The organism is Pseudidiomarina gelatinasegens (genome assembly GCF_004025325.1).
Classification (GTDB): Bacteria; Pseudomonadota; Gammaproteobacteria; order Enterobacterales; family Alteromonadaceae; genus Pseudidiomarina; species Pseudidiomarina gelatinasegens.
The window spans coordinates 288,358-345,773 of the sequence record NZ_RSFE01000002.1 but is presented as its reverse complement, the minus strand read 5'-3'; the positions used below and the strand labels follow the sequence as shown (position 1 = coordinate 345,773).

General features: G+C 48.7%; 56 protein-coding genes and 1 tRNA gene (2 of these 57 only partly in view). 36 read left to right on the top strand and 21 right to left on the bottom strand.

What is annotated here, in order from left to right:
* The 8 genes in view from EGC76_RS03885 to EGC76_RS03850 are tightly spaced (at most 21 nt apart) and all read right to left on the bottom strand, a layout consistent with a single transcriptional unit that may run on beyond the window.
* Nucleotides 1–1,439: the 5' portion of a putative bifunctional diguanylate cyclase/phosphodiesterase gene (locus EGC76_RS03885; RefSeq protein WP_128351706.1), read on the bottom strand. Its footprint begins 775 nt before the window's first position; only the first 1,439 of its 2,214 coding nucleotides appear in the window; the start codon lies at nt 1,437–1,439; the stop codon falls past the left edge of the window.
* A gap of 9 nt (nt 1,440–1,448) precedes the next feature.
* Nucleotides 1,449–3,395 (bottom strand): acetoacetate--CoA ligase, encoded by a 1,947-nt coding sequence (locus tag EGC76_RS03880; protein ID WP_128351705.1) that lies wholly within the window; start codon nt 3,393–3,395, stop codon nt 1,449–1,451.
* Nucleotides 3,392–4,303: a hydroxymethylglutaryl-CoA lyase gene (locus EGC76_RS03875; RefSeq protein ID WP_128351704.1), complete on the bottom strand. Its 912-nt coding sequence runs from the start codon at nt 4,301–4,303 to the stop codon at nt 3,392–3,394. Before EGC76_RS03875 ends, EGC76_RS03880 begins: the two co-directional genes overlap by 4 nt.
* Nucleotides 4,304–4,312: 9 nt before the next feature.
* On the bottom strand, nt 4,313–6,271 hold the full coding sequence (locus EGC76_RS03870) for an acetyl/propionyl/methylcrotonyl-CoA carboxylase subunit alpha (protein ID WP_128351703.1): 1,959 nt from the start codon (nt 6,269–6,271) through the stop codon (nt 4,313–4,315).
* A 9-nt stretch (nt 6,272–6,280) separates the two neighbouring features.
* Nucleotides 6,281–7,069 (bottom strand): enoyl-CoA hydratase-related protein, encoded by a 789-nt coding sequence (locus EGC76_RS03865; protein WP_128351702.1) that lies wholly within the window; start codon nt 7,067–7,069, stop codon nt 6,281–6,283.
* A gap of 9 nt (nt 7,070–7,078) precedes the next feature.
* Nucleotides 7,079–8,686 carry a carboxyl transferase domain-containing protein gene (locus tag EGC76_RS03860; RefSeq protein ID WP_128351701.1) on the bottom strand — a complete coding sequence of 536 codons (1,608 nt, stop codon included), beginning with the start codon at nt 8,684–8,686 and terminating at the stop codon, nt 7,079–7,081.
* Between the two features lie 21 nt (nt 8,687–8,707).
* Nucleotides 8,708–9,877: an isovaleryl-CoA dehydrogenase gene (locus EGC76_RS03855; protein ID WP_128351700.1), complete on the bottom strand. Its 1,170-nt coding sequence runs from the start codon at nt 9,875–9,877 to the stop codon at nt 8,708–8,710.
* Between the two features lie 2 nt (nt 9,878–9,879).
* Nucleotides 9,880–10,305: a MerR family transcriptional regulator gene (locus tag EGC76_RS03850; protein WP_128351699.1), complete on the bottom strand. Its 426-nt coding sequence runs from the start codon at nt 10,303–10,305 to the stop codon at nt 9,880–9,882.
* Between the two features lie 104 nt (nt 10,306–10,409).
* On the opposite strand from EGC76_RS03850, the gene EGC76_RS03845 reads away from it, so the two are divergent.
* Nucleotides 10,410–11,591: an acetyl-CoA C-acyltransferase gene (locus EGC76_RS03845; protein ID WP_128351698.1), complete on the top strand. Its 1,182-nt coding sequence runs from the start codon at nt 10,410–10,412 to the stop codon at nt 11,589–11,591.
* Here EGC76_RS03845 and EGC76_RS03840 read toward each other — a convergent pair.
* Nucleotides 11,588–12,436 (bottom strand): EamA family transporter, encoded by an 849-nt coding sequence (locus EGC76_RS03840; RefSeq protein WP_128351697.1) that lies wholly within the window; start codon nt 12,434–12,436, stop codon nt 11,588–11,590. The two genes, EGC76_RS03845 and EGC76_RS03840, sit on opposite strands and share 4 nt — an antisense overlap.
* Nucleotides 12,437–12,444: 8 nt before the next feature.
* Nucleotides 12,445–13,371 carry a helix-turn-helix transcriptional regulator gene (locus EGC76_RS03835; protein WP_128351696.1) on the bottom strand — a complete coding sequence of 309 codons (927 nt, stop codon included), beginning with the start codon at nt 13,369–13,371 and terminating at the stop codon, nt 12,445–12,447.
* A gap of 128 nt (nt 13,372–13,499) precedes the next feature.
* Here EGC76_RS03835 and EGC76_RS03830 point away from each other — a divergent pair, with 128 nt between their 5' ends.
* From EGC76_RS03830 to rlmM, 8 genes are all read left to right on the top strand, one after another.
* On the top strand, nt 13,500–14,999 hold the full coding sequence (locus EGC76_RS03830; protein ID WP_128351695.1) for a CoA-acylating methylmalonate-semialdehyde dehydrogenase: 1,500 nt from the start codon (nt 13,500–13,502) through the stop codon (nt 14,997–14,999).
* A 12-nt stretch (nt 15,000–15,011) separates the two neighbouring features.
* Nucleotides 15,012–16,169 (top strand): acyl-CoA dehydrogenase family protein, encoded by a 1,158-nt coding sequence (locus tag EGC76_RS03825; RefSeq protein ID WP_128351694.1) that lies wholly within the window; start codon nt 15,012–15,014, stop codon nt 16,167–16,169.
* 33 nt (nt 16,170–16,202) lie between these two features.
* Nucleotides 16,203–17,327, top strand: a complete 1,125-nt coding sequence (locus EGC76_RS03820) for an enoyl-CoA hydratase/isomerase family protein (RefSeq protein ID WP_128351693.1) — start codon at nt 16,203–16,205, stop codon at nt 17,325–17,327.
* A gap of 130 nt (nt 17,328–17,457) precedes the next feature.
* On the top strand, nt 17,458–18,351 hold the full coding sequence (gene mmsB / locus EGC76_RS03815) for a 3-hydroxyisobutyrate dehydrogenase (protein ID WP_128351692.1): 894 nt from the start codon (nt 17,458–17,460) through the stop codon (nt 18,349–18,351).
* Between the two features lie 10 nt (nt 18,352–18,361).
* Nucleotides 18,362–19,126 (top strand): SDR family oxidoreductase, encoded by a 765-nt coding sequence (locus EGC76_RS03810; protein WP_128351691.1) that lies wholly within the window; start codon nt 18,362–18,364, stop codon nt 19,124–19,126.
* 6 nt (nt 19,127–19,132) lie between these two features.
* Nucleotides 19,133–20,035, top strand: coding sequence for a transcriptional regulator GcvA (locus tag EGC76_RS03805; RefSeq protein ID WP_164876789.1), 903 nt, complete (start codon nt 19,133–19,135; stop codon nt 20,033–20,035).
* Nucleotides 20,028–20,666, top strand: coding sequence for an alpha/beta family hydrolase (locus EGC76_RS03800; protein ID WP_128351689.1), 639 nt, complete (start codon nt 20,028–20,030; stop codon nt 20,664–20,666). The genes EGC76_RS03805 and EGC76_RS03800 overlap by 8 nt, the downstream gene beginning before the upstream one ends.
* Nucleotides 20,663–21,754, top strand: a complete 1,092-nt coding sequence (rlmM, locus tag EGC76_RS03795; protein WP_128351688.1) for a 23S rRNA (cytidine(2498)-2'-O)-methyltransferase RlmM — start codon at nt 20,663–20,665, stop codon at nt 21,752–21,754. Before EGC76_RS03800 ends, rlmM begins: the two co-directional genes overlap by 4 nt.
* 40 nt (nt 21,755–21,794) lie before the next feature.
* Here the strand turns inward: rlmM and EGC76_RS03790 are convergent, their stop codons facing one another.
* From EGC76_RS03790 to queF, 4 genes are all read right to left on the bottom strand, one after another.
* Nucleotides 21,795–22,799: an isocitrate dehydrogenase gene (locus EGC76_RS03790; protein ID WP_128351687.1), complete on the bottom strand. Its 1,005-nt coding sequence runs from the start codon at nt 22,797–22,799 to the stop codon at nt 21,795–21,797.
* Nucleotides 22,800–22,896: 97 nt separating this feature from the next.
* The gene (locus EGC76_RS03785) at nt 22,897–23,268 is read right to left on the bottom strand and encodes a DUF3192 domain-containing protein (RefSeq protein ID WP_128351686.1); all 372 of its coding nucleotides are present in this window, start codon (nt 23,266–23,268) and stop codon (nt 22,897–22,899) included.
* A 22-nt stretch (nt 23,269–23,290) separates the two neighbouring features.
* Nucleotides 23,291–24,646 (bottom strand): nucleotide 5'-monophosphate nucleosidase PpnN, encoded by a 1,356-nt coding sequence (ppnN, locus tag EGC76_RS03780; protein ID WP_128351685.1) that lies wholly within the window; start codon nt 24,644–24,646, stop codon nt 23,291–23,293.
* Nucleotides 24,647–24,667: 21 nt separating this feature from the next.
* Complete coding sequence (gene queF / locus EGC76_RS03775; protein WP_128351684.1) at nt 24,668–25,498, bottom strand: NADPH-dependent 7-cyano-7-deazaguanine reductase QueF; 831 nt, start codon at nt 25,496–25,498, stop codon at nt 24,668–24,670.
* 121 nt (nt 25,499–25,619) lie between these two features.
* Between queF and syd the strand changes: the two genes are divergently transcribed.
* From syd to EGC76_RS03760, 3 genes are all read left to right on the top strand, one after another.
* A complete protein-coding gene (gene syd / locus EGC76_RS03770) occupies nt 25,620–26,168 on the top strand; it encodes a SecY-interacting protein (RefSeq protein ID WP_128351683.1) in 549 nt (182 codons plus the stop codon).
* Nucleotides 26,169–26,239: 71 nt separating this feature from the next.
* Nucleotides 26,240–26,905 (top strand): GNAT family N-acetyltransferase, encoded by a 666-nt coding sequence (locus tag EGC76_RS03765; protein ID WP_128351682.1) that lies wholly within the window; start codon nt 26,240–26,242, stop codon nt 26,903–26,905.
* Entirely contained in the window at nt 26,895–27,236 is a 342-nt protein-coding gene (locus EGC76_RS03760) for an Mpo1-like protein (protein ID WP_128351681.1), read from the top strand. Before EGC76_RS03765 ends, EGC76_RS03760 begins: the two co-directional genes overlap by 11 nt.
* Here EGC76_RS03760 and EGC76_RS03755 read toward each other — a convergent pair.
* Together EGC76_RS03755 and EGC76_RS03750 are read right to left on the bottom strand one after the other, a co-directional pair.
* Nucleotides 27,202–27,513 carry a DUF3301 domain-containing protein gene (locus tag EGC76_RS03755; RefSeq protein WP_128351680.1) on the bottom strand — a complete coding sequence of 104 codons (312 nt, stop codon included), beginning with the start codon at nt 27,511–27,513 and terminating at the stop codon, nt 27,202–27,204. The genes EGC76_RS03760 and EGC76_RS03755 overlap by 35 nt on opposite strands.
* Entirely contained in the window at nt 27,513–28,529 is a 1,017-nt protein-coding gene (locus EGC76_RS03750) for a DUF3549 family protein (RefSeq protein ID WP_128351679.1), read from the bottom strand. Before EGC76_RS03750 ends, EGC76_RS03755 begins: the two co-directional genes overlap by 1 nt.
* A gap of 72 nt (nt 28,530–28,601) precedes the next feature.
* On the opposite strand from EGC76_RS03750, the gene EGC76_RS03745 reads away from it, so the two are divergent.
* Nucleotides 28,602–28,946 carry a YqcC family protein gene (locus tag EGC76_RS03745; protein ID WP_128351678.1) on the top strand — a complete coding sequence of 115 codons (345 nt, stop codon included), beginning with the start codon at nt 28,602–28,604 and terminating at the stop codon, nt 28,944–28,946.
* Entirely contained in the window at nt 28,936–29,661 is a 726-nt protein-coding gene (truC, locus tag EGC76_RS03740; RefSeq protein WP_128351677.1) for a tRNA pseudouridine(65) synthase TruC, read from the top strand. Before EGC76_RS03745 ends, truC begins: the two co-directional genes overlap by 11 nt.
* Here the strand turns inward: truC and dapD are convergent.
* The 3 genes from dapD to map are packed head-to-tail and all read right to left on the bottom strand — an operon-like array spanning nt 29,658 to nt 33,931.
* Complete coding sequence (dapD, locus tag EGC76_RS03735; protein WP_128351676.1) at nt 29,658–30,482, bottom strand: 2,3,4,5-tetrahydropyridine-2,6-dicarboxylate N-succinyltransferase; 825 nt, start codon at nt 30,480–30,482, stop codon at nt 29,658–29,660. The genes truC and dapD overlap by 4 nt on opposite strands.
* A 44-nt stretch (nt 30,483–30,526) precedes the next feature.
* Nucleotides 30,527–33,133, bottom strand: a complete 2,607-nt coding sequence (glnD, locus tag EGC76_RS03730) for a [protein-PII] uridylyltransferase (protein ID WP_128351675.1) — start codon at nt 33,131–33,133, stop codon at nt 30,527–30,529.
* 6 nt (nt 33,134–33,139) lie between these two features.
* A complete protein-coding gene (gene map, locus EGC76_RS03725; protein ID WP_128351674.1) occupies nt 33,140–33,931 on the bottom strand; it encodes a type I methionyl aminopeptidase in 792 nt (263 codons plus the stop codon).
* Between the two features lie 292 nt (nt 33,932–34,223).
* On the opposite strand from map, the gene rpsB reads away from it, so the two are divergent.
* The 17 genes from rpsB (at nt 34,224) to EGC76_RS03640 (ending at nt 51,038) form a co-directional block, all read left to right on the top strand.
* Nucleotides 34,224–34,955 carry a 30S ribosomal protein S2 gene (gene rpsB / locus EGC76_RS03720; protein ID WP_128351673.1) on the top strand — a complete coding sequence of 244 codons (732 nt, stop codon included), beginning with the start codon at nt 34,224–34,226 and terminating at the stop codon, nt 34,953–34,955.
* A gap of 25 nt (nt 34,956–34,980) precedes the next feature.
* Nucleotides 34,981–35,859: a translation elongation factor Ts gene (tsf, locus tag EGC76_RS03715; protein WP_128351672.1), complete on the top strand. Its 879-nt coding sequence runs from the start codon at nt 34,981–34,983 to the stop codon at nt 35,857–35,859.
* Between the two features lie 113 nt (nt 35,860–35,972).
* Entirely contained in the window at nt 35,973–36,719 is a 747-nt protein-coding gene (gene pyrH / locus EGC76_RS03710) for a UMP kinase (protein WP_181950945.1), read from the top strand.
* 42 nt (nt 36,720–36,761) lie between these two features.
* Nucleotides 36,762–37,319, top strand: coding sequence for a ribosome recycling factor (gene frr, locus EGC76_RS03705; RefSeq protein ID WP_128351670.1), 558 nt, complete (start codon nt 36,762–36,764; stop codon nt 37,317–37,319).
* Between the two features lie 81 nt (nt 37,320–37,400).
* A complete protein-coding gene (gene uppS / locus EGC76_RS03700; protein WP_128351669.1) occupies nt 37,401–38,183 on the top strand; it encodes a polyprenyl diphosphate synthase in 783 nt (260 codons plus the stop codon).
* The gene (locus EGC76_RS03695) at nt 38,176–39,039 is read left to right on the top strand and encodes a phosphatidate cytidylyltransferase (protein ID WP_128351668.1); all 864 of its coding nucleotides are present in this window, start codon (nt 38,176–38,178) and stop codon (nt 39,037–39,039) included. Before uppS ends, EGC76_RS03695 begins: the two co-directional genes overlap by 8 nt.
* 1 nt (nt 39,040) lies before the next feature.
* Nucleotides 39,041–40,231, top strand: coding sequence for a 1-deoxy-D-xylulose-5-phosphate reductoisomerase (gene ispC / locus EGC76_RS03690; RefSeq protein ID WP_128351667.1), 1,191 nt, complete (start codon nt 39,041–39,043; stop codon nt 40,229–40,231).
* Nucleotides 40,231–41,586: a sigma E protease regulator RseP gene (gene rseP / locus EGC76_RS03685; protein ID WP_128351666.1), complete on the top strand. Its 1,356-nt coding sequence runs from the start codon at nt 40,231–40,233 to the stop codon at nt 41,584–41,586. Before ispC ends, rseP begins: the two co-directional genes overlap by 1 nt.
* Nucleotides 41,587–41,622: 36 nt before the next feature.
* A complete protein-coding gene (gene bamA, locus EGC76_RS03680; protein ID WP_128351665.1) occupies nt 41,623–44,142 on the top strand; it encodes an outer membrane protein assembly factor BamA in 2,520 nt (839 codons plus the stop codon).
* A 20-nt stretch (nt 44,143–44,162) separates the two neighbouring features.
* On the top strand, nt 44,163–44,678 hold the full coding sequence (locus EGC76_RS03675; protein ID WP_164876787.1) for an OmpH/Skp family outer membrane protein: 516 nt from the start codon (nt 44,163–44,165) through the stop codon (nt 44,676–44,678).
* 4 nt (nt 44,679–44,682) lie between these two features.
* On the top strand, nt 44,683–45,702 hold the full coding sequence (gene lpxD, locus EGC76_RS03670) for a UDP-3-O-(3-hydroxymyristoyl)glucosamine N-acyltransferase (RefSeq protein WP_128351663.1): 1,020 nt from the start codon (nt 44,683–44,685) through the stop codon (nt 45,700–45,702).
* Between the two features lie 27 nt (nt 45,703–45,729).
* On the top strand, nt 45,730–46,182 hold the full coding sequence (gene fabZ / locus EGC76_RS03665) for a 3-hydroxyacyl-ACP dehydratase FabZ (protein ID WP_128351662.1): 453 nt from the start codon (nt 45,730–45,732) through the stop codon (nt 46,180–46,182).
* Nucleotides 46,183–46,950 (top strand): acyl-ACP--UDP-N-acetylglucosamine O-acyltransferase, encoded by a 768-nt coding sequence (gene lpxA, locus EGC76_RS03660; RefSeq protein ID WP_128351661.1) that lies wholly within the window; start codon nt 46,183–46,185, stop codon nt 46,948–46,950. It abuts the gene before it with no gap.
* A gap of 18 nt (nt 46,951–46,968) precedes the next feature.
* A complete protein-coding gene (gene lpxB / locus EGC76_RS03655; protein ID WP_128351660.1) occupies nt 46,969–48,114 on the top strand; it encodes a lipid-A-disaccharide synthase in 1,146 nt (381 codons plus the stop codon).
* 132 nt (nt 48,115–48,246) lie between these two features.
* Nucleotides 48,247–49,203 (top strand): glutathione S-transferase family protein, encoded by a 957-nt coding sequence (locus EGC76_RS03650; RefSeq protein ID WP_128351659.1) that lies wholly within the window; start codon nt 48,247–48,249, stop codon nt 49,201–49,203.
* Nucleotides 49,200–50,033 carry a pirin family protein gene (locus EGC76_RS03645; protein WP_128351658.1) on the top strand — a complete coding sequence of 278 codons (834 nt, stop codon included), beginning with the start codon at nt 49,200–49,202 and terminating at the stop codon, nt 50,031–50,033. The genes EGC76_RS03650 and EGC76_RS03645 overlap by 4 nt, the downstream gene beginning before the upstream one ends.
* A 21-nt stretch (nt 50,034–50,054) precedes the next feature.
* Nucleotides 50,055–51,038 (top strand): NAD(P)H-quinone oxidoreductase, encoded by a 984-nt coding sequence (locus EGC76_RS03640; RefSeq protein WP_246013889.1) that lies wholly within the window; start codon nt 50,055–50,057, stop codon nt 51,036–51,038.
* A 28-nt stretch (nt 51,039–51,066) separates the two neighbouring features.
* Here EGC76_RS03640 and EGC76_RS03635 read toward each other — a convergent pair.
* A tRNA-Tyr gene (locus EGC76_RS03635) sits at nt 51,067–51,151 on the bottom strand.
* 85 nt (nt 51,152–51,236) lie between these two features.
* Here EGC76_RS03635 and xerD point away from each other — a divergent pair.
* From xerD to lysS, 5 genes are all read left to right on the top strand, one after another.
* Complete coding sequence (gene xerD / locus EGC76_RS03630; RefSeq protein ID WP_128351657.1) at nt 51,237–52,160, top strand: site-specific tyrosine recombinase XerD; 924 nt, start codon at nt 51,237–51,239, stop codon at nt 52,158–52,160.
* Nucleotides 52,161–52,186: 26 nt separating this feature from the next.
* Complete coding sequence (dsbC, locus tag EGC76_RS03625) at nt 52,187–52,912, top strand: bifunctional protein-disulfide isomerase/oxidoreductase DsbC (protein ID WP_128351656.1); 726 nt, start codon at nt 52,187–52,189, stop codon at nt 52,910–52,912.
* Nucleotide 52,913: 1 nt separating this feature from the next.
* Entirely contained in the window at nt 52,914–54,626 is a 1,713-nt protein-coding gene (gene recJ / locus EGC76_RS03620; RefSeq protein WP_128351655.1) for a single-stranded-DNA-specific exonuclease RecJ, read from the top strand.
* Nucleotides 54,627–54,673: 47 nt separating this feature from the next.
* Nucleotides 54,674–55,772 (top strand): peptide chain release factor 2 gene (gene prfB, locus EGC76_RS03615; protein WP_128351654.1). Its coding sequence is split into 2 segments (ribosomal slippage): nt 54,674–54,748 and nt 54,750–55,772, totalling 1,098 coding nucleotides; the frame shifts between segments, so codons are not numbered across the junction.
* A 44-nt stretch (nt 55,773–55,816) separates the two neighbouring features.
* Nucleotides 55,817–57,325 (top strand): lysine--tRNA ligase, encoded by a 1,509-nt coding sequence (gene lysS / locus EGC76_RS03610; RefSeq protein WP_128351653.1) that lies wholly within the window; start codon nt 55,817–55,819, stop codon nt 57,323–57,325.
* 86 nt (nt 57,326–57,411) lie between these two features.
* On the opposite strand, the gene EGC76_RS03605 is transcribed toward lysS, so the two are convergent.
* A protein-coding gene (locus tag EGC76_RS03605) for a trans-sulfuration enzyme family protein (RefSeq protein ID WP_128351652.1) crosses the window boundary here: on the bottom strand, nt 57,412–57,416 show its 3' end. It continues 1,147 nt past the right edge of the window; only the last 5 of its 1,152 coding nucleotides appear in the window; its start codon lies beyond the right edge, outside the window; its stop codon occupies nt 57,412–57,414.

The following is a 57,416-nucleotide window of genomic DNA, read 5'->3' as shown; positions in this document are numbered from 1 at the left end:
AATTGCTCTAAAACGAATTGACGCTTTGATAGCTCGGATTGTTGCGTACGGGTATAAATATTGATGCCATGGTAGTCGAATTTCTTGGCTTGATTTAGGGCAGCATCGGTATGGCGCAGCAAGTTGTCAGCATCAAAGTCAGCGTCATTAGCGAACGCAATACCCATTGACGCTGAGGCGTAGACTTCGTGACTGTTGATATAAAACTCAGGTTTCACACTACGTACCAACTGCTCAGCGATCTCCATCGCTTGCTCATCAGTGGTTATCCCTTGCTTGATGACCAAGAATTCATCGCCACCAATACGCGCGATAAAGTCAAAATTGACCACACAGCGCTGCAAACGGTGGGCAAGTCGTCGCAATAGCTCGTCACCGATTTTGTGACCAAGTGCATTATTAATATCTTTGAAGTGATCAACATTCAGTTGAATGGCAACCAGCTGACCTTGTTTTGTGGCTAGCTCGGGCAGCGTTTCGTGCAGATAACGTAGCAGCGCGTTGCGGTTGGGCACTTCGGTAAGAGCGTCGTGTTCTGAAAGAAATGCCAGTTGTTTTTCAACTTCGTCACGTTTTTTCAGCTGAACGCCCAATTCATCCTTATCGTGTTGCAGTGATTTAATGGTTTGCTCATACATGGTCATGCGAAAAACCAGCAGCATTAGAAAGCCGGTCATAAACATGCCGAGCAAAGGCACCACGTAGGAGTTGACGAGATGCAATTGGGAGAATTTTTCGGCGGTTGGCCATAAATGAAATTGCCAATTGTTGTCGGCCGCGCGGATGGTAAATTCAGCCGACCACTCATGCTTGAGATCGGGTTCACCCGCAAAAGCGTAAATCAGCGCATTATTTTGGTGCACTTCAACTTGATAGCCTTCAATAATATGGTGATGAATGCTTTGCTTGAGCAGTTCTTTAACATCAATGACCAGCGCAATAAAGAAACGTTGCTCCGCATGCGTTACTGGAATAAACAGTGCGAGGTCGTGACTATGCAGGGATAAGTTTTGGGCGTCGACAAGCGCGGTGCCGCTATTCAATTCATTAAGCTTGGCCAGTTGGGTTGCGTTGCCTTCATAATTGGCAACATTCAGCAATTCATTGCCAGCCAAAAGCTCTTGATCCAGCAGGTTAAAATTTTCATCCAGCACGACAATTTGGCGCACTGACTGGTAGAACGTCGACATTGCCTGCTGCAGCATGGGTAACTGCGCCGATGGCTCGCGCTCACTGGCTTGCAGAAGCTCACTCGCCAGCTCACCGGCATAGAGCAACCGAATAAGGCTACCACGCACATTGGATTGCAGACTCTGGGCATCCGATTGCATGCGTTCATCCACGCGCCGGTGGTCGTATTGCTCCAGCAATACCGTGGCCAGGGCGGTTAAGCCCAAGCCAAATATGGCCGTAAATATGAGTGAACGCATGTTCTGCATGGATTGTCCTTAACCGTGTTGTAGCTCAGCGCGATTCTTAAATTGCGCTAAGGCTTCAGGGTTGGCTAATGCATCGGTATTTTTAACGGTTTCACCGTGCACGACTTGACGCACCGCTAACTCGACGATTTTGCCACTGATAGTACGCGGTATGTCGGTTACTTGTGCAATAACGGCAGGCACATGGCGCGGTGTGGCATTGGCGCGAATCACTTTACGAATTTGCTGCTGCAGTTCGTCGGTCAGTTCCACGCCGTCACGTAAACGCACAAATAACACTACACGTTCGTCGTCTTGCCAGCGTTGGCCGATGGCAATGCTTTCTAAAACCGCATCAATTTTTTCAACCTGACGATAAATCTCTGCGGTGCCAATGCGCACGCCACCTGGATTCAGTACTGCATCTGAACGCCCGTAAATGATAACGCCTTGATGTTCGGTGATTTCAGCATAGTCGCCGTGCGCCCAAATATTATCAAACCGTGCGAAGTAAGCATTGAAATAACGCTGGCCGTCTTCATCATTCCAAAATCCAATTGGCATGCAAGGAAAGCTTTTACAGCAAACTAACTCACCTTTTTGTTCGGTCACTGCAACACCTTGGTCGTTAAATACTTGCACATCAAGGCCGAGCCCTTTGCATTGCAGCTCACCGCGGTATACAGGCAATATCGGATTGCCCAAGGCAAAACAAGAAACAATGTCAGTGCCGCCAGAAATAGAGGACAGGCAGATGTTTTGTTTAATGTCGCGGTACACGTAATCGAAACTTTCTGGCGCCAATACTGAGCCCGTTGTGAGAATTGCGCGCAGGGCACTCAATTGATGGTGCTGAGCTGGTTTGTACTCGGCTTTTTCGAGTGCCGAAAGGTATTTGGCACTGGTGCCGAACACACTGATTTTTTCTTGTTCGGCGATATCCCACATGGCTTCAGGGCCCGGATAAAAAGGCGAGCCGTCAAACAGCAGTAGGGTGGCGCCTTGAGCGAGGCCAGACACCAACCAATTCCACATCATCCAGCCGCAGGTGGTGAAGTAGAAAACCACATCGTCACGGTCAATATCGGTATGCAAACCATGTTCTTTCACATGTTGCAGCAAGGTGCCGCCAATGCCATGTACGATGCATTTCGGAACGCCCGTGGTGCCTGAGCTAAACATGATGTAGAGCGGGGCATTGAATGGCATACGAACAAATTCGAGCGTGGTGGTACTGCGATCAAGATAGTCGTTCCATGCGCTTATACCGGCACTGAATTTTGGGTTGAAACCAGCAAAGTTAACGACAATGGTTTGTTCAACGGAAGGCAGTTGCTCACGAATTGCAGCAACTTTCTCACTGATATCCAGTTGTTTACCGTTATAAAAATAGCCATCAACGGTGATAAATACTTTTGGCTCTATTTGACCGAAACGATCAACCACGCCTTGCACGCCAAAGTCTGGCGAACAGCTTGACCATATGGCGCCTAAGCTGGTGGTGGCCAGCATACCAATGATGGTTTCGATGCAGTTGGGCATCATTGCCGCAACGCGGTCACCAGCGCTAACGCCTTGCTTTTTCAGAGCTGAAGCGAGCGCCGCGACTTCATGACGTAATTCTGCGTAGGTGAGTTGCTGACGTGCGCCGTTCTCTCCGCGAAACACGATCGCAATGTGATCGTCATTAAAGCGGAGCAGATTTTCGGCAAAATTTAGCTGCGCATCTGGAAACCATTGCGCGCCGGGTAGTTTGCTGCCATTTACCAAAGTACGCTCGCCGCGTTCGCCGATAATGTCAAAATAGTCCCAAACTGAACGCCAAAATGCTTCATTTTGGTCAACTGACCATGCGTGTAAGTCAGCGTAATTTGCGAATGATTGATTGTGTTTCTGGTTTACGGTTCGCATAAAGTCGGTCATGCGCGCCGCAGCAATTTGGCTTGAGTCAGGTTGCCACATTATAGGTGTTGTCATGGTGTGCGATCCTGTTTTGCAAGTTCTGCGATTGCAACGTTCGAGCGCGGGCCGTGATTAAGATGTTGGCACACATCAGCACCGGCTTGAACGAGTTGATTTAAGTTGATACCGGTATCTATGCCCATACCGTGCAGCATAAAGACCACGTCTTCTGTGGCTACGTTGCCGCTGGCACCTTTGGCATAAGGGCAGCCACCGAGGCCTGCCACCGCGCTATCTATGGTGGCAACACCCATAGGTAAGCAACTGGCGATATTGGCCAGAGCTTGGCCATAGGTATTGTGAAAGTGCAGCGCTAAGTGTTCCATGGGTACTTTAGCGGCCACAGCGCTGAGCATGCGTTGGGCATGAAGCGGCGTGCCGACCCCAATGGTATCGCCCAGCGACACTTCGTAGCAGCCCATCTGCCATAGTTTTTCAGCTACCCAGGCAACGTCGTCGAGGGCTACTTCGCCTTGATAGGGGCAACCCAATACACAACTAACATAGCCGCGTACTCTCATGTTACGCGCCTGTGCTGCCGCAATCACGGGTGCGAAACGCTCAAGACTTTCCGCAATACTGCAATTGATGTTTTTCTGGCTAAATGCCTCTGATGCCGCGCCAAATATGGCTACTTCGTCAGCACCAGCGGCAACTGCCGCTTCAAAGCCTTTTAAGTTAGGCGTCAAGGCGGCGTAGGTGCGCCCAGCCAAGCGTTCGATACCGGCAAAAACGTCACTGCTATCAGCCATCTGCGGCACCCATTTGGGGCTCACAAACGCGCCGGTTTCAATGTACGTTAGGCCGGCATGGCCCAATGCGTTGACCAATGCAATCTTTGCTTCAACCGGCACGGCAAGTTCGTTCTGCAGACCATCACGCGGGCCGACTTCAACAATTTTCACCTGCTTAGGCAATGCCATGGGTTGTCCTTATTCGTCTTTTAAACTAATGAGCTCGGCACCATCGCTGACTAAGTCGCCGGCTTGGTAGAATACTTGATCAATTTCCCCATCGCGTGGTGCGCGAATGGTGTATTCCATTTTCATGGCTTCCATGATTACCAAGGCTTGGTCAGCGGTGACGTTATCGCCTGCGTTAACCATAACTTGAACGACCGTGCCATTCATCGGCGCAGTGAGCGTGCCGGCAGCGGTTTCTTGCTCAAGTGTATCGGTTACGTTGTGGCGATTAAAGCGTAAACTCGCGTGTTCTGTCATTACGACAATTTCATGCGCAGCACGCATCACGTGCGCCTTGAAGCGACGGCCGTTACGGGTGAAAAATAACTGCTCACCAATACGGTCAACCTGCCATGCGGCGTCATGCTCGGCTTGGTACCAAGCGTTGTCGCGCTCTGCCAAATTGATATCCAGCAAGTCATCGCCATGTTGCAAACTCAAGCCAAATTGGCGTGGCTGATTCATGCGGAAGCTATGCTGAGTCAACCATGGGTTTGCTGATTTGCTAGCTTTCTCATCCAAGCGTTCAGCCAGTGTCGCCATAACAGCGTAGTCATTCACTAAGTGGCTGGTGTCGGTGAATAGGTCTGCGTCATATTTTTCAATAAAGCGGGTGGTTAATTCGGCTTGGCCAAATTTCTTGTGCCCCGCGATACGTCGTAAGAAATCAATATTGGTGCGTACACCAGCAACGCGATAGTCATTTAATGCTTGCATGAGACGACGTAACGCAATGGTACGGTTCTCACCCCAGACCACCAGTTTGGCAATCATAGGGTCGTAGTAAGAGCTGACCACGTCACCTTCGATAACACCACTGTCGATGCGCACATGGGCGTTGGCCTGTGGTGGGCGCAGCACATGCAGGGTGCCAGTACTTGGTAAGAACTCGTGTTCTGGGTCTTCCGCGTAAATTCGCGCTTCAAACGAGTGGCCATTCACTTCAACTTGGTCTTGCGCAAGTGGTAACGGCTCACCGCTGGCGACCAATAGCTGCCATGCGACCAAGTCCTGCCCGGTAACCATTTCAGTTACTGGATGCTCAACTTGCAAGCGGGTGTTCATTTCCATGAAGTAGAACTTATTGTCGGTATCGAGCAAGAACTCAACCGTGCCTGCACCAACGTAGTCTATCGCTTGGGCAGCGCGCACTGCGGCTTCACCCATTTCGGTACGGGTTTTGGTACTGATGGACGGCGCCGGCGCTTCTTCAATTACTTTTTGATGGCGGCGTTGCACTGAACAATCGCGCTCAGCCAAGTAAACGGCGTTGCCGTGCTCATCACAAAAAACTTGAATCTCAACGTGGCGCGGATTACCGATGAATTTCTCCACCAGCATTTTATCGTTACCAAACGAGGCTTGAGCCTCGCGCTTGGCAGAACTTAACGCCTCATCAAACTGTTTCGCGGTTTCAACCACACGCATGCCTTTACCACCGCCACCGTAGGCTGCCTTAAGCAGCACTGGGTAGCCGATTTTCTCAGCTTCACTGCGCAGTGTTTCAACATTTTGGTCACTGCCGTGATAACCCGGCACCAGCGGCACGCCAGCTTCGCTCATGATCGATTTCGCCGCGCTTTTTGATCCCATCGCCGCAATGGCACTGGTCGGTGGGCCGACAAAGATGATGTTATTGCTGGCACAGGCATCGGCAAATTCTTCGTTCTCGGATAAAAAGCCATAACCTGGGTGAATGGCATCGGCACCGGTTTCTTTTGCGGCAGCAATGATTTTGTCGATAACTAAATAACTTTCCGCACTTGGCGCCGGGCCAATGTGAATACTTTCATCAGCCAGCTGCACATGTTGTGCATTGCGATCGGCATCAGAGTAAACCGCGACAGTACGAATACCAAGGTCGCGAGCGGTTCGAATAACACGGCATGCAATTTCGCCGCGGTTAGCAATCAGCAATTTTTGCAACATTGCTTATCCTTATTTGTGTGAAGTTTTCCAGTTCGGCGCACGCTTTTCTAAAAACGCTGTAAGACCTTCTTGGCCTTCGGCCGAAACCCGAATTTCTGCAATGCGTTCAATGGCGATACGCCGCGTACTTGCATTGAGTGGTTGTTGATCAATGGCCAACGCCAGCTGTTTCGCCGCGGTTACTGCCGCGGGGCTATTGCCTACCAAGTCTTCAATAAGCGGTGTCGCGGCCTCTTGCAGGTTGTCTACCACGTTGTGTACCAGCCCAATACGCGCCGCTTCTTCAGCATCGAAGCGTTCCGCGGTAAGCATGTAACGACGCGCGTGGCGGGTGCCTATGGCGCGCATCACATACGGGCTAATAACTGCTGGAATTAAGCCAATTTTAACTTCGCTCAGGCAAAAACTGCTGGCTGGGGTGGCTAAGGCAATATCACAGCACGCAGCTAACCCAACCGCACCGCCGAAGGCCGCACCTTGCACGAGTGCAATAGTTGGTTTGGGCAGTTCATCGAGTTCTTGCATTAAGCGCGATAATTCACCGGCATCGGCAATGTTTTCGTCGTAGTTTTTCGCGGCCATCGAGCGCATCCAACCTAAATCAGCGCCGGCGGAAAAATTCTTCCCATTTGACTGCAGCACCAACACGCGCGCAGCGTCGTTGTCGCGCACGTGGGCCAAAGCATCAAGCAGTTCAGCAATCATGCTGTCGTCAAAGGCATTATGCACCTTTGGGCGATTCAGCGTTAGCCAAGCGACATGATTGGTTATCTGTAATTCAATTGCTGTATAAGTCATGCGTGCTCCTTACATGCGGAATACGCCGAACTTGGTGTCGGCAATTGGTGCATTGTTGGCGGCTGCAAGACTTAAACCTAACACCGACCGCGTTTGCGCGGGGTCAATGATGCCGTCGTCCCATAAGCGGGCAGAGGCATAGTAAGGGTGCCCTTGCTTCTCATAGGTGTCGACAATCGGTTGTTTAAGCTTCTGCTCGTCATCGGCGCTCATGGTTTCACCTTTGCGCGCCAAGTTGTCTTTGGTCACTTGCGCCATAACGCCAGCGGCTTGCTCGCCACCCATGACCGAAATGCGGGCATTTGGCCACATAAACATCAGAGTTGGGTCATAAGCTCGGCCACACATGCCATAGTTACCGGCGCCGTAGCTGCCACCAATTAATACCGTAAATTTCGGAACCTGTGCACAGCTTACTGCGGTAACCATTTTCGCACCGTGTTTAGCAATGCCTTCCGCTTCGTATTTTTTACCAACCATAAAGCCGGTGATGTTCTGTAAAAACACCAATGGAATTTTGCGTTGGGCGCACAACTCAATAAAGTGCGCACCTTTTTGGGCTGATTCAGAAAATAAGATGCCGTTGTTTGCCACAATACCAACTGGGTAGCCGTGAATGCGGGCAAAGCCGGTGACTAAGGTGTTGCCGTAATTCTGTTTGAATTCATCAAAATCAGAATCATCAACCACGCGCGCAATCACTTCGCGAACATCATAAGGCTTACGTAGATCAGTACCGACAATGCCGTACAATTCTTTGGCATCGAAGCGCGGTTCTTTAACCGGCTCTGGCTTCACGGCTTCAGCACCTTGATAGTTTAACCGCACCACTGAACGGCGCGCTAACGCCAAGGCGTGCTCATCATTCATAGCAAAGTGATCGGCAACACCAGAAATACGGGTGTGAACATCAGCGCCGCCAAGTTCTTCGGCGCTTACTTCTTCGCCGGTGGCTGCTTTTACAAGTGGCGGACCCGCTAAGAAGATTGTGCCTTGCTCTTTAACGATAATGCTTTCGTCGGCCATGGCTGGCACATAAGCACCGCCAGCGGTACACAAACCCATGACCACAGCGATTTGCGGAATGCCTTTGGCGGACATGTTGGCTTGATTAAAGAAAATACGGCCAAAGTGATCGCGGTCCGGGAATACTTCGTCCTGGCGTGGCAGGTTAGCGCCACCAGAGTCGACAAGATAAATACAGGGCAGGTGACAACGCTCGGCTATTTCCTGCGCGCGTAAATGCTTTTTCACGGTCAGCGGGTAATAGGTGCCGCCTTTTACCGTGGCGTCATTAGCGACGATCATGCATTGCACGCCTTCAACCATGCCAATACCAGCAACCACACCGGCAGCGGGCACGTAGTCTTCGTAACATTCCCACGCCGCGAACTGGCCAACTTCTAAAAACGGCGAGCCGCTGTCGAGTAATTTTTCAATGCGCTGGCGGGCAAGTAACTTGCCACGCGCAAGGTGACGTTCTTGATACTTCGGGCCGCCACCTTGTTTAATTTGTTCAGCTTTGGCGTACAAATCATCCACCACGCTCTGCATGGCTTGTTGATTGGCCAAAAATGTTTCGTCTTTGGGGTTCACTGTGCTGGTTAATACCGTCACGATTGCGACTCCTGATTCTACTTATGCGGATTCGCTGAACAGCTCGCGGCCGATCAGCATGCGACGAATTTCTGAGGTGCCTGCGCCAATTTCATATAACTTGGCGTCACGCAGCAAACGACCTGTTGCGTACTCGTTAATATACCCGTTACCGCCGAGTAATTGAATGGCGTCGAGTGCGAGTTGCGTGGCAAGTTCGGCAGCATATAAAATTGCGCCAGCAGCGTCTTTACGGGTGGTTTCACCACGGTCACAGGACTGCGCAACGGCATAAACGTATGCACGCGCTGCATTGGTACGGGTATACATGTCAGCGACTTTGCCTTGCACTAACTGGAACTCGCCAATGGCTTTACCGAATTGCTTGCGGTCATGCAGATAGGGAATCACGACGTCCAAACATGCCTGCATAATGCCACATGGGCCAGATGCTAAAACGGCACGCTCGTAATCCAAACCGCTCATTAATACTTCAACACCACGGTCTAATTCGCCCAAAATGTTCTCTACCGGCACTTTGCAGTCTTCAAAAACCAATTCACAGGTGTTTGAACCGCGCATGCCGAGCTTATCGAGTTTCTGTGCAGTGCTAAAGCCCGGGTAATCTTTTTCAATAATGAATGCGGTGATTCCGCGTGAACTTTTCTCAGGAGAAGTCTTTGCATAAACCACCAACACATCAGCGTCAGGGCCATTGGTAATCCACATTTTGTTGCCGTTCAGCACGTAGTGATCACCTTGCAGGTCAGCGCGCAGTTTCATACTTACCACATCAGAACCGGCATTGGGTTCGCTCATGGCCAATGCACCGACGTGCTCGCCGCTGCAGAGTTTAGGTAAGTATTTTTCTTTTTGTGCTTGATTGCCGTTACGGGCAATTTGGTTCACACATAGGTTTGAATGCGCACCATAGCTCAGGCCAACGGATGCTGAGGCGCGGCTGATTTCTTCCATAGCAACCACGTGCTCAAGGTAACCCAAGCCGGAACCACCGAATTCTTCAGGTACAGTCATGCCTAAAAGACCTAAGTCACCCATTTTGCGCCAAAGGTCAGCAGGGAATTCATTTTTTTCATCAATTTCAGCGGCACGCGGCGCAATTTCGTCACGCGCAAAGGCATTCACAGATTCACGTATCATTTCTGCCGTTTCGCCAAGGCCGAAATTAAAGGTGGTGTATTGACTGATCATAATTACTCCTGATTTGGTGCTACAGAACCCGTTACCTTTTGATTTGCTTCTATTTCTGAAAGCTCATCGCGACAACGATCTTCTAAGTTAGTGAGTTCTACCAATAGTACTTTGATGTCTTCAAGTTGCTGTTTGAGCGACATTCTTTTGTCGTCAATCAGCGCTAATACGGTGTGCAGTTGGCGTGCGCTACTGTTTTCCATGTCGTACAGGTCAAACAGGTTTTTCGTTTCTGCCAACGAAAACCCTAAACGTTTGCCACGCAGAATTAGTTTTAAACGCACGCGATCTTTATTTGTGTATAAGCGTGTTTGCCCTTGCCGTTGCGGCGAGAGCAGGCCTTGGTCTTCATAGAAGCGAATACTACGGGTGGTAATGTCGAATTCCCGCGCAATTTCACCGATACTGTAGATAGTTGATGCGTTCATTTTTACTTGCTTGTGGTTGTTTAGACAGTTAAGCTTAATGCAAGTTGACGTTAACGTAAAGGTAAGAGATACCGAAATCGTTATTAGTTATTCCAACAGGAGATATTATGTCTGATGCAGTAGTCATTGTTGCCGCGAAACGTACCCCTATGGGCGGCTTTCAAGGAAGTCTCGGCGAAGTAAGTGCTCCGAACTTAGGTGCAATCGCAATTAAAGCAGCCCTTGCTGAAAGTGGTTTGCAAGGTGACGATGTGCACGAAGTGATTATGGGGAATGTGTTACCAGCCGGTTTAGGCCAGGCTCCGGCGCGTCAGGCGACGCTCTATGCTGGATTGCCGCGCAGTGCGGGTGCAACCACAATTAATAAGGTATGTGGCTCAGGTTTGAAAGCGGTGATGTTTGCACATGATCTTATCCACGTGGGTTCGGCGGATGTGGTTGTCGCTGGCGGTATGGAGAGCATGTCGAATGCACCGTATTTGCTGAAAAAGGCCCGCGGCGGTTTCCGCATGGGACACGACGCAATCTATGACCACATGATGCTTGATGGTTTAGAAGATGCCTATGAAGGCAAAGCCATGGGCTGTTACGCGCAGAGTACTGCAGATGAGTATGGCATTGGTCGCGAAGCGATGGACAATTTCGCGCTGGCATCGTTGAGCCGCGCGCAACACGCCATTAAAGACGGCTTGTTTGTGAATGAAATTACACCGGTGACTTATTCTACCCGCAAGGGCGATGTGACGGTTGAGATTGATGAACAGCCGGGCAAAGCCATGCCGGACAAGATTCCAGGCTTACGCCCCGCATTTGCGAAAGACGGCACGATAACTGCAGCAAACTCAAGTTCTATTTCCGACGGTGCTGCAGCACTGGTATTGATGCGTGAAAGTGACGCTAAAGCGCGTGGTTTAAAACCGTTGGCGCGCGTTGTTGGGCATGCCACGCATTCGCAGGCTCCGGCTGAGTTCACGGTGGCGCCAATTGGTGCAATGAACAAGTTGCTCGACAAAGTGCAGTGGAGCAAAGACGACGTTGACCTTTGGGAAATTAACGAAGCCTTTGCCATGGTCACCATGTTAGCGATGCAACAGATGGATTTAGATCACGACAAAGTGAACGTGAATGGCGGCGCATGTGCGTTAGGCCACCCAATTGGCGCGAGCGGTGCACGATTATTAGTTACGTTGCTTCACGCCTTGCAAAACCGCGGTAAAAAACGCGGCGTAACCTCATTATGTATTGGTGGCGGTGAAGCTGTGGCTGTCGCGGTAGAAATGCTTTAATTTCGGCGCTTAGAGGCCAGCCAAACTGCAACCAGCAGAATGGCACCACCTAGGGCAAGTCGAAGCCAGTCGACGGCTTGCCCCCAAAACACATAATTAATGATAAGGCCGGCAGGTATCAGCATATTGTTCATGGTGGCCAGTTGCGCCACGTTGACGCGTTTAGCGCCAAGGTTCCAAGCCAGGTAACCAAAACCTGATGCACCGAGACCGAGCCATAGCAAGATACCCCACTGCAAATTGGTAGTGGGGGTTTTTGTAAAGTCGGCAAACAACATCATGGCAATGCCTGAGGTGATGGTGGCACCGACAAAAAATAGCGCAAAAGCGTGCAGTTGGTTGCGTGCATCACCAAGCTCTAAGCGCTTATAAAACACTTGCCCGGCGGCGAAGCAAATGTTCGCAGCCTGGATCAGTAAAAAGCCGGTAAGAAACGCATCACTGAGTGCATCGAACCGAATGACCGCAGCACCGACAACAGCGACTGCAGCGGCAAGCCACCAGTGTGACGGTAAATGACGGCGCTCGAAGAACAGGTCGTCAATTAAGGTCACATACAGTGGCGTGAAAATAGTGAACAAGAGCACTTCTGGCACCGTAAGGTAAAGAAATGCGTGATACAGAAATAAATACATAACACCAATTTGCAAGGCACCGATGCATGCGAGTTGCCATTGCTGCCGAAAGGCTAATCGGGCAGGACGCCACAGCGGAAGAAATAGCGCAAGCGCTAGCACCATGCGGATAAAGACTGCGATATAGCCGTCAACTTGGCCAGCGAGAAACTCACCGATTAGAGAAAAACTTGCTGCCCACAATGCGGTAACGGCCCACAAAATCCACATAGATGCTCCTAGGTTTTGGTGTTTGTTGATGATGAAAGTGCGTCGGTTTGCGAGAGTACCTTAGCGACTGAACTTTCTCGATAAAATTGTGGGGATATTCCCATAGTTTTCTTAAATAAACGCGAAAAGTAGTAGGGGTCGTCAAACCCTAACTGTTGACTAATTTGACGAATTGAATCGGTACTACTGTCGAGTAGTTGGCAGGCTAATTTGACCCGAATTTGGTTAAAATAGCGCATGGGACTGGTGCCAGTAAACTGCTTAAATTTCTTGCTGAAATGAAAGCGTGATAGTCCAGCAAAGTCAGCGAATTCGTCTAGGCTTAAGTCGCGATGAGAATTATCGTACATAAAGCGCTCGAGCGCGGGCAAATCGAACCCAGCTGGCGCTTGCATGGTCGAAGTCAAACGCGGTAGCTCAACAATAATGCGCTGCAGTAGGCTAGCAGCCACGACAGCGGCCGCAAATTGGTGCCGCTGCGTTTGTAAATTCAGTAAGTCGGTAACAACGGGAATTAATTGCCGCCAGCGGCTTAACGTTAGTACTGGCTGTTGTGCGGTTAGCTCAAGAAAGTCCATGCATGCGGCGGCAGCTGAGCCTTGAAAATGCGCCCAATAAATACTCCACGGTTGCTCGTTGGATGCAGCATAGGCATGCGACTCGCCAGCAGGGAGTAGCAATAATTGACCTGCTTCGAGTGAACCGTCGGCATGTTGGGTGCGAAACCACCCTTGGCCGCGGTGGCAAAATATTAATAGAAAATCGGTGTGTTGCAGGCGTTCAACTTGGTGGCCAAGAGCATCAACATAATGGCCATAAGCCAATGGATACAAGTGTTTGGTTAATGGATGCCGCGAAAGTTGGCGGGTTAATTGTAACGGCAATACCACCCGTGAGCTGCCCGTAGGTAGCGGCCACGATGAGGGTTGGCTCATGCTTTACTCCGATGATCGCAATTTTGTCCATTATAGGGGCAATATCGTCGATGTTAAAGCGCCATGAAAAGACCGACAATATAGAAATACGAAATGCGACAAACGAATTAAACAACGAGGTAGTGATTATGAGTAAGAAAGTTCCTTTATTTATCGACGGTGAATTTGTCCAGTCGAACACCAGTAACTGGATTGATGTAACCAATCCGGCGACACAAGAAGTAATCGCTCAGGCGCCATGCGCCACACAGGACGAAATGAAGCAGGCCGTGGAAAGCGCGAAGAAAGCGTTTTTAACGTGGAAAGAAGTGCCAGTTAGTGAACGTGCTCGCGTTATGATGCGTTACCAAGCGTTGCTTAAAGAGCACCACGATGAAATCGCTGAGATTCTAGCCAGCGAAACCGGTAAAACCTTTGATGACGCGAAAGGCGATGTATGGCGCGGAATTGAAGTGGTTGAACACGCAGCAAACATACCTTCGTTGCTGATGGGTGAAACGGTTGAGAACGTGGCACGCGGTATTGATAGCTACAGCTATACGCAACCATTGGGTGTGTGCGCGGGTATTACACCGTTTAACTTCCCGGCGATGATTCCGTTATGGATGTTCCCGCTTTCAATTGCCTGTGGTAACACCTTTATTCTTAAACCTTCTGAGCAAGACCCGCTTACACCAACGCGTTTGGTTGAGTTGTTTGAACAAGCTGGTGCGCCGAAGGGCGTATTGCAAGTCATTCACGGCGGCAAAGAACAAGTCGATTTCTTGTTGGATGAGCCAGCTGTGCGTGCGATTTCATTCGTCGGTTCAGTTGCGGTAGGTCAATACATTTACCGTCGCGGTACGGAAAACATGAAGCGCGTGCAAGCATTTGCGGGTGCGAAAAACCATTGTGTGATCATGCCTGATGCAAATAAATCACAAGTGATCAGCAACTTAGTTGGTGCGTCTGTAGGTGCTGCTGGCCAACGCTGTATGGCCATTTCGGTTGCGGTATTTGTTGGTGCTGCACGCGAGTGGATTCCAGAAGTAGCCGCTGAGCTTGCGAAAGTTAAGCCGGGCGCATGGAATGACAAAAACGCCGCTTATGGTCCGGTAATTAGCCCACAAGCAAAACAACGCGTTGAAAACTTCATCACCCAGGGCCAAAAAGAAGGCGCTGAGCTGTTGGTTGATGGCCGCAACTGTGAAGTTGAAGGCTTCCCGAACGGCAACTGGGTTGGACCAACCATGTTTGGTAAAGTAACCACCGATATGGAAATTTATAAGAACGAGATTTTCGGCCCGGTATTGTGTGCAACTGAAGTTGACACCTTGGATGACGCATTAGCAATGGTTAATGCCAACCCATACGGTAACGGTACGTCAATCTTTACCGCTAGCGGTGCCGCTGCACGTAAATACCAGCACAATGTTGAAGTGGGTCAGGTAGGTATCAATATTCCAATTCCGGTGCCACTACCATTCTTCTCATTCACTGGTTGGAAAGGTTCATTCTTTGGTGATTTGCATGCTTATGGTAAGCAGGCTGTGCGTTTCTATAGCGAAACTAAAACCATTACTGCGCGTTGGTTCGAAAGCGATATTGAAGACGCTAACGGTCCAAATATGACTATTCATTTGAAGTAATAGGACGTTGTCATGAATTTTAATTTAACTGACGACCAACAAGCTTTTGTCGATACGGCAAAAGCTTTTGCTGACAAAGAACTGGCGCCGTTCGCGGCGCAATGGGACGAAGAGTCTCATTTCCCAATTGAAGTGTTCCGTAAAGCCGGTGAAATGGGTTTTATGGGCATGTACACGCCAGAAGATGCGGGTGGTTTTGGCATGAGCCGACTCGACGCCGCGCTTATTTTTGAGCAGTTGGCGATGGGCTGTACTGCAACCACAGCCATGATGACCATTCATAACATGGTGACCTGGATGATCGGTTCATTCGCGCAGCCGGATGTGATTGAACAGTGGGTGCCTGAGCTTGTGACCGGCGAAAAGCTCGGTTCGTATTGCTTGACTGAACCGGGTGCTGGTTCTGATGCAGCGAGTTTACGTACGTCAGCTAAAAAAGAAGGCGACGAATACGTACTAAATGGTTCGAAAATGTTTATTTCTGGTGCCGGTAGTACCGATGTACTAGTGGTTATGGCGCGCACCGGCGAGCCCGGACCGAAAGGTATTTCGGCATTTGTGGTTCCGGCTGACGCAGCGGGCATCAGCTACGGTAAGAAAGAAGCGAAAATGGGCTGGAATGCGCAGCCAACTCGCTTAGTTACCTTTGAAGATGTACGGATTCCGGCACAGAATCTGCTTGGCCAGGAAGGCGAAGGCTTTAAATTTGCCATGATGGGCTTAGACGGCGGTCGTATTAATATTGCCGTGTGTTCAGTGGGCACTGCGCAGGCAGCGCTGGAAACTGCAACCAACTATATGCATGAGCGCACCCAGTTCGGTAAAGAATTAGGGCACTTCCAAGCGTTGCAATTTAAGCTGGCGGATATGGCCACTGAACTTGTTGCCGCGCGTCAAATGGTGCGTTTGGCGGCATTTAAAGTGGACAGCAATGATGCGGATAAAACCACCTATTGCGCCATGGCTAAACGTTTTGCGACCGATGTGGGTTTTCAGGTGTGTAACGAAGCACTGCAAATTCACGGTGGTTATGGATACATCAAGGAATACCCACTGGAGCGGCATGTACGCGATGTTCGTGTGCATCAAATTCTTGAGGGCACCAACGAGATCATGCGCGTGATTATTGCGCGCCGCTTGTTGGCAGATATGGACCGAGCCATCCTTTAAGGGTGGCTTTCTTGTCTATAACGGAGGTCAAACATGGACCAAGTAGTACTATTTGATGAACTCGAAGCTGCAAATGGCAAGCGCATTGGCGTTGCAACGCTGAACTCTGAAAAGTCGCTTAATGCGTTAAGCTTGCCAATGATTCAGTTAATGCAGCCGAAATTGAAGCAATGGGCTGACGATGACGCCATTGCTTGTGTATTTTTTCAAGGCGCTGGCGAAAAGGCATTCTGTGCAGGTGGCGACATTGTTGCCATGTATAAAGCGATGCAGGCTAAGCCAGGCGTATTGGTTGATGAAGTCGCTGACTTTTTTAGCCAGGAATATCGATTAGATTACGCCATTCATACCTTCCCGAAGCCAATTGTGCTGTGGGGCCATGGCATTGTCATGGGCGGCGGTATGGGCCTTATGAACGGTGCAAGCCACCGTATTGTTACTGAACGCTCGCTGTTGGCGATGCCTGAAGTGACTATTGGTTTATACCCCGACGTGGGCGCGACCCATTTCTTAAACCAAATGCCAGACGGCTGCGGATTATTTTTAGGCATCACCGGCGCACACATGAATGCGGCCGATGCCCTCTACCTGAAACTTGCCGATCATTTTATTGCGAGCACCAGTAAAGACGACGTTCTTGCGGGATTGCGTGAGGTGAAATGGGGCGACACTGCCGCGTTAAATCAACAAAAAGTAACGGACGTACTGAACGGTTTGAGTTTACGCGACAGCAGTCATCGTCCAGCGGGTCAAGTTGAGGGGCATCAGCGCCTTATCAAAAAACTAACCGCCGGTGCCGATATTGAGTCTGTTGTGGCAGCGATTGTGAATGATAAGACTGACGACAAGTGGTTAGCCAAGGCGCGTCAGACGTTAGCGGCCGGTTGCCCAATGACGGCGCACATTGTTTGGAATCAACTGCAGCATGGTACGGATTTGAGCTTGGCGGACTGTTTCCGGCTTGAGTTAACGTTGTCGGTGCAGTGCGCAATGCGCGGTGATTTCGCCGAAGGCATTCGCGCGTTGTTAATTGATAAAGACAAGCAGCCTAAATGGCAACATGCGTCAGTTGCTGAGGTTTCAGCAGAAGAGGTTGACGGCTTTTTCACCTCGCCGTGGAGTGCGGATGAGCACCCCCTTGCGCAGTTAGGTAAGTAACAACAATAACGTTATTCGTTATTCGTTATTCGTCCGCTGCGCTATTCGTGCGCTGCGCTATTCGAATAGTGCGTAGCACGGACGAACAACGAACAGCGAAGTGTACGAACAACGAATTTGAGGTTCAATCATGGCTAAAGTCGGATTTATTGGATTAGGAAACATGGGTGGCCCAATGGCGGCCAACCTCGTGAAAGGTGGGCACCAGGTACAAGTATTTGATCTTGCGGAAGCGGCGTTGTTGGCAGCCGAAGAAGCTGGTTGCACACGTGCGGCCTCGGCGACCGAGGCAGCGCAGGGCGCTGACTTTGTGATCAGTATGCTGCCGGCCGATAAGCACGTTGAAAGTGTTTATTTGGGCGACAATGGCTTAATCAATGTGCTTGGCGAAAATGCGCTAGCGATTGATTGCAGTACCATCAGTGCAGCCACGGCTCGTAACGTTGGTCTTGCTCTAAAAGCCAAGAATATTTCCTTTATTGATGCCCCAGTTTCAGGCGGCGTAGGTGGTGCTAAGGCCGGCACACTTACCTTTATCTGTGGCGGTCAAGAGGCCGATGTAGAACGCGCGCGTGACGTGTTGCAGCACATGGGTAAGAATATCTTCCGCGCCGGTGATGTTGGTGCCGGACAAGTAGCTAAAATTTGTAATAATATGCTGTTGTCCGTGTTAATGGTTGGCACGTCAGAGGCACTGCAGCTTGGTATTGCGCATGGTTTGGACGCAAAAGTCTTGTCTGAAATCATGTCGAAGAGCTCGGGGAGCAACTGGACTTTAGATGTATATAATCCATGCCCTAATGTGATGGATAATGTCCCTTCGAGTAACGGCTATCAAGGCGGCTTCTTGGTTGACCTTATGAGTAAAGATCTTGGTTTGGCACAGCAAGCAGCATTAGCTAGCGGTGCGGCGACGCCAATGGGCGCATTAACACATAATCTTTACCGTAGCTGGTCGCAGCTGGGGCATGGTCGGGAAGACTTTTCCAGTATTTTTAACTACGTAAAAGCAAACACGAAGTAACGGAAACATTATGAAAATTGCTGAAAGTACAATTGTGATCACGGGCGGCGCGCAAGGTTTGGGCCGTGCAATGGCTGAGCATTTTGCTGTGGATGGCGCACAGTTGGCGTTAATTGATATGAATGCTGATACCTTGGCGGAAGCAGAAAAAATCTGTACCGACAAAGGTACGAAAAAAGTAAAAGGCTACGTTGTGAATGTCACGGACGAAGCGGCCGTTGAGCAGGTGTTTAATGACATTGCGGCTGACTTCGGTGCGGTTGATGTGTTGATAAACAATGCCGGTATTTTACGTGACGGCTTGCTGATTAAATGCAAAGACGGTGAAATTACGCACAAAATGCCGCTGCAACAATTTCAGTCGGTATTGGATGTGAACCTAACCGGAAGTTTCTTATGTGGTCGTGAAGCCGCTGCCCATATGGCGAAAGCTGGAAAGGGTGGGGTGATTATTAACATTTCAAGTGTGGCGCGCGCCGGTAATATGGGGCAAACCAACTACGCGGCAACCAAGGCTGGTGTGGTTGCAATGACTGTCACTTGGGCGCGTGAACTTGGGCGCTTTGGCATTCGTTGTGGCGCAATTGCGCCAGGCTTTATCGAAACACCAATGACCGCACAAATGAAGCCCGAAGCAATTGAGCGTGCGTTGAACATGGTTCCGTTACGCCGTTGGGGCCAGCCGGAAGAAATTGCACACAGCGCCCGATACATCATTGAGAATGACTTCTTCAGCGGTCGTGTGGTAGAAATAGACGGTGGAGTTCGACTATAACGAGTACTGATGCGTAAATTACCCCCATTAAATGCTTTAAAGGCTTTCGAAGCGGCTGCGCGCCATTTGAGTTTTACGCGTGCGGCCGATGAACTTTATGTCACCCAAGCGGCGGTGAGCCATCAAGTGAAAGGGCTTGAAGAGTATTTGGGGGTACAGTTGTTTTTGCGGCGTAACAGATCGCTGCTACTCACCCCTGAAGGGCAAACCTATTTTCTTGAATTAAAAGAAATATTCGATCACATTGTGCAAGCGACTGAGCGGGTGAAGTTTGCCAGCCAACGCGGCTCATTGACAATATCCTTGCCCCCTAGCTTTGCTATTTTATGGTTCGTGCCACGCCTTAGCCGTTTCCGTGAAGCTTGCCCTGACATTGATGTGCGAATTCGGGCTGTGGACGAAGTTGATGGTTCGTTAACCGATGATGTTGACGTTGCCATTTACTATGGCTCGGGCAAATGGCCTGGCCTGAAAGCATATAAACTGCACAACGAATTCTTACTACCGGTTTGCTCCCCGCTGTTGCTGACAGGCACTAAACCGTTACGCGAGCCGCGCGATCTTCTTAATCATACGTTATTGCATGATGAAACGCGCAATGCCTGGAAAGACTGGTTTAAGTTGGTGGGCATTGATAAAGACAAAGGTGACAACGGGCCTATTTTTAGCCACTCAAATCTTGCGCTTAAAGCTGCAGTGCACGGCCAGGGGATTGCTTTGGCGAATAATGTGTTGGTTAAGCCGGAAATAGACGCTGGCCATTTAATTCAAATTTTTCCAGAAGCACTACCACGGCAAAAATCTTTTTATCTGGTTTGTCGTGACTCTCAGTCAGAAGTAGGTAAAATCGCGACCTTCCGAAATTGGTTGCTGCAAGTGGTTGAGGAAGAAGAGGACAGCTATGAGTGAGAGTCAGCGTGTTGCAATACAACGTGATAACGCGCAAGGCAGTGTACGTGTGGTGTTTGCGCATGGCGCTGGAGCAGGGTTGCAAAGCGACTTTATGCAATATTTTGCACTCGGACTCGCACTCAATGATATTGAAGTTGTACGTTTTAATTTTCCGTACTGGCAAAAGTTTATGGACACCGGCGTGCGACGCCCGCCAAACCGGATGCCCGAGTTAGAGCACTGCATGCGCACCGTGGTTGGCCAATTTAATGATGATAAGCCATTAATTTTAATGGGTAAGTCGATGGGATCGCGGGTAGCGTTTCGGCTTGCTGATGAATTGAATGCAAGGTGTGCGATTGCACTTGGCTTCCCGTTTCATCCGGTTGGCAAACCTGACACCTTGCGTTTAGCTGACTTAGCCAACAACTGCACGCGAAATTTAATTATTCAAGGTACACGCGATAACTTGGGCAAACCTGATGAAGTCGCGAGCTACAAGCTACCTAACAATGTTGCAGTAAAATGGATTGATGGCGGTGATCACAGTCTAGAGCCGACCAAGCGTAGTGGTTATACGCGTGAGCAGCTGTGGCAAGCTGCGGTTAATGAAATAACGAATAGCGTTTTACCAAGGGGTTATGAATGACCGGAATTGTGGCCTATTGTCGGCCTGGATTTGAAAGTGATTGTGCCGCCGAGCTGCAGGATAAAACTGCTGCTTTGGGCATTTTTGGCTATTGCCAAACCAAGGCACATCAAGGTTACGTTGTATATCGCTGTCAAAGCGAAGAGGCCGAGCACTTGGCCAAAAAGTTACTTCTTGCTGAACTGATGTTCACCCGCCAATTTATTGTGATTTTGGCGCATGTTACTGATCTTCCGCAAGAAGACAGAGTAAGTGCGGTGCAGGTTGCGTTGTTGGATGAAGATGTCATGGAAGCTTTTCCAGGCATTAAGCCCTGCGGTGATTTGCGCCTGGAAACACCGGATACTAATTTAGGTAAAGAGCTCACTAAGTTTTGCCGTAAGTTCACGGTGCCATTGCGCCAAGGGTTGCGAAAAATTGATTGGTTGACGGCAAAAGAGAGCGATCGGCGCCCAACATTGCACGCATTCTTTTTAAGTAATAAAGAAATTTATATCGGTTTTTCCTATTCATTTAATCAGTCTCCTTGGTTGATGGGGATTCCGCGTTTGCGCTCACCGAGTGATGCGCCGAGTCGCTCAACCTTGAAGCTTGACGAAGCCTTTCAAGTATTTGTTCCTGAACACGAGCGTGAAGAGCGCATTAGCTCAGGCATGAATGCTGTGGATTTAGGTGCAGCTCCGGGTGGTTGGACGTATCAACTTGTGCGCCGCGGCATGATGGTTCAGGCGGTTGATAATGGACCAATGGCTGAGAGCTTGATGCAGACAGGGCAAGTTAAGCATATTCGTGAAGATGGTTTTAAATACCGACCGAAGAAAAAGAACGTCACTTGGTTGGTGTGCGATATGGTTGAAAAACCTGCGCGTGTCGGCGAACTGATGACCAGTTGGTTGATTGACGGTGATTGCAAAGAAGCCATTTTCAACCTTAAGTTACCTATGAAGCGGCGCTACGCTGCAATGGCTGAATATTTAGAGCATATTAAGCGCGATTTGATGGAGCAGGGCCGTGGTAAGTTTGAGTTGCAAGCGAAGCAACTTTACCATGACCGCGAAGAAGTCACCGTGCATATTCGCTGGATATAAAAAAACCGACCTGAGGGTCGGTTTTTTTATTCATATGGTTTTATAAGCGGTCAATCACAGCCTGGGTAAAGTCTGTGGTGCCGCCGGTACCTCCGAGGTCACGCGTGGTGCGGTCACCTGAGGCAATAACGTCGGTTACTGCGGCAAGAATGCGCTTGGCTTGATCATGCATGCCCAGATATTCGAGCATTTGAATTGCTGCCAAAATCACTGAGGTTGGGTTGGCAAGGTTTTGCCCAGCGATGTCGGGTGCAGAGCCATGTACCGCTTCAAAAATAGCTGACTTCTCACCAATGTTGGCGCCAGGTGCCATACCCAAGCCGCCAACTAAACCGGCGCACAGGTCAGATAAAATATCACCGAACAGGTTGGTGGTTACAATCACATCGAACTGCTCTGGGTTCATCACCAGTTTCATGCATACCGCATCAACAATCATTTCATCGGACTGAATATCCGGATACTCAGCGGCGATTTCACGGGCAACTTTCAAAAATAACCCTGAGGTTGATTTAAGAATATTCGCTTTGTGTACTGCAGTGACCTTTTTACGGCCTTCGCGGCGGGCTAGTTCGTATGCAAAACGAACGATACGTTCACAGCCTGCGCGGGTAATTTTGCTCATTGCTTGTGCTTCAGAACCGTCTTCAGAAACAACTTGGCCAAGCCCTGAGTACATGCCTTCGGTGTTTTCGCGTACCGTAATAATGTCGATATTTTCGTAGCGCGCTTGGGTGCCCTTGAATGATTTTACCGGACGTACATTGGCGTAGAGGTTAAACTGTTTACGTAAGCTGACGTTGATTGATGTAAAACCTTCACCAACAGGTGTAGTTAACGGACCCTTTAATGTTGCTTTATTGCGTGCAATTGCATCTAACGTTGCCTGCGGCAACAGCTCACCAGTTTTCTCGAGTGCGGCTAAGCCTGCATCGGCAAACTCATAGTTAAAATCACAACCAGCTTGGTCAAGAATTTTCAGTGTGGCATCAATAATGTCTGGGCCAATTCCGTCGCCAGGGATTACAGTAATTGTGGTGCTCATCGCGGGTACCTTCTAACTTCTAGGTCAAATTAAGTGTCTAACATCAATTGGCGCGAACTATAGCAGATTTTGCTGGCTGCTGAGGTGTTGCGTGTCATTAAAACGATTGATATTCGCTATAAGCGTCAGCACCCCAGGCAATCAATGAACCGTCTTTAAAGAGCATTGGGGTGCATTCATCGCGCGTGGTAATGCCATCGGATTTCACATGGTGCGTGCGATAAAATAAAATCAGGACTTCGCCGTTATCTGTGGCTTTCGCTTCACTAATATCTGGTGAGCCCAGCAAACGAATCACGTCATCTTTTTGGGTGCCGAGGTCAAGGCGGCCGATTTGTTTGAGGTTGAAGGTTTCGCGTTCCTGCCAACTCATATTTTCCGGGTCCGCTTGATAAAGGTGCAGAACCAGCGCAGCTGCTGCCGCGTAAATGGCAAAGCCAATTAACACAACTTTAAGCATTTTCGACATCAGCTACGCCTCCTTGAGCTAATTAATCTGTAATGACACGATAGCATGGATGATACACCGAACCTGGCAGCTTCATGCGGCTTTGTTCGACGAATGCCCGCAACAATACGTCCAGCTTCTTCATCATGTCACGTTCACCGTAAATTTCGAATACGCCGTGTTTGCGAATAGCACGAATACCGTCGTCTTTTACGTTACCAGTAACGATGGCCGAGAAAGCGCGACGTAAATCTGCAGCGAGAGCTTGTGGCGCTTGGTCACGATGCAGATTCAAGTTGCGCACGTTGTCATGATTCGGTACGAACGGACGCTGAAACGCTTCTTCGATGTGCAAGGTCCAATTGAAACAGTAAGAGTCACCGGTATCGCGACGATATTCTTTCACCGCCTGCGCGCCTTGTGTCATCGCTTTTGCGACCTCTGCAGGCGCACCAACAATAATCTGATACAGCTTACGCGCGTCATCGCCAAGTGTTGCGGTAACGAAATCATCAATAGCATCAAAATATTCGCGGCTGCTTTCAGGGCCAGTTAAGATAATAGGCAGAACTTGGCGCTCGTTTTCTGGATGCATCAAAATACCCAGAATATAGAGTAGCTCTTCTGCAGTACCTGCACCGCCTGGGAAAATGACAATGCCGTGTGCACAACGCACGAATGCTTCGAGGCGTTTTTCGATATCAGGCAGTATCACTAACTCGTTCACGATTGGATTCGGTGGCTCAGCGGCGATGATTCCCGGTTCGGTAAAACCAAGGTAGCGGCCGTCGACAATGCGTTGTTTGGCATGACCAATGGTTGCGCCTTTCATAGGACCTTTCATGGCGCCCGGGCCGCACCCGGTGCATATATTCAAGCTACGTAAGCCGAGCTGATAGCCGACTTCTTTGGTGTACTTGTACTCAACTTCATTGATTGAGTGGCCGCCCCAGCACACAATAACATTGGGCTCGAGGTTAGGTTGCACAACTTGGGCGTTACGTAAAATGTCGAACACTACGTGAGTTAGTGTATGGGTATCGGCTGAGTCTAAAGTTTGTGCGTTGTAGCGTTCACCGGTAAACAAAATGTCACGCAGCACGGCTTCAACCAACTCTTGCATACCCGCAATCAATTCGCCGTCAACAAAGGCTTCGGCGGGTGGGTTAACCAATTCAAGTTGCACGCCACGCTCGCACTTGATGACGTTTACATCAAAATCTTTATATTTTTCAAAAATCTCTTCGCTGCTATCGGTGGTACTGCCAGCATTCAACACAGCCAGGCAACAGTTGCGAAATAGCTTATAGAGTTGTTCGTCGCTGCTTTGTTGCAGTCGGTTTATTTCAAGTTGCGAAAGCAAGCTCATGCTGCCCCGCGGGGAAATTTTAAATCGCATTTCGATTCCTTTTTTGATTTGTTATTGGCGACTCAAGCGAACAGACTGCGGCGTTTGTTCAAAGTCTGAACGAAACGGGTTGATGTCTAAACCACCACGCCGCGTATAACGCGCGTAAACAGTCAGTTGTTCGGGTTTTAGTCGCGTTTTAATGTCCATATAAAGCCGTTCTACACATTGTTCGTGAAATTCGTTGTGGTGGCGAAACGATACGATGTAACGCAGGAGCGCTGCATGATCAATTGCAGGGCCACGATAACGAATGAGTACCGAACCCCAGTCAGGTTGATTGGTAATCAAGCAATTGGACTTAAGCAGGTGACTGTGCAGCGTTTCATCAATCACTTGATTGTCACGCAGGCTCAATAGCTCCGGATTGTATTCGTAACTGTCGATGCGAATGTCTTGCGCATCAATACATAAACCCGGCAAGTCGCTAAATGGCGCCTGCTGTGCTTGTTGCACGGTATCGAGGCGCACTGACACTTGGCCACCTGCACAGGCAGATAAGTCTTCGGCAAGCTGTTGTTGCACGGCATGCCAGCTATCCCAACGGCTATCATTGAAGCTATTGAGGTATAATTTAAATGACTTTGATTCCACCAAATTCGTGCTGGTGGCGGGTACTCGAAACTCGGCGACTGCAACCTGAGGCACACCCAAGGTATTCAACCACGATAATTCATAACCATGCCAAATGTCATCGCCATGAAATGGCAACGATATGCTCTCGGCTAAGCCAATTGGCGTGCGATTGAGCTGACGCGGCACAGCTTGCAATAAGCTGGCATCATACTGGGTCGGATACTGTGTTGGTTGGCCCAAATTCAAATGGGCGAGAGGTTGCTTCATCGATTTCAATTACCTGTTACACTACTGTTTTTTATGCAGTCGGCCATTGTAGCGCTGCTGTTGACGAGTTACCAGAAAAACTGATTTCTGCAAACTAAGCTATCACGTTAGGATGAATTTCATGCACATTGATGCCGCATTAGATGAGCTAATTGCTCGTTATCAAAGCGCTTACGCGCAAGCCGAAGTGCCTTTGCTCACAGAATCTCATGACGATTGGCAAGCACCGATTTATGGTAAACCCGCTGAGGAAGACCTTGTGACTTGGCAACCTGTGCGCCAAGCTAAACCGATGCAATTTGATGATCTAGCCAATGCGTTGGAACAGCCGTTTCATCCAGATATAGCCCATTTTTACGGCCGTTGGTTCGCTGCGGATCTCAATGTAACCTTTGATCATCATCCGCTAGTATTGTTACAGAATCATTGTTTAGAAGATGGCCAGCGTTTGCAGGCCAATTTAGCGGGTCATGTATTGATGAAACGTCGGTTGCGCCAGCCAATTACTTTATTTATTGGTTTAGCCGAAGAATCCGATGATTTGTTGGTGAGTATCGACAATGCCAGCGGGCAAGTAGGGCTGGAATTTGTCGGCCAGCCACAGCACGAAATTGTGGCTGACAGCTTGGCCGAATTTGTACAAAAATTGACGCCACGCGTAGTGGATTAATTGATCTGAATCAAGTAACTTGAATTGCATCGAGACATAGAAAGTAATTGAGCAATTATCAGGGGTAAAAAATGACAACAACAATAAACCCAGCTCAACTGCGTGATGGCCAGTTGACTTACTTGGTTGCTGAAGATTTGAAAATGGCAGCTTCGCTGCTCTACCAAGCGTATTACGATGATGCATTATTAATGGCAATTTTTCAGGCTGATAAGCCGGACTACGAAAAACGCCTACGTGCAGCCATTCGTGAAGAATTGATGGCGTTTTGGGAAGCGAAACAGCCTATGCTGGGCGTGTTTGACGGCGACTCGTTAATTGGGGTGGTTTGCTTGACGCAGCCGGGCAAAAGTTTTGGCCCAGGCAAGTATTGGCATTGGCGTTTAAAAATGTTGCTGACAGCCGGTTATGTCAGCACCATGCAGTTGCTTGAAAAAGAGCGGTTGATTCAAGAGGCTGTGCATGGTGATGATTACCACATGCTGGCTTTTATTGCGGTTAGCCCACGTTATCAGCAACAAGGCTGGGGTGACTTATTGGTTCGCGCGGCGCAATCAGCAATCGACGATGAGCCCGAGTCGCGTGGTATTGCTGTGTATGTAACTCAGCCGCAACATCTAAGCTTATTCGAACAACACGGTTATGAATTGGTGCAAGAATTAAACGTTGGCGATATTAGCGGTAAGCTGATGTTTCAGTCACGTTCACAATTAGATGAGGTGAGTCGTGCAATTTAAAAGCTTTGCGGAGTTTTATCCGTATTACTTAAAAGAACACTCTGATCGCCGTTGCCGTGCCATGCATTATATTGGTAGCACGTTAGTGATTGCGGTGTTGGTTTATGCAATTGTCGCGCAACAATGGCTTTGGTTACTGGCCATTCCTCTGGTTGGCTATGGTTTCGCGTGGTTGGGGCATTTTGGTTTTGAACACAATAAGCCGGCTACGTTTAAATATCCGGCTTATTCATTGCTTGGTGACTGGGTTATGTACGGCCAGTTTTTGCTGAGCCTAATCGGTATCAAGTCAGGCCCTAAGGGCTCGGGACCCGGTGCGGCGGGGTCGTAATTTCAACCAAGCGCATATTGAGTAGCGTAGCTTGGCCGTTATAGCGGCTTTCGCCATCGCTGCTAAAGCCGAATTCATAGCGGCTCAACCAACCGAGGTGGCGTTGCAACTTGGCTGGGCGACCGCCTTGCCAAGCAATATCAAGAAACTGCAATTGTTGTTGCTTGCAGTATTGTTCAACGTATCGCCGCGCCTGTTCAGCTTGGCGACGACCTTGCCAGAAGATCAATACGACAAAACCAACCAATAACAATGCAATGGCGTCAGCTAGAACCATTATTGCGCTCCAATAAATTGCTGCCAAGCTTTGTACAGCGGTGTCGGTAAGTCGTTACGCTGCACTAAACCCAGCGCGAATATGCGGGTATCAGGAAGGCGCAGGATATCACGAACAATGCCTGCGAACAGGGCGGAATTGTTGAGTTCTGCGCATCGTAGTAAATAAGCTTCCATTAAATCGCCACAAAGCGCCGGCCAAAGTCTGGCGACGATAATTACTAATTCGTCGGCGGTGGCAACAGGTATACGCTGCGCGAGGTGCTGTTGCAGTGTGGCATCCGATGCAAGCCCAGCAAGCGCGCGCAAGCTATTCAGCCGTACCTGACTGCTATTGCTAGTCACTCCGGCTAGTAATTGCTCTTTCATGGTTTGCGGTGCCGCTGTGTGTTCGAGTGCCTCGGCTAAAGCATTTTGCAATGGTTCTGGATACTGCGCGAAATTTTCGGCAATAGCCGTTGCTGTTGCAGCATCATCATGCAGCCGTGCGGCAACATCATGAATACCCTGAATGCCAAGCTGCTGCCAGCCTTCAGCGGTTGGTTGAAGCAGTTCACTCTGTGCTGCTTGATAATAGCGCGACGGCGGGCGCTGCCAACGTGCAGTGAGTTGTGCATGCACAGCCGCGCGTTTAGCCTCAGAGGGCGTAAACAAGTAAGCTGATTGCTGCAACTGTTGCTCTTGTTCATCGCTCAGTGCCCCCGTAATTTGTTGGCCCAACATGGCGATAACGTGCGTCATAAACTCTTGTTGCGCAGCATGATTGAGCAAACCACGCTCGTCTAATGGCATTTTCAGGAACCATAAAAAGGGTTCAGGTTGCTCGGCGGTGCGCTGTGGCCAGAACACCACGGCAAACCAAGCATGATCTTGCAGCGGGTAAGGGTAGGGGCGTTGTTGTGCACATATGGCACTGAATGTATCCGCATCGATGGCTTGTACGCGGCGGCCTAAATCATATACAACGAAGTCGCTTTGGCTCTCGCTGAGTAATTCAGCTAGGTTTGTTATGGTCATGAAACTTGCATCATTTTCAATTTTGCTTAAAGATGACGGCCATTATAACTAAAATAAGTCGTGGAGGTAGTCATGGACCAACGACAACGAGCTGCTCGTTTGCTCGAGCGTATAGAAGCTGAGTTGAATTGTCTGGGGTTATGGCAGACGCATTACCCGTCCTCACAAGCTTTGGCGAGTACGGAACCGTTTGCTATGGACACCCTTGATTTTCATCAGTGGCTGCAATTTATTATGTTGCCACGCATGTGGTCGATGCTGGATGGTGAGCACCCGTTGCCGCAAAACATTGCGGTAAGCCCCATGGCAACTCATGTTTATCGGGAAGAAATGGAACATCATGAAGGCTTGATCGCGAGCTTACGTGAGTTTGATATTTTATTGAGCGGAGCTGACCCGTTAGCCGATGACGTCTAATTTCAATCACGACCTGACCATCTTATTCCAAGATGATTACTTTGTAGCGGTCGACAAACCTAGCGGGCTCTTGGTACATCGTAGCTGGATTGCGCGTGAGGCGACTGAATTTGCGCTCCAGAAAGTTCGCGATCAAATTGGTCAACGGGTATACCCAGTGCACCGTTTAGACCGGCCTACCTCAGGAATTTTGTTATTTGCAAAAGATGCTGATACGGCACGCGCAATGACGGAAATTTTCACCAGCCGACAAATTGAAAAGGTGTATCACGCCGTTGTGCGCGGATACATCGATGACGGCCTGTTGGATTATCCACTCAAAGAAGAACTGGATAAAATAGCCGACGCGCAGGCGAATCAAGACAAAGAGGCGCAAGAGGCAGTTACCGAGTACCGATGTTTACAGCGTATTGAATTGCCGTTTGCGGTTGGGAAACGACACCCGACATCGCGTTATTCATTGGTTGAACTGCACCCTGAAACAGGCCGCAAGCACCAACTGCGGCGACATATGTCGCACTTACGCCATCCGATAATCGGTGACAGTAATCACGGTGATGGGCGGCACAACCGCTTTTTCCGTGAGCATTTTGGCTTAAACCGACTGATGTTGGCGGCAACATCGCTGCGCTTTGATCACCCGCATACAAAAACGGCAGTTCATATTGAACTGCCGTTACCGGATGATTTACTCAAGCCGTTCCAAACGGATTAATCACCTGCGCGAAGTAATTCGTTGATACTTACTTTGGCACGGGTTTTAGCGTCAACCTTTTTCACAATAATGGCTGCGTAAAGGCTATGGGTACCATCTTTTGCTGGCAGGTTGCCAGGCACTACGACTGCACCTGCTGGCACGCGGCCATAATGAATTTCACCGGTTTCACGGTCATATATACGGGTGCTTTGACCAATGTAAACACCCATTGAAATCACCGCGCCTTCTTCTACGATTACCCCTTCAACAATTTCTGAACGGGCGCCGATGAAACAGTTGTCTTCAATGATGGTAGGCGCTGCTTGCAGTGGCTCAAGTACACCACCAATACCAACGCCGCCTGACAAATGCACGTTTTTACCAATCTGTGCGCATGAGCCAACGGTAGCCCAGGTATCGACCATGGTGCCTTCATCAACAAACGCGCCGATATTTACGTACGAAGGCATGAGTACTACGTTGCGACCGATAAATGCGCCTTTTCGCACCATAGCAGGCGGTACAACGCGCATGCCCTCGGCACGGAAGCGGGCATCGTCATAGCCTATAAACTTGCTATCCACTTTGTCGAAAAAGCGGGTTTCGCCGCCGTTCATCAGGTGATTATCTTGCGTGCGGAACGACAGCAGTACCGCTTTCTTCAACCATTCGTTTACCACCCATTGCCCGTTTATTTTCTCCGCGACACGCAGTTCACCTTGATCAATTTTTTGAATAACTTCGGTTAAATCACGTTGCAGCTCAGCTGGAACGCGACTTGGAGAAATCTCTGTGCGCTGCTCAAACGCAGCTTCAATACGTGTTTGTAAGGTGGTCATTTTATATCCTGTTACATCATTCAGTGGCGTGTAAATACGCCTGATTAATTATCCAAGGCAGCGATGATCTGCTGACGCAAGTTCCGCTTCTGTTCATCATTAAGCGCTTCATTACGCCGCGTGGTAACTGTGAATAAATCCTCAGCTTGTTCGCCGACGGTGGTGATTTTAGCGGTTAGTATGTTTAAATCCAATGCCTGAAGCACTTTGGCAACATGAGCAACCAGCCCGGGGCGATCAAGTGCGGTCAATTCAAAGGCCGTGCGACGCGGGTTGCGCTCGCTTACAAACTCGACTTTGGTTGGCACATTAAAGCTACGCAGTTGCCGTGGAAGCCGTCGTTGTGCCCCCGGCGCAGGCTGGCGCTGGCGCAGTACATCATGCAACTGCTGCTTGAGGGATTCGATGCGGCGCACGTCAGTAAGTGGCTCACCGTCATCTTGCAGCACCACAAAAGTATCCATGACATAGCCGTCGCGGGTTGCCAAAATTTGTGCGTCATGAATGCTCAGCGCTTGGCTATCGAGAACCGCTGCGACCGCCGCAAATAGGTTTTCGTGTTCAAGGTGGTAAACGAATAATTCGGTGGTGCCTTGGTTATTCTCATCGCCTACTAGAATTATCGGCAATTGATCATCGGACTCGGCAGCCAAAATGTACTGTGAATGCCATGCAATTTGTTCCGGTTGGTGCCGTAAGAAATAATCGGCGGTAAACCTGCTCCATAATTCATTAACCGGCTGAGCATCGAAACCAAGGCTAAGCAGCAAGCCCATGGCGTGTGCTTGATGCTGATGAATACGCTGGCGCATTTCCGTTGCTGCGGAAGGTTTGCTCTGTGCCAAAAACTGTTTGGTGGCCTGATAGAGGTTTTCCAACAAAGTGGCTTTCCAGTTATTCCATAAACTGCTGTTGGTGGCACGAATGTCAGCAACGGTCAGGCAATACAAATAATCCAAGTGACGCGGTGAGCCAACTGTTTCGGCAAACAGGCGGACAACTTCAGGATCGTGGATATCACGTTTTTGTGCGGTTACCGACATAATGAGATGGTGACGCACCAGCCAGGCAATTAATTCGCCATCGTGGTCGTCAAGATTGTGTTGCTGAGAAAAATTAAGTGCATCCACTTCGCCTAATTCGGAATGATCGCCGCCGCGGCCCTTGGCAATGTCGTGAAATATACCGGCAAGGTAGAGCAGTTCCGGTTTGTCCATGGTGGCGACAATCTCGGCACACAGTGGAAATTCCTGTTGGTATTCGGGTTCGCTGTACCGGTAGAGATTGCGAACCAAGCGAAAGGTGTGTTCATCAACCGTATAGGCATGAAACAAGTCAAATTGCATCTGACCGACTATTTGCTGCCACTGTGGCAGATAGTGTGCTAGCAATTGGTGTTTGTGCATTAAGCGAAAGGCGTCGCCGCAGCCACGCGGGTGGCTTATGAGTTGCATAAACAGTTTGCGGCACGCGGGCAGGCTATTGAGCGGCTGGCGTAAAACCCGACGCGCATTGCGTAACAGGCGAATGGTATGTGCCTGTAAGTGCTTAATTTGGTTATTTTGTGCAACCAGGAGCATGCACCGCAATAGATTCTCTGGGGCTTCAAAAACACTGTCGTGACGAGCCGCAATGAGTGAGCCAATGGCTTCGAAGTTATCGTCAAGCTGCTTTCTTGTAATATCGCTTGCATCGCCAAGAATGGTTTGTTCAAAAAACTGCAGTAGCATCTCGTTCAGCTCAGTGACACCCACCACCGCATTGAAATAGTCCTTCATCATGGCTTCTACGGCACGTTTACCGGGTTCGCCATAACCCAGTCGCGCGGCAATACCGGGTTGATAGTCAAAAAGTAGTCGATCTTCCTTTTTGTCGGCCTCTAAATGCAGCGCAAATCGAATACGGCCTAACAATTGTTGATATTCACGCAGTTCAAGTAACTCTTCGGCGCTGATATAGCCGTGCTGAACTAGCGTTTCATCATTTTGGGTGTGAAAGTGCCGCTTGGCTATCCATCCGATGGTTTGTATATCACGTAAGCCGCCAGGATTACTTTTAACATTTGGCTCTAGGTTGTAAGCGGAGCCATGGTAGCGTTGATGCCGTTCTTGCTGCTCGTTAAATTTGGCTTGATAAAAGGCGCGACTCGACCAAGGGAAGTCACGTTGTACCTGCCACAAAAATGCATCTGCAAGATTCTTGTCGCCACAAATGAGACGTTGCTCGAGCAAGCTAGTGGCCACAGTTACATCGGCAGCTGCTTGTTCAAAGCATTGCGCTGGTGTACGTACACTGTGGCCAACGTCCAGGCGTAGATCCCACAGCAGTTGAATGAAGTTGCGAATGGCCTGTTGTTCTGTGTCATTGAGATCAGTTTCATGCAAAAACAACAGGTCAATGTCGGATTGTGGGTGCAGATGGCCACGACCGTAGCCGCCGACTGCAATTAAACTGATTTGGGTTTTATGCAACTTGAACTGCTGCCACAGCTGTTGCAGCAAGGTATCAATAAATTCGCTGCGGTGAGCTAAGAGAAAGTCAATATCAGCGGTTACAAAGGCTTCGGCGGACCACGTGTGGTAGGCTTCGAGGCAATCGCGCCCCGAGCTTAAAGTGACCGGTTTCGGCCAGCAAGGAGGGGCGCTGTGCATGGTGCGTTAGCTCTCGTGATGAATAACGCGTGGCAAATCTTCGTCGCTACGCAGGGTTAAAACTTCAACGCCGTCTTCGGTGACTAACAGCGTGTGTTCCCATTGGGCGCTCAGGCTGCGGTCTTTCGTCAGTACGGTCCAACCATCACGCATTAGTTTGGTGTGGCGTTTGCCCGCATTCACCATGGGTTCGATAGTGAAACACATGCCTGGCTCTAATAAATCGCCAGTGCCTGCAGTGCCGTAATGCAGAATTTGTGGCTCTTCGTGAAACACCGCGCCAATACCGTGGCCACAATATTCACGCACAATGGCGTAACCATGCTGTTCAGCATGCTTTTGAATTACTGCGGCAAAGTCGCCAGTGCGCATGCCCGGTTTGACCATTTTAATTGCCATGTATAAACATTCTTGGGTGACACGAATTAAACGCTCAGCGAGAATGCTTGGTTTACCACCCACAACAAACATTTTCGAGGTGTCACCGTGATAGCCATCAAGCTTTACGGTCACGTCTAAGTTCATGATGTCGCCATCTTTAAGTGGCTTCTCATTTGGAATGCCATGACAAACCACATGATTTAATGAGGTGCACACCGACTTCGGAAAACCGTGATAATTGAGCGGTGCAGGAATTGCGCCATGTTCAACGATATAATCGTGACAAATTTTATCAATTTCAGCAGTGGTTACGCCGGCCTTAATATAAGGGCCGATCATTTCTAATACGTCCGCAGCGAGTTTGCCGGCTGCACGCATTTTTTCAATTTCATCAGGTGTTTTAATAGTAATGCTCATGGGGCTGATTCAGTCCGTGCTTTATACAATTTAATTGCGTGTAGTTTATCAGCAAAGGACGAGGCCGTGAAGCGCAGGAAATACGCTATAAAATTTGATTTATAGCCATTATTTATGGTATAAAGCGCCCGCAATTCGAATTGCAAACACTAAAAGTACGTTAACGACTTCGTTAACACTTAACCACACACATACATCGACACATAGGTCGGGGTGCCCAAGACAACGGTTTACGTCGCGGGTCGAACTATGGGATGTATGGAGGCATAACCCCTTAATAAGGAAAAAGATCATGGCAAACGTGTCAATGCGTGACATGCTGAAAGCTGGTGTACATTTCGGTCACCAAACCCGTTTCTGGAACCCAAAAATGAAGCCATTCATTTTTGGCGCGCGTAACAAGATTCATATCATCAACCTTGAAAAAACTGTTCCTATGTTCAACGACGCGTTGAACTTCTTGCAACACGTTGCTTCAAACAAAGGTAAAATTTTGTTTGTTGGCACCAAGCGTGCAGCATCAGATTCAGTTCAAGAAGCAGCTGTAAACTGTAAACAGTTCTACGTAAATCATCGCTGGTTAGGTGGTATGTTGACTAACTGGAAAACAGTTCGTCAATCAATCAAGCGCTTGAAAGAACTTGAAATCATGAGCCAAGACGGCACTTTCGAAAAGCTGACCAAGAAAGAAGCGTTGATGAACTCACGCGAAATGGAAAAGCTTGAGAAGAGCCTTGGTGGTATTAAAGATATGGCTGGCTTGCCAGACGTATTGTTTGTAGTTGATGCTGATCATGAGCACATTGCAATTAAAGAAGCGAATAACCTGGGCATTCCAGTTATTTCAATCGTTGATACCAACTCAAACCCTGATGGCGTTGATTATGTAATTCCTGGCAACGACGATGCGATTCGTGCAGTGCAACTGTATTTGAACGCAGCTGCTACAGCTATCAACGAAGCGCGCGGCGTTGTTGTTGAAGGTAAAGCAGACGATTTCGTTGAAGCTGACGAGACTGAATAAAGTCATCTGATTAGAGGACAAATACATGGCTATTACAGCAGCTCTGGTTAAAGAACTGCGCGAGCGCACTGGCGCTGGCATGATGGATTGCAAAAAAGCATTGGAAGAGACCGGCGGCGATATCGACGCGGCGATCGAAAACATGCGTAAAAGTGGTCAAGCGAAAGCAGCTAAGAAAGCTGGTCGCGTTGCTGCTGAAGGTGTAATCCTGACTAAAACCGAAGGTAACGTAGGTACTTTGGTTGAATTGAACTGTGAAACTGACTTCGTTGCACGTGACGACAGCTTCTTGGCTTTCGGCCAGAAAGTTATCGATGCAGCCTTCGCGAACAAAGAAACTGACGTTGAGAAGCTTAAAGCAACCAACATCGGTGACGGTAGCGTTGAAGAAGTGCGCGAAGCGTTAGTTGCTAAAATTGGCGAGAACATGAATGTTCGCCGTGTTATCACTGTTGACGGTGGTGACTTGGTTGAGTCTTATGTTCACGGCGGTCGTATCGGCGTATTGGTTGCTATTACTGGCGGTGACGCTGATTTAGCACGTGATATCGCGATGCATGTTGCGGCAAGTGCGCCACAGTTCGTTAAGCCAGAAGATGTATCAGCTGAAGTGGTTGAGAAAGAACGTGCAATTCAACTTGATATCGCAATGCAAAGTGGCAAGCCACAAGAAATTGCTGAGAAGATGGTTGAAGGCCGTATGCGTAAATTCACTGGCGAGATCAGCTTGACTGGTCAAGCGTTTGTGAAAGACCCATCAATCACTGTTGCAGATTTACTGAAGCAGAAAGGTGCTGATGTACTAACTTTCGTTCGTTTCGAAGTTGGTGAAGGTATTGAGAAGAAAGCTGAAGACTTCGCTGCTGAAGTACAAGCTCAAATGGCAGCAGCGAAAAAGGCTTAATGCCCATGACGCTGCCGACGACAAACAGTCGATAATAGAAACCGCATCCTGCTCGGCAGGATGCGGTTTTTTTTTAGGGTGAAAACCCGAAAACCTGAACATGGAGCGAACTGATGACCCCAACTAGCAAACCTGCATACCGTCGTGTACTACTTAAATTAAGTGGTGAAGCGTTAATGGGTGATGAGCCCTTTGGCATTGATGCGAAAGTTTTGGACCGCATGGCTCAGGAAATTAAAGAGCTGGTTGAGCTGGGCGTACAAGTAGGTCTGGTGATTGGCGGTGGTAATCTGTTCCGTGGTGAAGGTTTAGCGAAAGCGGGCATGAACCGCGTGGTCGGTGACCACATGGGCATGTTAGCAACTGTTATGAACGGCCTTGCTATGCGTGATGCGTTGCATCGTGCGTTTGTTAATGCGCGATTGATGTCAGCAATTGAACTGGCTGGTGTTTGTGACAGTTACAATTGGGCTGATGCGATTAGCCTACTGAAATCAGGTCGGGTCGTGATCTTCTCAGCGGGTACTGGTAATCCATTTTTTACAACCGACTCAGCAGCGTGTTTACGTGGTATTGAAATTGAAGCTGAATTGGTTCTTAAAGGCACCAAAGTGGATGGCGTATATTCAGCTGACCCGGTAACCAATCCTAATGCTAAACTGTTCCGCCGAATCAGTTATAATGAGGTGTTGGAACAGCAACTCAAAGTTATGGATTTAGCAGCGTTTACGTTAGCGCGTGACCATAACTTGCCAATTCGTGTATTTAATATGAATAAACCAGGTGTATTAAGAGCCGTGATTATGGGCGAAGAAGAAGGTACACTAATCGCTAATGAAAGCGTGGTTGAACAAGCATAAACATCGGTGTTTATGTGTTAAGAATTGAAAGGATGAATAAACGTGATTAACGAAATAAAACAAGATGCCAAGCAGCGTATGGAAAAGAGCGTTGAAGCGCTCCGCTCGCAAATCTCAAAAGTGCGCACGGGTCGTGCGCATCCAAGCATTCTTGACGGTGTTATGGTGCCATATTACGGCTCTGACACCCCATTGAAGCAACTTGCGAACATAACTGTGGAAGACTCGCGCACACTGGCATTAACGGTGTTTGATAAGTCGTCAACTGCGGCTGTTGAAAAAGCAATCATGACCTCTGATTTGGGGTTAAACCCAGCGTCAGCGGGTACCGTGATTCGCGTGCCACTGCCAGCTTTAACGGAAGAGCGTCGTCGCGATTTGGTTAAAGTAGTGCGTAACGAAGCAGAGCAGGGCCGCGTTGCGATACGAAATATTCGCCGTGATGCAAATAGCGATTTGAAAGAATTATTGAAAGAAAAAGAAATTAGCGAAGACGAAGAACATAAAGCAACGGACGATATCCAAAAGCTAACTGACACGTATATCGCAAAAATTGACGAGCTGCTGGTAGAAAAAGAAAAAGATTTGATGGAAGTTTAAGCAGTCGTAGCTATTCCACGTTGGTGGACCGCGCCGTGTCAGGTATACTCGCACGGCGTTTTTTCTTGTATGGCACTCGATATGACAACAACGGAAGTCTCTACAATTACAATGCCACGGCACGTGGCCATTATCATGGATGGTAACGGGCGTTGGGCACAAATGCGCGGCAAGCGGCGTACCGCCGGCCATAAAGCTGGTGCGGAAGCTGTTCGTGCTGCGGTGCAGTTTGCCCGTAAAAAAGGCATTGAGTCGTTAACGCTATTCGCTTTTAGTAGCGAAAATTGGAATCGGCCTGAGCAAGAAGTATCAGTACTGATGGAACTGTTCATGACCGTTTTGAAGCGCGAAGTGAAGAAATTGCATAAGTACAATGTTAGGCTAAAAATCGTTGGTGATAAGTCAGCATTTAGCGCGCGCTTGCAAAAGCAAATGCAAGAAGCGGAACAAATGACGGCCGACAATACCGCATTAACGTTAAACATAGCAGCGAATTACGGCGGCCATTGGGATATTACCAATGCTGCACGTAAATTAGCTGAGCAGGTTGCTGCTGGGCAGTTGCAGCCGAGTGAAATAACCACTGCGTTGTTAGCAAGCCAATTGGAACTTGCTGACCAACCGGTACCAGATTTACTTATAAGAACAGGTGGCGAACACCGAATTAGCAATTTTCTGTTGTGGCAATTAGCTTATGCAGAATTTTATTTTAGCAAGGTATTATGGCCGGACTTTGATGATCGTGAGTTTGCTGCTGCGATCGCAGATTTCAGTTGCCGAGAGCGCCGTTTTGGCTTGACCAGCGAGCAGCTCCAGCAGGCCATTTTAGATACCGATGTGACGACCGGGGACAAGTTTGCTTAAACAACGCATATTAACCGCACTCTTTTTAATCCCGTTAGCACTCTATGTTGTGTTTGCGCTACCTTTATTTTGGTTTGCGGTCGCAATCATAGTGCTGATGACAGCCGGCGCTTGGGAATGGGCGCCGTTAATGAATGTGACTCGAAAAAGTGCACGGATAGCGTACACCCTTTTTATCGCTGCGGCGTTAGCTCTGTTAACGTGGTTAGTTCCACTCAATCAAATTTGGCAAGACGGCCAACTTGACCCCATCATTTACGTATTAGTGATTGCGGGTTGTGTGTGGTGGGTGATTGCCACTGCATTAGTTATTAACTATCCGCGGAGTCGGCGTGTTTGGTCGCGTACACGCTCGATAGTGGGCGTGTTTGGCATGTTAACGCTATTGCCCGCCTGGGCTGGCCTGATTGCTGTACGGTCGTTAAATTATGCCGAGCAGCCGTTATTTGGCGGTTTCGCCGTGCTGTTTGTATTGCTGCTGGTGTGGGCTGCCGATGTAGGTGCTTATTTCGCTGGTGTGCGCTACGGGCGCAACAAGCTAATGCCGGCGGTGAGCCCGGGGAAAACGATGGAAGGCCTACTGGGCGGCATAACGCTCGCTTTTGTGGTGATGATGGTGCTGGCACATTGGTTAAAAATTCCCGCTGAACAATTCTCAGGCTATTACATTACCGGGTTAGTTACGGTGGTGGCATCGGTGTTTGGTGACTTGAACGAAAGTATGTTTAAACGCTGTGCTGGGGTAAAAGACAGCGGTTCAATACTGCCCGGTCATGGCGGAATACTTGACCGTATTGATAGTTTAACCGCAGCGCTGCCAATTTTTACCTTATCCTATTTGTGGTTTTTGACCTGATATGAAACAACGAATTACGATTTTAGGTGCAACAGGGTCAATCGGTCAAAACACACTGGCCGTGGTGGCAATGCAACCTGAACGTTTTGAAGTGTTTGCGCTGACGGCAAATGGCAACGTTGAAGCAATGGCCGAGCTGTGCTTAAAACATCGTCCTGAATACGCGGTTATGGCTGATGAGCAGGCTGCTCAGGCGCTGCAGCAGAAGCTTGGTGGTATTCAGTGCGAAGTGCTCGCGGGTGAATCTGCATTGGCGCAGGTTGCTGCGGCTGAGCAAGTTGATACGGTGATGGCGGCTATTGTAGGTGCAGCTGGACTAATGCCGACCATGGCAGCAGTAAAAGCTGGAAAGCGCGTTTTACTTGCCAACAAAGAAGCCTTAGTCATGTCGGGCCAGATATTTATGGATGCGGTCGCAACTAACGGGGCTGAATTGCTCCCTATTGACAGTGAACATAACGCGATTTATCAATGTTTGCCAAAAGAAGTGCAACAACCGCTTGGGCATGCTGACTTAGCGCAAGCTGGCATAAACCAGATACTGTTAACGGGCTCTGGTGGGCCATTTCGAGAATTACCTCTGGCAGAACTTGCGCAGCAAACGCCAACTGCTGCATGCAATCATCCGAACTGGTCGATGGGCCAAAAAATTTCCGTCGATTCAGCAACCATGCTGAACAAGGGCCTGGAATACATTGAAGCGCGCTGGTTATTCAATTGTAAACGCGAGCAATTGCAGGTTGTGGTACATCCGCAAAGCGTGATTCATTCAATGGTTAGTTATCTGGACGGTTCCGTTTTGGCGCAGCTAGGGCAACCCGATATGCGCACGCCAATAGCCTATGGTTTGAGCTACCCAGAGCGCATACCAAGCGGTGTGGAAGCTTTAGACTTTTTAAGCTTAGGCGCATTGACATTTATGCCAGCCGACCCCGCACGTTACCCGTGTTTGCAGCTTGCGATAGACGCATGTTGGGAAGGACAGTGGGCAACCACCGCACTAAACGCAGCGAATGAAATTGCGGTTGCAGCTTTCCTGGAACAACGTATTCCGTTCACCGCTATCGCGCACATTTGTGATAGTGTATTAAATCAATTGAACCGACGTGAACTCGATACGGTCGAAGGTTTAATTGAACTCGATGGTGAGGCACGTGCGAGTGCACGACAGCAAGTGGAGCGGTTTTCATAATGGGTAGTATTGTTTGGTCGCTCGGTGCATTTATTGTCACCCTTGGGATACTCGTGACCTTTCATGAATTTGGTCATTTTTGGGTCGCCCGACGCTGCGGTGTCAAGGTTCTGACTTTCTCGGTAGGCTTTGGTAAACCAATCTGGAAACGCGTAGCTCGAGACGGCACCGTTTATCAAGTTGGCTTGATTCCTTTAGGTGGTTATGTTCGCATGCTCGATGAGCGTGTCGATACGGTTGCGCCAGCAGATCGTGCGTTAAGCTTTAATTCGAAAACAGTGGCGCAACGTGCAGCAATTGTTGCTGCTGGGCCTATAGCGAATTTTGTGCTGGCTATTGCGGTGTTGTGGGCCATGTTTTTAATTGGTGTGCCTTCTGTAAAACCAATTATTGGTGAGGTGGCACCAAATTCGATTGCAGCGCAGGCTGGCGTGCAAACGCCAAGTGAGATTATTGCGGTAAATAACAGCACTACCGAAGACTGGCAACAGGTTAATTTGCACCTGGCAGCAGCCTTAGGTAACGACGTAGTAACGGTGCAAACACGGGATACCAATAATCGTTTACGTGACTATCAATTGGATATTCGCACCTGGCGTCTGGATGATAAGCAACAGCCAATGTTTGTTGCGTTGGGGATGCAGCCATTCCAACCTCAAGTGTCGTTGGTGTTAAGTTACGTGGCAGAAAATTCCCCAGCAGCAGCTGCGGGCATTCAAGTAAACGATAAAATTATAGCATTTGATGGAACTCCTATAACTGATTGGCCTCAAACGAGAGACTTGATTATGCAAGCCGCTGGCGAATCGGTAGAAATTACCGTAGAACGTGCTGGCGAAATGCGCACGCTGGAAGTAACACTTGGGCAGCGTGAAGTTAACGAACAACAGATTGGATTTCTTGGGGTGGAGCCAACGGTAGCGCCGTACCCTGATGAATATCGATTTACTCAGCAGTTTGGGTTGATTGAAGGGTTCACACAAGGTGTGCACCGCACTTGGGAACTCATGGTTCTAAGTGTAAAAATGATTGGCAAGCTACTAACTGGAACGGTTTCAGTAAGTAACTTGAGCGGTCCAGTAGCGATCGCAGAAGGAGCAGGAGCTACAGCCAGTTATGGCTTAGTTTATTTTTTAGGGTTTCTAGCATTAATTAGTGTCAACTTGGGTATTATTAATCTGGTTCCGTTACCAATACTTGACGGCGGCCACCTCGCGTTTTTAGCCATTGAAGGTGCGCGCGGAAAGCCGGTTTCAGATGGTGTCCAAGAAGTTTGTTACCGCATTGGCGGGATTCTAATTTTTGCGCTTATGGCAATCGCTATCAGTAATGATATTTTGCGTTTGTCGCAATGAAACGACATGTACAACATAACAATTAAGTAGCACAGAATGACGTTGAAACAGCTGTTCTTAAGCGCCCTGGTTGCAGCGGCGTCACTTCCCGCACACGCAGTGGCGAGTAGTGCCGAGAGTAATTCGCAAATAAATAATGATGTATTTGTGGTTGAAGATATTCGTGTGCGCGGTTTGCAGCGTGTAGCTTTAGGCGCCGCATTAACTTATATCCCCATTCGCGTTGGCGACCAAATTGATGCGAATCGAATTCGCGCCAGCATACGTTCACTAAACTCAGCCGCGTACTTTGAAAATATTGTGGTTCTTCGCGAAGGTAACACGTTAATTTTTAACGTGATTGAACGCCCGACAATTTCCGGTATTGAGTTTGACGGTAACAAAGAAATTGAAGATGAGCAGCTTGAACAAAGCTTAACGGATAGTGGCATTGTGGTGGGTGAGCAACTCGATCGCACCATGATTGCATCCATTGAATCAGGCTTGGAAGACTTCTTCCACGGCGTTGGTAAGTACAATGCCAGTGTTGATATTAGCGTGATTGAATTGCCGCGTAACCGCGTGCGTTTAAGCTTAGTGTTTGATGAGGGCGACTCAGCAGAAATTGAGCAAATAAACATTGTTGGTAATAAGAGTTTTACCGACGACCAGTTATTAGCTGATTTTGAATTGAAAGACCAATTGCCTTGGTGGAACTTCATTGGCGAACGCCGTTATCAGAAGCAACAGCTAACGGGCGATTTGGAAAAGCTTGAAAGTTTTTATCGTAACCGTGGTTACTTAGCGGTGCAGATTGAATCGGTACAAGTGAGCATGACGCCGGACAAAGAGGGTGTTTATATCACCATCAATGTTAATGAAGGCGATGTTTACAATGTGCGAAATGTTACTGTTATTGGCGATCTGAAAGGGCACGATGAGGTGATAAAACGCCTTGTGTCGATTGAATCAGGTACCCGCTACAACGCTGAACAAATCACCTTTTTAGAAGAAGCGATTTCTAAGTTTTACGGCCGTTACGGTTATGCATACCCTGAAGTGCGAGCAATTCCAGATATGGAAGAAGGCAGCAATGATGTTGATTTAACCTTCTCGGTAACGCCTGGACAACGCATCTATGTTGACCGTATTAATTTTATTGGCAATAACGTAACCGCCGATGAAGTACTTCGTCGTGAAATGCGCCAACTTGAAGGTGCGCCACTGAACGATATGCTCATCGAACAAAGTAAAGTTCGCCTTGAGCGCCTTGGTTTCTTTGAAACCGTTGAAACATCGACACGTAAATCAGACAGTGACGACGATCGTGTTGAAGTCGATTTTACTGTGAAAGAGCAGCCATCAGGCAGCTTTAATTTCACCTTAGGTTACGGCGATTATTCTGGCTTTCAGGTTGGGCTTGGTTTATCACAAGAAAACTTCTTAGGTACGGGTAACCGTGCAGCGATTAACTTAAATACCAATCGCTATAATAAGAGTGCTTCCATCTCTTACACGGACCGTTACTTGACCAAAGACGGTGTCAGCCTCTCAGGTCAGTTATACATGAGTGAGTTTGATGCAGGTAACTTAGAAAACTATATTCGCTACAATAAAAAGCAATATGGTATTGGTAGCTCAATCGGTTTCCCAATTAATGAAGTTACAAGCATTAACTTCGGCGCAACCTATCGTAACGAGCAAATCACCAACGTTGATAGTTACGATCAAGTGTCACGCTTCTATGGCCCTTATGTTGACGAGCAAAACCCAAACCAAGGGGTTTCGTTTGATATATTCGAACTGTCGGCGGGGATTAGCCGCGTTACGTTAAACCGCGGTATGTTCCCAACAGCGGGTACACAAAATACCTTGCAGTTCGAAGTGGCAACACCCAACAGTGATGTGAATTACTTCCGAACCAGTTATGACTTCCGTCACTATTTACCAATAACTAACGATCACGGCTTTGTATTTATGACACGCCTGCGGTTAGGTTACGGTAATGGTTATGGTAGCGACGACGCTGGCAACGATTACTTGTTCCCGTTTTATGAAAACTTCCGCTTAGGTGGTCGTGATAACTTACGTGGGTTTGAGGGGAACACTATAGGTCCTCGCGCGGTCTACCGTTATCCACAGAGTATTTCGGGACAGCCAGGGTACTATGGCGTACCAACTGGATTGCCAACGCACCCTGGTGCTGATTTGCTTGCTGTGAGTGAGTTCTCAGTAGGTGGTAATGCGATGGTTGTAGGTGGTTTGGAACTTATTGTACCAACACCGTTTATTTCAGAAGAGAATAAGAACACCGTTCGTACGAGTTTTTATCTTGATGTAGGTAATGTCTGGGACACGGAATTTGACTACGATGCGTATAGCCAGCTAGGTTTAGCAAGTGGCTCGCAAGAGTTAAAAGACTTTAGTGAACCAACCCACTATCGCGCTTCGGCCGGTGTTTCGATACAATGGTTGTCACCAATGGGGCCAATAACCTTATCATTTGGTCGACCAATACAATCTGAACTGTCCGATCGAACGCAGACATTTACGTTTAATATCGGTACAACATTCTAATAAATATCAAGGAGTTAAATGTGAAAGCTATTGTTAAATCGAGCATTGCAATTGCACTACTTTCGTCTGCGTTGTTTGCTAATGCTGCTGAAGCTCAGCAGAAAATTGGTTTTGTGAGCGTGCAAGAAGTTCTGGCTAACCTGCCACAGGCGCGTAACTTAGAACAACAAATTCAAGACGAATTTAAAGCACAAATTGAAGAAGTAAACGCAATTGAAGAAAAAATGCGTGGCTTGAGTGAAAAAGCTCAGCGTGATGCGTCAATCATGTCGCCAGGCGAGCGTGTAACGATGGAACGTGAGATGGAAATGCTCGACACAACACGTCAGTTAAAAGTTAAAGCATTGCGTGAAGACATGAACCGTCGCGGTAATGAAGTTCGCGATCAGCTCATGGGCGAAGTGATGCGTAACGCACAAAATGTTGCTACTGAGCAAAGCTTTGACGTGGTATTGCAACGTAGCGCACTGGTTTATGGAAATGACGCTGCTAATCTCACTGATGAAGTCATCAAAAAAATGACAGGTGGAAACTAAGTTAATGCAAACACTGACATTGCAGCAGCTCGCTGACGCAATAGGTGCGGACGTGCAGGGTGACCCTGCACTGCCCATTCAAGGTGTAGCAACACTTGCCTCGGCCAAGCCGGGGCATATTGCGTTTTTAGCCAACGAAAAATATCGCAGTCAGCTCGATAGTAGCCAAGCCAGCGCAGTTATTGTTGCGCCTGATGTTGATGTGCCTGATGGTATGGCTGCTTTACGAATGAAAAACCCTTACGCTGGCTTTGCTAAAGTTGCGCAATTATTGGATACCACTCCGAAACCTGCCGATGGCATTCATCCCAGTGCTCAGGTTCACGCGACTGCAAAGATTGGGCAAAACGTGTCAATAGGCGCCAATGCTGTTATTGCTGAGCAGGTTGAACTGGCTGATAATGTCACGGTTGGCGTGGGTTGTTATATTGGCCCGAATACGCGTATCGGAGTTGGCACGCAGTTATGGCAGCATGTGGTGATTTATCACAACTGTGTAATTGGCGAAAATTGCTTAGTGCATGCGGGCACCGTGATTGGTGCTGACGGATTTGGTTGGGCCAATGAAGGCGGCAAGTGGATAAAAATCCCACAACTCGGCCGCGTGGTTATTGGTAATCGTGTCGATATTGGTGCGAGTACTACAATTGATCGTGGCGCGCTAGACGATACGATAATTAGCGATGGCGTGATTATTGATAATCAGTGCCAGATTGCACACAACGTATTTATTGACGAAGACACAGCGATAGCCGGATGCACAGTTTTAGCAGGCAGCTGCCGTATTGGTAAGCGCTGTTTGATTGGCGGTGCGACCGCGATAAATGGCCATATTTCAGTGTGTGATGATGTTCAAATCAGTGGTTTTTCCATGGTTATTAAGGAAATCACTGAACCTGGCGCTTATGCTTCGGGTATTCCAGCAGCGCCACAACGCGAATGGCGACGAAATGGTGCGCGTTATCGCCAGCTTGACGACTTGTTTCAGCGCGTTAAGAAAATTGAAAAGCAACTTAATAACTAATAATTAATTAAAAACGAGGATGACGCTTTGTCTGAGAGTGGCGCATTTGATATTAAAGAAATACTCAGTTTATTACCCCACCGGTATCCATTTTTACTGGTTGATAAAGTTGTTTCCTGTGATAACAAAACAACGATTCATGCGGTAAAAAACATCACCGTGAATGAACCAATTTTTACAGGTCACTTTCCGGGTAATCCAATTTTTCCTGGGGTGCTTATTCTTGAGGCACTTGCGCAAGCGTCTGGGCTCCTTGGTTTTAAAATCACCGCCAGCCAACCTGGTGTGAATGACTTATACTTATTTGCAGGTGTTGATAATGCGCGCTTTAAACGTCAGGTGTTACCGGGTGATACGTTAAATTTACACGTTACGTTTGAAAAAGAACGTCGGGGCATTTGGGTCTTTAAAGGGCGAGCTGATGTTGATGGTGAATTGGCATGCAGCTGCGATATCATCTGTGCAAGAAGGGAAACCTAAGTGATACATCCTACCGCTATCATTGATGATTCAGCCCGTATTGGGAAGAACGTTGAAATTGGTCCTTACAGCATTGTTGGGGCCGATGTTGAAGTCGGTGACAATTGTGTCATTGGTCCACATGTGGTGCTGCGTGGCCCAACAACACTGGGTAAGAATAACCGAATATTTCAATTTGCCTCGGTGGGGGAAGATTGCCAAGATAAAAAATATAAGGGCGAACCTACGCGCTTAGTGATTGGCGATAATAATGTCATTCGCGAGTGTGTCACCATTCATCGTGGCACGGTGCAAGATCAAGGCTTGACTCAGCTAGGCAGCAACAACTTATTGATGGCTTATGTTCATGTCGCGCATGACTGCATGGTGGGTGACAACGTAATTCTAGCCAATAACACCACACTGGCTGGGCATGTGCACGTGGGTGATTGGGCCATTCTTGGCGGATTCACCGGTGTTCATCAATTTTGTCACATTGGTGCACATGCATTCACTGCGGTTAATTCGGTGGTGGTTCAGGACATTCCGCCATACATTATGGCGCAGGGGCACAATGCAGCACCGCGTACAATCAATGTGGAAGGCTTAAAACGCCGTGGCTTTAAACCAAATCAGATATTGAATATTAAACGGGCATTCAAATTATTGTATCGCCAAGGGCTGACCATTCAAGAAGCGGTCGAAAAAATGCGCGAGCTTGATGCTGAAACCGAGCTACAGCCAATGATTGATTTTGTGCTAAATAGCCCACGTGGAATTATTCGTTAAGTTCATTAACGGCGCCCAATTATGACACACCAAAAACCTCTTATTGCCGTTATCGCTGGCGAGCATTCTGGTGACTTGCTTGGCGCAGGAATGTTAGGTGAGCTTCGCGCACGGTTTCCTCAAGCCGAGTTTATTGGTGTGGGCGGCCCGCTGATGCAGGCTCAAGGTTTAACCAGCCTGGTACCGATGGAAGATTTGGCGGTTATGGGCATCGCTGAGGTGTTTGGCAGTTTATTCAAACTGCTGGGACACCGTCGTAAGCTGGTCAATACGTTTTTACAGCGTCGCCCCGATGTTTTTATTGGCATTGACGCGCCAGATTTTAACTTACCTATTGCTAAACGTTTGAAAGCTGCTGGAATTCCTACGGTTCATTATGTCAGCCCATCAGTGTGGGCATGGCGACAGGGGCGCATTCATGGCATTAAGCAGTCGGTTGATCATGTGCTTTGTTTATTACCCTTCGAAAAAGAATTCTACGACCAACATCAACTTGCTGCCACCTTTGTGGGGCACCCGTTAGCAGACTCAATTCCAATGCATTGGGCGAAGTCCTCGGCGCGTGAGCAACTTGGCTTGGACGCAGAAGCAACCTGGGTTGGAGTGTTGCCGGGCAGCCGCAAGGGCGAAATTGCGCGCATGGCGCCATTATTTTTAGCGGTGGCCGAACGTTTATTGCAACAGAACCCGCAACTGAAATTTGTAACACCGATGATTAGTGAGTCGCGTGCAACTCAGTTTCGCGTGTTGCAGCAGCAATTGGCGCCGCAATTGCCGTTGACAATTATCGACGGGCATTCACGTGAAACCATGGCTGCCTGTGATGCATTGATGCTTACCTCGGGAACCGTAACCCTTGAGGCCATGCTAATTAAACGCCCAATGGTGGTCGCATATAAGTTTAATTGGCTGAGCTTTCACATGATTAAACGACTATTCAAAGCACCATTTTTCAGTTTACCTAACCTACTTGCTGGCGAAGCTCTCGTGCCGGAATTCGCGCAAAATGAGGCAACTGTCGATAGTTTAGTAACCGCAATGCAAGCTCAGTTAGGCCCTCAGGCAGAGCAGACTGTACAGCGCTTCACGCAGTTGCATGAGCAAATTCAGCGCAATGCAGACGTGCTAAGTGCTGACGTTGTGCAAAGCTTCATAAGCGCTTAATCCACTCTTTATAATTCGAAAAAATAGAACATCAAGTGCCATTTTTCGCAATAATCATTCGATTAATTACCAGCTATACTGCATCCATGTTAATTAAAGCAACGTACGCAAGTTGCCAATATGGAGATTTAAATGGGCTTATTAGTTGATGGAAAATGGCAAGATAAATGGTATGACACAGACAGCACCGACGGTAAGTTTGAGCGCAGTGCGGCACAATTTCGAAATTGGGTTGAAGCCGATAAAGGCGCGAAATTCCCGGCCGAAAGTGGGCGTTATCATCTGTACGTGAGCTATGCTTGCCCATGGGCGCACCGAACACTTATTTTTCGCAAACTGTTAGGTTTAGAACAACATATTTCGGTGTCTGTAGTGCATCCGTTGATGCTTGAAAATGGTTGGGAGTTTGCCGACGAACCGTTACACGATGGCTTGTACAGCCTCGACTACCTCAACCAGTTGTATTTAAAAGCTGACTCGAACTATAGCGGTCGAGTAACTGTGCCTGTGTTATGGGATAAACAACAGCAAACCATCGTCAGCAATGAATCCGCTGACATTATTCGTATGTTTAACAGTGCCTTTAACGACTTAACGGGTAACACATTGGATTTTTATCCGGAGGCGTTACGCACAGAAATAGACGCAATTAATGATCGCGTTTACGACAATGTGAATAATGGCGTATACAAATGTGGCTTTGCGACCAAGCAGCGCGCCTATGAAGCGGCGTTTGTTGCATTATTTGACGAGTTGGATGCATTGGAACAGCGTTTAGCAACCCAGAAATTCCTGGTCGGCGATACGCTTACAGAAGCAGATTGGCGCTTATTTACTACTCTGGTTCGTTTTGATTCGGTTTATGTGGGGCACTTTAAAACCAATCAAAAACGTATTGTTGATTACCCGAACTTGTGGGCCTATGTGCGCGCCTTATACCAAGTTCCGGGCGTGGCGGAGACGGTGGTGATGGACCATATCAAACGGCATTACTACGGTAGCCATCACATGATTAACCCAACGGGGGTTGTGCCAGTTGGTCCGTCAATTGATTTTATGGCGCCGCATGAGCGTGGAGACGTGTTATGAGTGGAATTATTCTAAGTCGGCATCGCGGTATGCCAGCACAAGATGGTGCAGGGGTTAAATTAACACGCATTGTTAATCAACCGAGCCTACGCCATCAAGATCCATTTTTAATGTTGGATGAGTTTCGATCGGACAATCCGAATGATTACATTGCAGGGTTTCCGCCGCATCCACACCGTGGCTTTGTAACCTTAACCTATATGCTTGCTGGGCGTATGGAGCATAAAGATTCAAACGGTAACACCGGGGTAGTTGAAACCGGTGGCGCGCAATGGATGAAAGCCGCCCGCGGCATTATTCACGCTGAAATGCCGAAGCAAGAAGATGGCCTTATGTGGGGTTTTCAGTTATGGATAAACTTACCTGCAGCGCGCAAAATGGAAGCAGCAGATTGGGCCGACTTTCCGCAAGATAAGATTGGGATTGTGCGTGGTGAAGGTGCAGAGTTGCGCGTTATAGCTGGTGAACTCGAGCAGCAGCGTGGCCCGATTCAGCAGCCGGAGCAAAGCTTTTTGATGGTGGATGTGCGACTGTCGGAAGGTGCGACGTATAGTGTCGCAAGCCAGCAGCAACAAACACGCTTGGCTTATGTCTACCAAGGCAGCATACTGCTTAATGACGAGCCGATTGCACGCGGTGAATTGGTGCGCTTGCATGCTGATGGTGATTTAAACCTTAAAGCAGAGAGCGATGAGCCGGCAGGTATAATTTTGTTAGCGGGTAACCCTATTGGTGAACCCATTGCGCAGTACGGCCCTTTTGTCATGAATACGCAAGCCGAAGTAGAGCAAGCCATACGCGATTACCAAGCGGGTAAATTAACCGCATAACAGATGACGCAAGGAGCTTCCATGTCCACACAGATGCCTACACAGATGCGCGCACTGACCGCAGGTACTGACAACACGGTGCTGTGGCAGCACCGCGACCTACCCAAGGTGCAGCCCAATGAAGTGCGTATCAAGGTTGCCTACAGCGGCATGAACCGCGCAGATTTAATGCAACTGGCAGGCCATTATCCGCCACCGCCGGGGGCATCTGATGTGTTGGGGTTGGAAGTTAGCGGTGTGGTGCATGCCGTTGGTGCTGAGGTGAGCGCGCATCAAGTTGGTGACAAAGTCTGCGCGTTGTTAGCCGGTGGTGGCTATGCTGAGTACGTGTCAGTGCCTGCCAATCAAGTGTTAGGCATACCTAAAGGCATGGAACTTGCTCATGCGGCCGGTATCTGTGAAGTGTTTGCGACGGCGTGGTTCAACATTTATGACATTGCAGCGACCCAGCCGGGCGAGCGAATTTTAATGCATGCAGCGGCAAGTGGTGTTGGTCAGGCGGTGTTGCAGTTAGCGAAAGTGTTTGGCAACCCAGTATTTGCCACAGCGGGTGCCGACGAGAAGTTGAAGTTAGCGCAGCAACTCGGCGCTGAGCAAGTTTGGAATCGACATCACGGCAGCTTTGTTGACGCTGTAAAAGCGTGGGGCGGTGCTGATGTTATTCTTGACCCGGTGGCGGGTAGTTACATTGGGTGGAATCAAGAAGTACTGAATCAAGATGGACGTTTGGTGGTGATTGGGCTTATGGGCGGCCGTGTTGCGGAACTTGATGCCGGCCGGTTGTTAATGAAACGCCAACGCATTATCGGGAGTACCTTGCGCAGTCAGCCGAATAGGGTAAAAGCACGTATCATGGCTGACCTCTATACGCATGTGTGGCCGTTGTTCGAACAGCAGCAGGTGCGCGCATCAATTGATGACGTGCTACCAATTGCGCATATTGAGGACGCATTCAAACGCCTGCGGGAGAATGATACTCAGGGTAAACTTGTATTGGTTTGGTAATTTTTAGGAATAGATTGCGAGAAAGAAGTGGTGGAGGGGGCAGGATTCGAACCTGCGAAGGCTGAGCCGTCAGATTTACAGTCTGATCCCTTTGACCGCTCGGGAACCCCTCCACACGAGGCGGGCATAATAGCAGATTGAGCCCACCTGTAAACCCGTTTATGATGATGGTTCCAAATAAAACCAAGTAGTGTAGCAATGAGCCCAAATTCACAGCCCCCGACAGTGCCAGCAGCCGTTGATGAAGAAATAGCGCGTTTCATCGATAGGTTATGGCTAAAGCAAGGTGTAAGCCAAAATACAAGCTCTGCTTATCGCACTGACTTGCGTACCTTTCAACGGTTTCTTACCCAACAGCAACGGCATGACTTGCTGCAAGTAACCCATGAAGATTTGGAGCGTTACTTGTTGTGGCGCCGGCAACAAGGGCTTTCACCGCGCAGTACGTCGCGCGCGCTCAGCGCATTAAAGAAATTTTATCAATATGCGGTTGGCGAGCGTCTGTGTGCGCAAGATCCAACTGCGCGGTTGGCGCGGCCGAAGCAACCCCAATCAATACCACATAGTTTGTCGGAAGCTGAAGTGGATGACCTGCTGAATGCACCGGACATCGAAGACCCCATGCAATTGCGCGATAAAGCCATGTTAGAAGTGCTGTACGCGACAGGGCTTCGGGTCACCGAGTTGGTTCAACTTACCGTTGACCAAATTCATATGCAGCAAGAATTGGTGCGTATTATCGGTAAAGGTAACAAAGAACGCTTAGTTCCCTTGGGCGAAGAAGCGTTGGACTGGTTAAACGTTTATTTCGCTAAAGGGCGTAAACAATTGCACGCCCAACCAGGCGACTGGGTATTTGTAACACGACGCGGCGGGCCCTTAACCCGGCAAGCATTTTGGCACCGAATTCGGTATTATGCTCAGCAGGCTGATATTCGCTCACACTTGTCGCCACACACGCTACGCCATGCGTTTGCGACACATTTGCTCAACCACGGCGCCGATTTACGTGTGTTGCAAATGCTGCTTGGGCACAGTGACTTATCAACCACACAAATTTACACGCATGTGGCACGCGAACGCTTGCAACAGTTGCATGCTACACATCACCCACGCGCATAACTTAATTTGACCTTATAGGATCATTCATGAAGTACTTGGCAATAATGACACTTAGCTTAATGACCGTTGCTTGTTCACCTGCTGAACAGAGCACATCGCCACAGCCACAAACCACCGGTAGCTTTGACACCTCGCACATGCAACGCATGGGCTTTAAGGTTGAGTCGGCAAAACCTGCCGACATTGCTGGTTTGTATGAAGTGATTACCGATCAAGGCTTGGTGTATGCCAGTGACGATGGTCAACACATCATCAGTGGCCGCATCTTTGATATTACCGGTGAGCAACCGAATAATGTCAGCGAGAAAGTGCTGGAACAAATGCGTACCAACGACTTAGCAACCGTGAGCGATACGGTCATTGAGTACACCGCGCCGAATCAGCAGCACGTGATTCATGTGTTCACTGATACCAGTTGTGGGTATTGCCGCCAATTGCACGAGCGCATTGATGAATATTTGGATGCGGGCATTACGGTACGCTACCTCGCGTGGCCTCGAAATGGTCTGCAAAGTAAAGCTGCGGTGGATTTACAAAACGCATGGTGTGCGGACGATCAGCAAGCGGCTCTGACAGCAGCTAAAAACGACGAGGAAGTTGAGTTAGCCATGTGCAACGACCCAGTGGCCATGCACTTTGCCTTGGGGCAAAAGTTTGGGGTGCGTGGTACACCGGCCATAGTGCTCGAGTCTGGCCGTTTGTTGCCTGGCTTTGTGCCGCCGGAACGCTTGCTGCCTGAGTTGCAAAAGTAATATGACGGATATCTCGGTTAAACGTCATCCGCACGTAGACGTAGGTGCGTGGGCGAATAATTTACCTGAAATTATTGCGCAAATACTGGCCCGTCGCGGTATTACCGATGAGCAGCAATTAGATTTAGGTGCTCGGCATTTGCCCCATTTTGATCAACTGCATGGTGCGAGTGCTGCCGCTGAACGTCTTGCGCAGGCCATTCGTGAAAATCAGGCTATTTGTATTTGCGGTGATTTTGATGCGGACGGTGCGACGTCGACGGCGCTGATGGTTTCCGTGCTGCAAGCACTCGGTGCAACACGGGTGGATTATATTGTGCCGAACCGATTCGCAGACGGATACGGTTTATCACCAGCCGTGGTAGCGCAGGCTCATCAACTGGGTGCGCAATTGATTGTTACGGTAGACAGTGGCATTTCTTGCCATGCAGGTGTTGATGCAGCGCGCGCGGCAGATATTGATGTGATTATTACCGACCACCATTTGCCCGGCGCAACCTTACCGAACGCGAATATCATCGTGAATCCGAATCAACCTGATTGTCAGTTTCCTAGTCCGAATATTGCCGGGGTGGGTGTGGCGTTCTATGTGTTGCTTGCGCTTCGCCATGTGTTCCGCGAGCGCGGGCTCGAGGTGCCCAACCTTGCGCAATGGCTAGATTTAGTTGCCGTCGGCACAGTGGCTGACGTGGTGAGGTTGGATGGCGTCAATAGAATTTTGGTGCAACAAGGTTTACAGCGCATTCGTGCTGGTCATTGCCGCCCAGGAATCGCAGCGCTCCTGCAGATTGCTAATCGCGATCCGAAACAGCTGTTAGCGAGCGATTTAGGCTTTGCTATTGGGCCGCGTATCAACGCTGCAGGAAGGTTAGATGATATGGCAGCCGGCATTGAGTGCTTGTTAGCCAATAACTTAACCACAGCGCAGCAATTGGCCGCGCAGTTGGATCAATTAAATCAAGCACGGCGTAGCATTGAAACCGAAATGCGTGAAGAGGCGGAAGCCTATGTCGCGCAGATAAACCAAGATACCGATCAATTGCCTGCTGGCTTGGTGCTATATCAGCCAGGTTGGCACCAAGGTGTGGTGGGTATTGTTGCTGGGCGGGTGAAGGAGCAATGTCACCGACCCGTTATAGCGTTCGCTGATAGTGATGATGGTTTGTTGAAGGGGTCAGCCCGCTCTATTCCGGGCTTGCACATTCGTGACGTACTCGAGCGTGTCCACAGCTTGCATCCAGACTTAATCCAGCGTTTTGGAGGGCACGCAATGGCAGCTGGATTGAGTTTAGCGCGAGACAATCTCGACACTTTTCGTGACGCTTTTATCGCACAAGTAACCGAATGGGTGGATGAAAGCGCCTTAACACGTACTATTTGGTCTGACGGTGAGCTTGATGCAAGTTGCTTTCAGGAACCATTCGTACGCCAACTGGAGTCATTTGGCCCGTGGGGACAAGGATTCGCGGAGCCAGTTTTTGATGGTGAATTTCGTGTGGTGCAACAACGACTTGTTGGCGAACGCCATATAAAATGGGTGCTTGAAACTGCGGACCGCGTGGTGCTCGATGCCATTGCTTTCAATGTCGATACTAGTCTGTGGCCGGATGCGTCCGTGCAACGCATTCATGCAGTGTATAAACTGCAATTAAATCACTTTCGAGGGCGTACTTCTGTGCAGCTACAACTAGAGCATTTTCGTGGTTTGCGGTAGAATACGCGCCCTTTGCAACCAACTATTGCTATTGAGATTTAAAAACTATGTTCGAAACTAATGCCACGTATGTTGCGATAAAAGAAATGCGAAAACGCAGCGAGCTTCTTCGGGGGTATCTTTGACTACGCTCAGAAAGTAGAGCGCCTGGAGGAAGTTAGCCGCGAATTGGAAGATCCGAACGTTTGGAATGACCAAGAGCGCGCCCAATCACTAGGCAAAGAACGCTCAAGCTTAGAGCAAGTAGTGGAAACGCTGAACAACTTGGCGCAAGGGTTAGACGACGTAGAAGGTTTAGTGGATTTAGCTGTTGAGGCTGAAGACGAAGAAACGTACAACGAAGCCGTGGTTGAATTGGAGCAGTTGGAAAGCCAACTGGCCACTTTGGAATTCCGCAGAATGTTTTCAGGTGAACAAGATGCGTCAGATTGCTATTTGGATGTGCAATCAGGCTCCGGCGGTACGGAAGCGCAAGACTGGGCTAATATTCTGCTGCGCATGTATTTGCGTTGGGCTGAAGCGCATGGTTTTAAAGCCGAGATCACTGAGTTGTCAGAAGGTGAAGTGGCAGGGATTAAGTCGGCAACAGTGCGTATTCAAGGTGATTATGCCTATGGCTGGTTACGTACGGAAACTGGCGTGCATCGCTTAGTACGCAAATCACCGTTTGACTCAGGGAATCGACGTCATACGTCATTCGCATCGGTGTTTGTGTATCCGGAAATCGATGATTCGATTGAAATTGAAATTAATCCAGCTGATTTGCGTGTCGATACGTATCGTGCGTCAGGTGCCGGTGGTCAGCACGTAAACCGAACAGACTCGGCGATTCGTATTACCCACGAACCGTCTGGGATTGTCGTTCAGTGTCAAAGTGACCGTTCGCAGCACAAAAACCGCGATGCGGCCATGAAACAATTACGCGCAAAGCTGTATGAGTCAGAATTACAGAAGCAATTAGCCGAAAAACAAGCCTTGGAAGACACCAAGTCTGATATCGGCTGGGGTAGCCAGATACGTTCGTACGTATTGGATGATGCCCGAATTAAAGATTTACGTACTGGGGTGGAGAATCGAAACACCCAAGCGGTACTGGACGGTGCTTTAGATCCGTTTATTGAAGCAAGTTTAAAATCAGGTTTATAAGTTTAGTCTCACAGTAATAACTGTGACGAAAGAGGATGAATTACATGAACGATAAAACGCAAGCCCCCGAGTTGGACGTAAACGAACAGATCGCCCAGCGTAAGGCAAAGCTTGCTGCGTTGCGCGAGCGAGGCGTGGCATTTCCGAATGATTTCCGCCGTGATAGCTTAGCGGCTGAGTTGCATGAAGCCTATGACGGCTCTGATAAAGAGGAACTGGCGGCGAAGGCAATTCGGGTGAACGTTGCGGGTCGTATGATGACGCGTCGTATCATGGGTAAAGCAAGCTTTGCCACCATTCAGGATATGTCGGGGCAGATACAGTTGTACGTAGCGCGTGACAACCTTGCTGAAGGCTTCTATAACGAAGAATTCAAAAAATGGGACTTAGGTGACATTGTTGGCGCAAGTGGCACGTTGTTTATTACCGGAACCGGTGAATTAAGTGTGCAAGTTGATGATGTGCGTTTGCTGACCAAGGCTTTGCGCCCACTACCAGATAAATTTCACGGGTTATCAGACCAAGAAATGCGTTACCGCCAGCGCTACCTTGATTTAATTACCAACCAAGAATCACGTAAGACCTTTATTGTGCGTTCAAAAGTGGTGGATTACATTCGCCGTTACTTCATCGCCAAGCAGTTCTTGGAAGTAGAAACACCAATGATGCAAACCATTCCTGGCGGCGCTGCAGCGCGTCCGTTTTCCACGCACCACAATGCGTTGGATATGGAATTGTACCTGCGAATTGCGCCAGAACTTTATCTGAAACGCTTAGTTGTTGGCGGTTTTGAGAAGGTTTTCGAGATAAACCGTAACTTCCGTAATGAAGGATTATCAACGCGCCACAATCCAGAATTCACCATGCTTGAGTTTTACTGGGCCTATGCAGACTTCAATGATCTGATGGATCTCACCGAAGACATGCTGCGTGGCATGACCACAGAAATTCTCGGCTCAGCGCAATTTGAAAGTGAAGGCGTGCAGTATGACTTCAGTAAACCGTTTACACGTATGACGGTAAACGAAGCCATTTTGGAGCATTTACCGACCGCCACAGCGGCACAACTTAGTACGCTGGAGCAGGCCACCGCATTGGCTGAATCGTTAGGTATTAAGGTGAAGCCGAACTGGGGCTTGGGCAAGGTTCAAATTGAAATATTTGAAGAAGTTGCTGAACATAAATTAATTCAGCCTACCTTTATTACCGCCTACCCAGCGGAAGTATCACCGCTGGCGCGTCGTAACGATAACGACCCATTCATTACCGACCGATTCGAATTTTTTGTCGGTGGCCGCGAGTTGGCTAATGGCTTCTCAGAGTTGAATGATGCGGAAGACCAAGCAGAACGTTTCCGTGAGCAAGTTCAACAAAAAGAAGCGGGTGATGACGAAGCCATGTTCTATGACGAAGACTATGTCACAGCGCTTGAGCACGGGTTGCCGCCAACAGCCGGAGAGGGCATCGGTATTGACCGTTTGGTTATGCTATTAACTGATTCGCCGTCAATTCGTGATGTGTTGTTGTTCCCACACATGCGGCCGAAAAACTAAAAAACGTTATTGGTTATTGGTTATTGGTTATCGGTTATTCGTAACCCGGCGTTTTACGCCGGGTTTTTTATTTGACGAATAACTCGTTAGG

What these genes read in the sequence shown, in the direction of transcription:
- EGC76_RS03880 (WP_128351705.1), bottom strand. Translation starts at nt 3,395, where the DNA reads ATGACAACACCTATAATGTGGCAACCTGACTCAAGCCAAATTGCTGCG.
- EGC76_RS03875 (WP_128351704.1), bottom strand. Translation starts at nt 4,303, where the DNA reads ATGGCATTGCCTAAGCAGGTGAAAATTGTTGAAGTCGGCCCGCGTGAT.
- EGC76_RS03870 (WP_128351703.1), bottom strand. Translation starts at nt 6,271, where the DNA reads ATGTTGCAAAAATTGCTGATTGCTAACCGCGGCGAAATTGCATGCCGT.
- EGC76_RS03865 (WP_128351702.1), bottom strand. Translation starts at nt 7,069, where the DNA reads ATGACTTATACAGCAATTGAATTACAGATAACCAATCATGTCGCTTGG.
- EGC76_RS03855 (WP_128351700.1), bottom strand. Translation starts at nt 9,877, where the DNA reads ATGATCAGTCAATACACCACCTTTAATTTCGGCCTTGGCGAAACGGCA.
- EGC76_RS03850 (WP_128351699.1), bottom strand. Translation starts at nt 10,305, where the DNA reads ATGAACGCATCAACTATCTACAGTATCGGTGAAATTGCGCGGGAATTC.
- EGC76_RS03840 (WP_128351697.1), bottom strand. Translation starts at nt 12,436, where the DNA reads ATGTGGATTTTGTGGGCCGTTACCGCATTGTGGGCAGCAAGTTTTTCT.
- EGC76_RS03835 (WP_128351696.1), bottom strand. Translation starts at nt 13,371, where the DNA reads ATGAGCCAACCCTCATCGTGGCCGCTACCTACGGGCAGCTCACGGGTG.
- EGC76_RS03830 (WP_128351695.1), top strand. Translation starts at nt 13,500, where the DNA reads ATGAGTAAGAAAGTTCCTTTATTTATCGACGGTGAATTTGTCCAGTCG.
- EGC76_RS03825 (WP_128351694.1), top strand. Translation starts at nt 15,012, where the DNA reads ATGAATTTTAATTTAACTGACGACCAACAAGCTTTTGTCGATACGGCA.
- EGC76_RS03820 (WP_128351693.1), top strand. Translation starts at nt 16,203, where the DNA reads ATGGACCAAGTAGTACTATTTGATGAACTCGAAGCTGCAAATGGCAAG.
- mmsB (WP_128351692.1), top strand. Translation starts at nt 17,458, where the DNA reads ATGGCTAAAGTCGGATTTATTGGATTAGGAAACATGGGTGGCCCAATG.
- EGC76_RS03810 (WP_128351691.1), top strand. Translation starts at nt 18,362, where the DNA reads ATGAAAATTGCTGAAAGTACAATTGTGATCACGGGCGGCGCGCAAGGT.
- EGC76_RS03800 (WP_128351689.1), top strand. Translation starts at nt 20,028, where the DNA reads ATGAGTGAGAGTCAGCGTGTTGCAATACAACGTGATAACGCGCAAGGC.
- rlmM (WP_128351688.1), top strand. Translation starts at nt 20,663, where the DNA reads ATGACCGGAATTGTGGCCTATTGTCGGCCTGGATTTGAAAGTGATTGT.
- EGC76_RS03790 (WP_128351687.1), bottom strand. Translation starts at nt 22,799, where the DNA reads ATGAGCACCACAATTACTGTAATCCCTGGCGACGGAATTGGCCCAGAC.
- EGC76_RS03785 (WP_128351686.1), bottom strand. Translation starts at nt 23,268, where the DNA reads ATGTCGAAAATGCTTAAAGTTGTGTTAATTGGCTTTGCCATTTACGCG.
- ppnN (WP_128351685.1), bottom strand. Translation starts at nt 24,646, where the DNA reads ATGCGATTTAAAATTTCCCCGCGGGGCAGCATGAGCTTGCTTTCGCAA.
- queF (WP_128351684.1), bottom strand. Translation starts at nt 25,498, where the DNA reads ATGAAGCAACCTCTCGCCCATTTGAATTTGGGCCAACCAACACAGTAT.
- syd (WP_128351683.1), top strand. Translation starts at nt 25,620, where the DNA reads ATGCACATTGATGCCGCATTAGATGAGCTAATTGCTCGTTATCAAAGC.
- EGC76_RS03765 (WP_128351682.1), top strand. Translation starts at nt 26,240, where the DNA reads ATGACAACAACAATAAACCCAGCTCAACTGCGTGATGGCCAGTTGACT.
- EGC76_RS03755 (WP_128351680.1), bottom strand. Translation starts at nt 27,513, where the DNA reads ATGGTTCTAGCTGACGCCATTGCATTGTTATTGGTTGGTTTTGTCGTA.
- EGC76_RS03750 (WP_128351679.1), bottom strand. Translation starts at nt 28,529, where the DNA reads ATGACCATAACAAACCTAGCTGAATTACTCAGCGAGAGCCAAAGCGAC.
- EGC76_RS03745 (WP_128351678.1), top strand. Translation starts at nt 28,602, where the DNA reads ATGGACCAACGACAACGAGCTGCTCGTTTGCTCGAGCGTATAGAAGCT.
- truC (WP_128351677.1), top strand. Translation starts at nt 28,936, where the DNA reads ATGACGTCTAATTTCAATCACGACCTGACCATCTTATTCCAAGATGAT.
- dapD (WP_128351676.1), bottom strand. Translation starts at nt 30,482, where the DNA reads ATGACCACCTTACAAACACGTATTGAAGCTGCGTTTGAGCAGCGCACA.
- glnD (WP_128351675.1), bottom strand. Translation starts at nt 33,133, where the DNA reads ATGCACAGCGCCCCTCCTTGCTGGCCGAAACCGGTCACTTTAAGCTCG.
- map (WP_128351674.1), bottom strand. Translation starts at nt 33,931, where the DNA reads ATGAGCATTACTATTAAAACACCTGATGAAATTGAAAAAATGCGTGCA.
- rpsB (WP_128351673.1), top strand. Translation starts at nt 34,224, where the DNA reads ATGGCAAACGTGTCAATGCGTGACATGCTGAAAGCTGGTGTACATTTC.
- tsf (WP_128351672.1), top strand. Translation starts at nt 34,981, where the DNA reads ATGGCTATTACAGCAGCTCTGGTTAAAGAACTGCGCGAGCGCACTGGC.
- pyrH (WP_181950945.1), top strand. Translation starts at nt 35,973, where the DNA reads ATGACCCCAACTAGCAAACCTGCATACCGTCGTGTACTACTTAAATTA.
- uppS (WP_128351669.1), top strand. Translation starts at nt 37,401, where the DNA reads ATGACAACAACGGAAGTCTCTACAATTACAATGCCACGGCACGTGGCC.
- ispC (WP_128351667.1), top strand. Translation starts at nt 39,041, where the DNA reads ATGAAACAACGAATTACGATTTTAGGTGCAACAGGGTCAATCGGTCAA.
- rseP (WP_128351666.1), top strand. Translation starts at nt 40,231, where the DNA reads ATGGGTAGTATTGTTTGGTCGCTCGGTGCATTTATTGTCACCCTTGGG.
- bamA (WP_128351665.1), top strand. Translation starts at nt 41,623, where the DNA reads ATGACGTTGAAACAGCTGTTCTTAAGCGCCCTGGTTGCAGCGGCGTCA.
- lpxD (WP_128351663.1), top strand. Translation starts at nt 44,683, where the DNA reads ATGCAAACACTGACATTGCAGCAGCTCGCTGACGCAATAGGTGCGGAC.
- EGC76_RS03650 (WP_128351659.1), top strand. Translation starts at nt 48,247, where the DNA reads ATGGGCTTATTAGTTGATGGAAAATGGCAAGATAAATGGTATGACACA.
- EGC76_RS03645 (WP_128351658.1), top strand. Translation starts at nt 49,200, where the DNA reads ATGAGTGGAATTATTCTAAGTCGGCATCGCGGTATGCCAGCACAAGAT.
- EGC76_RS03640 (WP_246013889.1), top strand. Translation starts at nt 50,055, where the DNA reads ATGTCCACACAGATGCCTACACAGATGCGCGCACTGACCGCAGGTACT.
- xerD (WP_128351657.1), top strand. Translation starts at nt 51,237, where the DNA reads ATGAGCCCAAATTCACAGCCCCCGACAGTGCCAGCAGCCGTTGATGAA.
- dsbC (WP_128351656.1), top strand. Translation starts at nt 52,187, where the DNA reads ATGAAGTACTTGGCAATAATGACACTTAGCTTAATGACCGTTGCTTGT.
- recJ (WP_128351655.1), top strand. Translation starts at nt 52,914, where the DNA reads ATGACGGATATCTCGGTTAAACGTCATCCGCACGTAGACGTAGGTGCG.
- lysS (WP_128351653.1), top strand. Translation starts at nt 55,817, where the DNA reads ATGAACGATAAAACGCAAGCCCCCGAGTTGGACGTAAACGAACAGATC.